The organism is Pseudomonas sp. PA27(2017), from assembly GCF_001945445.1.
Classification (GTDB): Bacteria; Pseudomonadota; Gammaproteobacteria; order Pseudomonadales; family Pseudomonadaceae; genus Aquipseudomonas.
In genome coordinates this window covers 113,629-171,299 of the sequence record NZ_MSXW01000023.1, presented here as the reverse complement: position 1 = coordinate 171,299, position 57,671 = coordinate 113,629, and the positions used below count along the sequence as shown (strand labels likewise).

The 57,671-nt window shown below is 63.1% G+C and carries 44 protein-coding genes (2 of these 44 only partly in view); 15 read left to right on the top strand and 29 right to left on the bottom strand.

Annotation, left to right across the window (positions count from 1 at the left end; all coding sequences use genetic code 11):
• The 3 genes in view from BVH06_RS13135 to cpaB are tightly spaced (at most 19 nt apart) and all read right to left on the bottom strand, a layout consistent with a single transcriptional unit that may run on beyond the window.
• Window positions 1-178, bottom strand: the 5' portion of a protein-coding gene (locus tag BVH06_RS13135) for a pilus assembly protein (protein ID WP_075929040.1). Its footprint begins 989 nt before the window's first position; the window shows 178 of its 1,167 coding nt (coding positions 1-178); its start codon is at window positions 176-178; the stop codon falls past the left edge of the window.
• A 9-nt stretch (window positions 179-187) separates the two neighbouring features.
• Window positions 188-1,459, bottom strand: a complete 1,272-nt coding sequence (locus BVH06_RS13130; RefSeq protein WP_075934334.1) for a type II and III secretion system protein family protein — start codon at window positions 1,457-1,459, stop codon at window positions 188-190.
• A gap of 19 nt (window positions 1,460-1,478) precedes the next feature.
• Entirely contained in the window at window positions 1,479-2,429 is a 951-nt protein-coding gene (gene cpaB, locus BVH06_RS13125; protein ID WP_075934333.1) for a Flp pilus assembly protein CpaB, read from the bottom strand.
• Between the two features lie 392 nt (window positions 2,430-2,821).
• On the opposite strand from cpaB, the gene BVH06_RS13120 reads away from it, so the two are divergent.
• The 3 genes from BVH06_RS13120 (at window position 2,822) to BVH06_RS13110 (ending at window position 6,299) form a co-directional block, all read left to right on the top strand.
• Window positions 2,822-3,058, top strand: coding sequence for a Flp family type IVb pilin (locus BVH06_RS13120; RefSeq protein WP_075934332.1), 237 nt, complete (start codon window positions 2,822-2,824; stop codon window positions 3,056-3,058).
• A gap of 18 nt (window positions 3,059-3,076) precedes the next feature.
• The gene (locus tag BVH06_RS13115; RefSeq protein WP_075934368.1) at window positions 3,077-3,466 is read left to right on the top strand and encodes a response regulator; all 390 of its coding nucleotides are present in this window, start codon (window positions 3,077-3,079) and stop codon (window positions 3,464-3,466) included.
• A gap of 118 nt (window positions 3,467-3,584) precedes the next feature.
• Window positions 3,585-6,299, top strand: a complete 2,715-nt coding sequence (locus tag BVH06_RS13110; protein ID WP_075934331.1) for a DEAD/DEAH box helicase — start codon at window positions 3,585-3,587, stop codon at window positions 6,297-6,299.
• 14 nt (window positions 6,300-6,313) lie between these two features.
• On the opposite strand, the gene BVH06_RS13105 is transcribed toward BVH06_RS13110, so the two are convergent.
• The 3 genes from BVH06_RS13105 to hexR form a co-directional block, all read right to left on the bottom strand.
• Complete coding sequence (locus BVH06_RS13105; protein ID WP_075934330.1) at window positions 6,314-8,497, bottom strand: patatin-like phospholipase family protein; 2,184 nt, start codon at window positions 8,495-8,497, stop codon at window positions 6,314-6,316.
• Window positions 8,498-8,583: 86 nt separating this feature from the next.
• The gene (locus BVH06_RS13100) at window positions 8,584-8,772 is read right to left on the bottom strand and encodes a PA3496 family putative envelope integrity protein (RefSeq protein ID WP_075929033.1); all 189 of its coding nucleotides are present in this window, start codon (window positions 8,770-8,772) and stop codon (window positions 8,584-8,586) included.
• A 90-nt stretch (window positions 8,773-8,862) separates the two neighbouring features.
• A complete protein-coding gene (hexR, locus tag BVH06_RS13095; protein WP_075929032.1) occupies window positions 8,863-9,735 on the bottom strand; it encodes a transcriptional regulator HexR in 873 nt (290 codons plus the stop codon).
• 154 nt (window positions 9,736-9,889) lie between these two features.
• On the opposite strand from hexR, the gene zwf reads away from it, so the two are divergent.
• The 8 genes from zwf (at window position 9,890) to BVH06_RS13055 (ending at window position 30,020) form a co-directional block, all read left to right on the top strand.
• The gene (gene zwf, locus BVH06_RS13090; RefSeq protein WP_075929031.1) at window positions 9,890-11,344 is read left to right on the top strand and encodes a glucose-6-phosphate dehydrogenase; all 1,455 of its coding nucleotides are present in this window, start codon (window positions 9,890-9,892) and stop codon (window positions 11,342-11,344) included.
• A 485-nt stretch (window positions 11,345-11,829) separates the two neighbouring features.
• The gene (locus BVH06_RS13085; RefSeq protein WP_075934329.1) at window positions 11,830-22,167 is read left to right on the top strand and encodes an Ig-like domain-containing protein; all 10,338 of its coding nucleotides are present in this window, start codon (window positions 11,830-11,832) and stop codon (window positions 22,165-22,167) included.
• 20 nt (window positions 22,168-22,187) lie between these two features.
• Complete coding sequence (locus BVH06_RS13080; RefSeq protein WP_075934328.1) at window positions 22,188-23,438, top strand: TolC family protein; 1,251 nt, start codon at window positions 22,188-22,190, stop codon at window positions 23,436-23,438.
• Window positions 23,428-25,584 (top strand): type I secretion system permease/ATPase, encoded by a 2,157-nt coding sequence (locus BVH06_RS13075; protein ID WP_075934327.1) that lies wholly within the window; start codon window positions 23,428-23,430, stop codon window positions 25,582-25,584. Before BVH06_RS13080 ends, BVH06_RS13075 begins: the two co-directional genes overlap by 11 nt.
• Window positions 25,571-26,749: an HlyD family efflux transporter periplasmic adaptor subunit gene (locus BVH06_RS13070; protein WP_075929027.1), complete on the top strand. Its 1,179-nt coding sequence runs from the start codon at window positions 25,571-25,573 to the stop codon at window positions 26,747-26,749. The genes BVH06_RS13075 and BVH06_RS13070 overlap by 14 nt, the downstream gene beginning before the upstream one ends.
• A 168-nt stretch (window positions 26,750-26,917) precedes the next feature.
• Window positions 26,918-27,385, top strand: coding sequence for a TadE/TadG family type IV pilus assembly protein (locus BVH06_RS13065; protein ID WP_075929026.1), 468 nt, complete (start codon window positions 26,918-26,920; stop codon window positions 27,383-27,385).
• A 50-nt stretch (window positions 27,386-27,435) separates the two neighbouring features.
• On the top strand, window positions 27,436-29,463 hold the full coding sequence (locus tag BVH06_RS13060) for a pilus assembly protein TadG-related protein (RefSeq protein ID WP_075934326.1): 2,028 nt from the start codon (window positions 27,436-27,438) through the stop codon (window positions 29,461-29,463).
• 8 nt (window positions 29,464-29,471) lie between these two features.
• Window positions 29,472-30,020 carry a TadE family protein gene (locus BVH06_RS13055; RefSeq protein WP_075934325.1) on the top strand — a complete coding sequence of 183 codons (549 nt, stop codon included), beginning with the start codon at window positions 29,472-29,474 and terminating at the stop codon, window positions 30,018-30,020.
• Between the two features lie 12 nt (window positions 30,021-30,032).
• On the opposite strand, the gene BVH06_RS13050 is transcribed toward BVH06_RS13055, so the two are convergent.
• Window positions 30,033-31,925, bottom strand: a complete 1,893-nt coding sequence (locus BVH06_RS13050; protein WP_075934324.1) for a PhoX family phosphatase — start codon at window positions 31,923-31,925, stop codon at window positions 30,033-30,035.
• Between the two features lie 418 nt (window positions 31,926-32,343).
• Here BVH06_RS13050 and BVH06_RS13045 point away from each other — a divergent pair, with 418 nt between their 5' ends.
• The gene (locus tag BVH06_RS13045; RefSeq protein WP_075929022.1) at window positions 32,344-32,553 is read left to right on the top strand and encodes a ParD-like family protein; all 210 of its coding nucleotides are present in this window, start codon (window positions 32,344-32,346) and stop codon (window positions 32,551-32,553) included.
• The gene (gene map, locus BVH06_RS13040) at window positions 32,550-33,317 is read left to right on the top strand and encodes a type I methionyl aminopeptidase (protein WP_075929021.1); all 768 of its coding nucleotides are present in this window, start codon (window positions 32,550-32,552) and stop codon (window positions 33,315-33,317) included. Before BVH06_RS13045 ends, map begins: the two co-directional genes overlap by 4 nt.
• 61 nt (window positions 33,318-33,378) lie before the next feature.
• Here the strand turns inward: map and BVH06_RS13035 are convergent, their stop codons facing one another.
• The 22 genes from BVH06_RS13035 to rpmH form a co-directional block, all read right to left on the bottom strand.
• Window positions 33,379-34,026, bottom strand: coding sequence for a YitT family protein (locus BVH06_RS13035; protein WP_075934323.1), 648 nt, complete (start codon window positions 34,024-34,026; stop codon window positions 33,379-33,381).
• Window positions 34,026-35,864, bottom strand: coding sequence for a glutamine--fructose-6-phosphate transaminase (isomerizing) (gene glmS, locus BVH06_RS13030; protein WP_075934322.1), 1,839 nt, complete (start codon window positions 35,862-35,864; stop codon window positions 34,026-34,028). Before glmS ends, BVH06_RS13035 begins: the two co-directional genes overlap by 1 nt.
• A gap of 10 nt (window positions 35,865-35,874) precedes the next feature.
• Complete coding sequence (locus BVH06_RS13025) at window positions 35,875-36,648, bottom strand: DeoR/GlpR family DNA-binding transcription regulator (RefSeq protein ID WP_075929018.1); 774 nt, start codon at window positions 36,646-36,648, stop codon at window positions 35,875-35,877.
• A gap of 135 nt (window positions 36,649-36,783) precedes the next feature.
• Complete coding sequence (gene glmU, locus BVH06_RS13020; protein ID WP_075934321.1) at window positions 36,784-38,148, bottom strand: bifunctional UDP-N-acetylglucosamine diphosphorylase/glucosamine-1-phosphate N-acetyltransferase GlmU; 1,365 nt, start codon at window positions 38,146-38,148, stop codon at window positions 36,784-36,786.
• A gap of 198 nt (window positions 38,149-38,346) precedes the next feature.
• Entirely contained in the window at window positions 38,347-38,775 is a 429-nt protein-coding gene (locus BVH06_RS13015; protein ID WP_070884871.1) for a F0F1 ATP synthase subunit epsilon, read from the bottom strand.
• A gap of 42 nt (window positions 38,776-38,817) precedes the next feature.
• Entirely contained in the window at window positions 38,818-40,194 is a 1,377-nt protein-coding gene (gene atpD / locus BVH06_RS13010; protein ID WP_013793552.1) for a F0F1 ATP synthase subunit beta, read from the bottom strand.
• A gap of 27 nt (window positions 40,195-40,221) precedes the next feature.
• A complete protein-coding gene (gene atpG, locus BVH06_RS13005) occupies window positions 40,222-41,082 on the bottom strand; it encodes a F0F1 ATP synthase subunit gamma (RefSeq protein WP_027904139.1) in 861 nt (286 codons plus the stop codon).
• 50 nt (window positions 41,083-41,132) lie between these two features.
• Window positions 41,133-42,677: a F0F1 ATP synthase subunit alpha gene (gene atpA / locus BVH06_RS13000; RefSeq protein ID WP_013793554.1), complete on the bottom strand. Its 1,545-nt coding sequence runs from the start codon at window positions 42,675-42,677 to the stop codon at window positions 41,133-41,135.
• 21 nt (window positions 42,678-42,698) lie between these two features.
• Window positions 42,699-43,235, bottom strand: a complete 537-nt coding sequence (locus BVH06_RS12995; RefSeq protein ID WP_013793555.1) for a F0F1 ATP synthase subunit delta — start codon at window positions 43,233-43,235, stop codon at window positions 42,699-42,701.
• Between the two features lie 14 nt (window positions 43,236-43,249).
• A complete protein-coding gene (locus tag BVH06_RS12990; RefSeq protein WP_013793556.1) occupies window positions 43,250-43,720 on the bottom strand; it encodes a F0F1 ATP synthase subunit B in 471 nt (156 codons plus the stop codon).
• Between the two features lie 58 nt (window positions 43,721-43,778).
• Entirely contained in the window at window positions 43,779-44,036 is a 258-nt protein-coding gene (gene atpE / locus BVH06_RS12985; protein ID WP_003097235.1) for a F0F1 ATP synthase subunit C, read from the bottom strand.
• A gap of 152 nt (window positions 44,037-44,188) precedes the next feature.
• Window positions 44,189-45,058, bottom strand: coding sequence for a F0F1 ATP synthase subunit A (gene atpB, locus BVH06_RS12980; RefSeq protein ID WP_070884867.1), 870 nt, complete (start codon window positions 45,056-45,058; stop codon window positions 44,189-44,191).
• A gap of 31 nt (window positions 45,059-45,089) precedes the next feature.
• Window positions 45,090-45,482, bottom strand: coding sequence for a F0F1 ATP synthase subunit I (locus tag BVH06_RS12975; RefSeq protein WP_075929016.1), 393 nt, complete (start codon window positions 45,480-45,482; stop codon window positions 45,090-45,092).
• 157 nt (window positions 45,483-45,639) lie between these two features.
• Window positions 45,640-46,512 carry a ParB/RepB/Spo0J family partition protein gene (locus BVH06_RS12970; protein WP_075934320.1) on the bottom strand — a complete coding sequence of 291 codons (873 nt, stop codon included), beginning with the start codon at window positions 46,510-46,512 and terminating at the stop codon, window positions 45,640-45,642.
• A gap of 11 nt (window positions 46,513-46,523) precedes the next feature.
• Window positions 46,524-47,312 carry a ParA family protein gene (locus BVH06_RS12965; protein WP_075929014.1) on the bottom strand — a complete coding sequence of 263 codons (789 nt, stop codon included), beginning with the start codon at window positions 47,310-47,312 and terminating at the stop codon, window positions 46,524-46,526.
• Window positions 47,313-47,325: 13 nt separating this feature from the next.
• Window positions 47,326-47,973: a 16S rRNA (guanine(527)-N(7))-methyltransferase RsmG gene (gene rsmG / locus BVH06_RS12960; RefSeq protein ID WP_168172910.1), complete on the bottom strand. Its 648-nt coding sequence runs from the start codon at window positions 47,971-47,973 to the stop codon at window positions 47,326-47,328.
• Window positions 47,970-49,862 (bottom strand): tRNA uridine-5-carboxymethylaminomethyl(34) synthesis enzyme MnmG, encoded by a 1,893-nt coding sequence (mnmG, locus tag BVH06_RS12955; RefSeq protein ID WP_075934319.1) that lies wholly within the window; start codon window positions 49,860-49,862, stop codon window positions 47,970-47,972. Before mnmG ends, rsmG begins: the two co-directional genes overlap by 4 nt.
• A gap of 717 nt (window positions 49,863-50,579) precedes the next feature.
• A complete protein-coding gene (mnmE, locus tag BVH06_RS12950; protein ID WP_075934318.1) occupies window positions 50,580-51,947 on the bottom strand; it encodes a tRNA uridine-5-carboxymethylaminomethyl(34) synthesis GTPase MnmE in 1,368 nt (455 codons plus the stop codon).
• Between the two features lie 75 nt (window positions 51,948-52,022).
• The gene (yidC, locus tag BVH06_RS12945) at window positions 52,023-53,762 is read right to left on the bottom strand and encodes a membrane protein insertase YidC (protein WP_075934317.1); all 1,740 of its coding nucleotides are present in this window, start codon (window positions 53,760-53,762) and stop codon (window positions 52,023-52,025) included.
• Between the two features lie 2 nt (window positions 53,763-53,764).
• Window positions 53,765-54,010, bottom strand: a complete 246-nt coding sequence (yidD, locus tag BVH06_RS12940; protein ID WP_075929009.1) for a membrane protein insertion efficiency factor YidD — start codon at window positions 54,008-54,010, stop codon at window positions 53,765-53,767.
• Window positions 54,003-54,404, bottom strand: a complete 402-nt coding sequence (rnpA, locus tag BVH06_RS12935; RefSeq protein ID WP_177344594.1) for a ribonuclease P protein component — start codon at window positions 54,402-54,404, stop codon at window positions 54,003-54,005. Before rnpA ends, yidD begins: the two co-directional genes overlap by 8 nt.
• Before the next feature lie 15 nt (window positions 54,405-54,419).
• Window positions 54,420-54,554 (bottom strand): 50S ribosomal protein L34, encoded by a 135-nt coding sequence (gene rpmH / locus BVH06_RS12930; protein ID WP_003213577.1) that lies wholly within the window; start codon window positions 54,552-54,554, stop codon window positions 54,420-54,422.
• A 522-nt stretch (window positions 54,555-55,076) separates the two neighbouring features.
• Between rpmH and dnaA the strand changes: the two genes are divergently transcribed.
• Together dnaA and dnaN are read left to right on the top strand one after the other, a co-directional pair.
• Window positions 55,077-56,579, top strand: a complete 1,503-nt coding sequence (dnaA, locus tag BVH06_RS12925; protein WP_075929145.1) for a chromosomal replication initiator protein DnaA — start codon at window positions 55,077-55,079, stop codon at window positions 56,577-56,579.
• Between the two features lie 35 nt (window positions 56,580-56,614).
• Window positions 56,615-57,671 carry the 5' portion of a DNA polymerase III subunit beta gene (gene dnaN, locus BVH06_RS12920; protein WP_027904129.1) on the top strand. The gene runs 47 nt beyond the window's last position, so the window shows 1,057 of its 1,104 coding nt (coding positions 1-1,057); the start codon lies at window positions 56,615-56,617; the stop codon falls past the right edge of the window.

Here is a 57,671-nt window from a genome sequence, read left to right as displayed (position 1 = left end):
TCTGCCCCTCACGGCTAAGGCCGACGAACACCAGGCAACTGCCGGTCATGTCCATCAGGCCCAGCACCTCGTCGAGGGTTTCGCCGACGTTGAGCACCTGGCCCTGGCCGGCCAGGGCCGCCTGCAGCCATTCCAGGTCCTGCTTGCGGCGGGTCTGTGCGAGAAAGATCTGCTCCATGGCCACTCCCTAGCGCGACAGGCCGTCAGCGCGATGAAAATCGCCGTTCTCGAGAAACAGCTGGCGAAATACGCCCGGGTCGTAATTGCGCAACTGCTCGCCCGGCAGGTCCGGCAGTTGCACGTTGGCTGCCAGTGGCTGCACCAGGTGCGGTGTGACCACCATCAACAGCTCGCGCTCCTCACGCTCGATGCGCGACGAACGAAAGAACGCACCCAGTACCGGCACGTCGCCGAGAAACGGCAACTTATCCACAGCCGAGGTGCTGTTGGTGGAGATCAGCCCGCTGATCACGAAGCTTTCGCCATCGGCCAGGGACACGCTGGTATCGGTGCGTCGCACGTTGAGCGCTGGAACCTGGGTACCGGCGATGGTGATGCCAGCGGTAAAATCGAGTTCGCTGACCTCGGGCGCCACCTTCAGGCTAATGCGATTGCGCCCCACCACGGTAGGCGTGATGGTCAGGCGCACACCGAATTCCTTGTATTCGATGGACAGCGAATCGCTGCCGCTACTGGGAACCGGGATGGGGAATTCGCCGCCGGCCAGGAAGCTCGCACTCTGGCCGTTGAGCGCCACCAGGCTGGGCTGTGCCAGGGTGTAGGCGAAACCGCTGTTTTCCAGGGCATTAAGTACTCCCAGAAACTTACTACTTCCGCCCCCCCAGACGATGTTGAACCCATTGCCAGATAGCGGCATACCGGTTCCTGCTACGGGAGAGCCTGGAATTGTCGTTGGCGTAGGGGTAATGCCATTTACTCCACCTACCGGAATGCGCCCAGGAGCGGTTCCGGGTGAGCCAAAGAGAAAATTATTCGATTGAGTGCCAAATATTGACACTCCCACCTCGCGCAGCTTGCTGCGCCGCACTTCGACGAAGCGGATATCGGTCTGTACCTGGCTCGGCACGGCCTCTTCATCGAAGCGCACCACCGGCTCGGCCATCGCGGCGGTGGCGGCGCCCTGCACCAGTACCTGGCTTTGCCGGGGTTCGCGGTCACAGGCAGTCCAGACCATCAGGCTGGTGGCGCCGCCGCGTTTGCCGATCAGCAGGAAGCTGTCCTTGCTGTTGAGGCTGACGTCCGCCACCTCCGGGTCACCGATCGCCAGCCGGGTGATGGCCACCGGGAAGCGCAGCTCGCGCTGCATGCCCTGGGTCACGTCCAGCACCGCCGGCACCGGCTCCAGCCCCGCACAGGAAGCGAACGCCGTCCCGGGTAGCGCGAGCAAGGCCGTCACCAGGCCGGTCAGCAGACGGGAAATACGCAGGCCATCGTTCATCGCGTTGCATCCTTGCCGATCAGGGGGTTTGCCGGGTGGCGTCATTGCCGCGGTACACCGGTATGCCGGCTGGCGCCTGCCGTGCCGGTTCGGGTTGCGCCTGAGGCGAGGGCGGCGCGCCACGCACGGCCAGTTGCTCGAACTGGAACAACTGCCGTTGCGTCTCGCCGACATCGGCGACGGGCTCTTTTCCAGCGTAGTAATCAGCCAGGCGTTTTTCATCCGCACTGCGCACCGCCAGGCGCAGGCTGCCCACCTGGGTGGCGAGCATGAACCGCGTGAGCAGGGCCTCGGGAACGGCCAGCACCGCAGTGGCGGGTGCGTTGCGACGGCGACGGCGCTCTTCGTCGGCATCGCCCGACAGCTGAGCGGGCTCCCCTTCGTTGGTGATCCCCAGGGTGTCGCCGACGCTCAGCAGGCGCAGCGCCGGAATTACCACCTGGGCGGTCTGCTCGGCATTGCCTTCGCCCTGGCGCAGATAAAGCAGCACATCGACGTAGTCGCCCGGGCTCAGGTGACCGCCGCCGCCGATCACTTCATCGACCGCCACGGCCAGGGCGCGCTCGTGGGGGCGAATCATCCGCGCCAGCGGGCCGGCCATGTCGAACGCGGTCTGATTCAGCACGGTGCCGGCCGGCATGGGCTGCCACAGGGTGCGACCGATCAACTGCTCAGGGCTGGCGAAACTGCCCGGTGGCGCAATGCGCAGGCGCTCCACGGCAAGATCGTCCCGGCTGATGGCCACCAGCGGCTGCACTGCCCTGGCCAGCACCACCACGTTGACGCGCTGCTGCTCATCGACCTGGGTCTGCAACTGATTGCCGACCGCAGCAGCTGGCGTCACCGCCGGCGCGGATGGCATGGCTACCGGCTGTGCGCTCTGGCGACCGAGGGTGATGCCCCAATAGCCGGTGATCACCGCACCCACCAGCAGCACGCCGGCCAACACCAGCGTCAATCGACTATTCATGACAGCACGCTCCTTGTTGCCTTACGCCGGCAAGCACCCGGTACAACCCGCCATGGATGGTGATCAATCAGCGGCGACATAGAAGTTCGCCTCAAGTATCGGCACTTGGTAAGTTTGGTTTAGAGATTTTTATTGTGAAACTTATAGCGGACTTCACCATCAAGATAGAACATACCGTTCGTCGCAGTTACAGCTCTGTAACCCGCGCCATTAACTTGGCAGACCGTCAGATAGTGCCTTAGCCCTTGAATTCTTTAGAAGTAATAGTTGTATTTAATACTTTGTATGTAATACCAAGGTGAATTTGCGAACAGCACTTCTCCCTTTCAAACTTTCCCTGCAAGTCCCTTACACAGGCGTCCCTGCCTGCCCTGGCTACAGAGGAAGTACCCATGTTCAAGCTCATCATCCTTCGCGAAAAAGTTCGCACTTTCTTTAAAAACGAGGAAGGCGCGTCGGCCATTGAATATTCGATTATTGCGGCGTTGATTGCGGTGGTTATCGTTGGCGGTGCTACGACCGTCGGCACCGATATTAATAGTGTATTCGGCTCGATATCGGACGCCCTGCAAGGCGCCACATCAGCGGGCGGCGCAGGAACTGGCGGCGGTACCGGAACTGGCGGCTAATTATCAGGGGCGAAGATGATGCGTGAGCACATCCTATTGGTAGACGACGAAGCCGACGCCCTCGAAGAACTCGCCGAGTTGCTCGAGGGCGAAGGCTTCCAGTGTCATTGCGCCGACACCGTCGCATCCGCCATGGCCTGCCTGAGCAAATGGCCGGATATCGCGCTGCTGATCACTGACCTGCGCATGCCGGACGAAAGCGGCCTGCGCCTGATCCAGAACCTGCGCACCACGCCGCGCTATGCCACGCTGCCCATCATCGTCATGTCCGGGCATGCCGACATGAACGACGTGATCGGCTTGCTGCCCTTGCAGGTCGTGGACTTCCTGCCCAAACCCATCTACCAGGAACGCCTGATCGAAGTGCTCAACCAGCGCTTTCCGATCAACAAGGTTGCCAACGCCTAGGCAGCGCCTCTCCTGCCATTGGACCTGTCCCATAGCGGCAATGCCGCACGCAGCGATGACACCGATGCCCGAGCAGCGGTAGAGTCGCCGGCTGAATCCCGGCCGCCACGGACACACCATGCAGGAACACGACGCACGGATCGCACGCCTGCTGGCCTTCTACCGCAGTGCTTACCTGGCCGACAGCCGCGACCTGAACCTCGACAACCTCTCCGCACTGCCGGCCGGGCGCCTGGCCTGGCTCGATGGTCGCGAAGAATTGGCCAGCGGCGCCCTGCCGCTGCTGGCATTGCCGCCGGGTATCGGCGCCGAGCTGGAGCGTCAGCAGCGCCTCTACCAACGTGAACTGCAGCTGGTCTACTGCGTGCTGCCGGTGTGCGGGCGACTCGCCGGTGGCGAGGGCCCGGCCACGGCGTTCTGCGCACCATTGGTGTACTACGAAGCCACCCTGAACAACGGCAGCGAAGGCGACGCGCACCTGCTGGCCATCGACCCCAGCCAGCCCCTGGCGAACTGGCGCCTGCTGCGCCAATTGCTGGTCGACGGTGACAACGCTTCGCTCGACGACCTGCCCCTGGCCGATGCGCCCATCGATGCCCATGTACTCGGCGACCTGCTGGGCTGGATCAGCCAGCGCACGCGGGTGGCCGACGTGCTCGCCGCCAGCGGTTTTCCGGCGCTGGAGGATCAGGATGCCGTTGCCAAGGCGCTGCGCCGCCGCAGCCTGTCGCTGCGTGCTGCTGCCGTGGTCGCCCTGGTGCCCCGCGGCAGCGGTAGCCGCGGCATCGTCCATGAGCTGCAGCAGCTGCAGGAAGCTGGCGACTGGTCGGCGCCCTTGCGCCAGTTGCTCGGCGAGCCCCAGCCGATCTCGCCGCAGGGCGCCAGCACGCCCCACGCCCTGCCAGCGCAGCTCAGCAACGCCCAGAGCCAGGCACTGGCCAACGCCGCACGCTACCCGCTGAGCCAGATCTCCGGGCCGCCCGGCACCGGCAAGAGCTACACCCTGGCGGCCCTGGCGCTGGACCGTTACCTGCACGGCGAATCGGTGCTGCTGGTCAGCCGCAGCGCCCAGGCCGTGCGGGTCATCGGCCAGAAGCTGCGTGAGGACTTCGGCTTGCGCGACGCGGTGCTGGAGAGCGACGGCGGCAGCCTGCAGCAAACCCTGCGCGATCGCCTGGCCAGTCTGCTGCAGGGCCAACTACCGAATGCGCAAGCCGATACCGAGCGGGAGCTGCAACGCGAGCTGCGCCAGTTGATCGATCAGGAGCGTCGCCAGGCCAAGGCCCTGGCCAGGCGCGGTGAACAGGCGCTGCGCTGGAGCAGGCTGATCCTGCGGGCCGAACGCGGCACCCTGGGTTTCTGGCGTCGCCACCTGCTGCTGCCCTGGGTCAGGCGCCGGGTGCGCGGCAGCGTGCGCCCCTGGGCGCTGCTCGATGAACTGCGCGATTGCCAGCAGCGGCGTGAACGCCTCAGCCGTGACTACCTCAATACCCGTCGCGCCGCCAGCTTGAGTGGCCTGCTGGCCGGCAACCGGCAGCTGTTCGTGCAGTACAACCAGGCGATTCGCGCGCGCCAGTCGCAACGGCAGCTGGCGCTGTTCGACGACATCGATCCACGGTTGCTGCTGACCGCTTTCCCGATCTGGGTGGTGACGCTGGATGAGCTGCACCGCCTGCTGCCACTCAAGGCCGGGCTGTTCGACGTGATGGTCATGGACGAAGCCACCCAGTGCGACATCGCCTCGGCCCTGCCGGCTTTCCAGCGCTGCCGCCGCGCGGTGATCACCGGTGACGCCAGGCAGCTGCGCCACCTGTCGTTCCTGTCGCGCAACCGTGAGGTTCAATTGCTGCAGCGCAGCGGCCTGCCAGGCGAGGACCGCGAGCGCTGGAGCTATCGCGACAACAGCGTGCTCGATCTGGTGGGCCTGCATCTGCCGGAGCAGAGCGCGCTGACCTTTCTCGACGAGCACTTTCGCAGCCGCCCGGCGCTGATCCGCTTCAGCAACCAGCGGTTTTACGACAACCGCCTGCGAGTGATGAAGGAACGCCCGGGCCTGGCCCACTGCGACAGCCTGCAGGTACAGCGGCTGACGGGCGAACGGGCTGGCAATGGCGTCAACCAGGTGGAGCTCGAGCGCGTGCTGCAGCTGATCGACGAACATATCGCACGCTACGCCGACAGCCCGGTCAAGCCGAGCATCGGGGTCGTGTCGCCCTTTCGCGATCAGGTCGAGGCCATCCGCCAGCGCGTCGCTGGCCTCGACTTGCAGCGCCTGCGCGATTTTCGTGTGCTGGTGGATACGCCCTATGGCTTCCAGGGCGAGGAGCGCGACCTGATGATCGTCAGCTTCGCCCTCGACACCGGTGCCAGCCAGGCCGCGGTGTACCTGAATCGCCCGGACATGTTCAACGTGGCGATCACCCGCGCCCGCGAACGCCAGGTGCTGCTGTTCAGTGGCAACGAGCGCCAACTGCCTACCGACCACCTGCTGCGCCGCTACCTGGAAAGCGCCGCCCAACCGCCTGAGGCGCCCCATCAGCAACCCGAGCAGGACGATTTCGAACGCGCCCTGTGCACCGCGCTGGCGGCCCATGGGGTGGTCACCTGGACGCGCTATCCGCTGGCCGGCCTGCTGCTGGACGTGTTCTGCCAGCGCGGCGACAAGTGCCTGGCCATCGACCTGATCGGCTTCCCCGGCGACGGCGAGGGGTTTCTCGAACTGGAGCGCTACCGCGTGCTGGCGCGCGCCGGCCTGGAGGTCGTGCCGTTGAGCTACGGCCTGTGGAGCCAGGAGCCGGAGCGCGCGCTGCAGGCCTTGCTGCAGCGGCTATAAGCGCTGGTGGGCACTCAGAACGTGTGCCCCAGGTTCAGGTACAGCGCCTTCTCGTTCTCGTCATTGAGGCCGTAGCTGAAGTTCAGCGGCCCCAGCGGCGTCTCGTAGCCCAGAAACACGCTGGCGGCGTTGATGTAGCCGCTATCGAAGGCGTTGTCGTTGTTCCACACCCGGCCGCGCTCCAGGGATGCGCCGAGGTAGATCGGAAAATCCAGCGGCAGGAACGAACGTGGGGTCATGCGCCGGTAGTAGACCATCCGCCCGAGGCTGATGTTCTGCCCGGCCAGGGCATCCTGGCGAAAGCCCGACAGCTGCCGCGCGCCGCCCAACTGGAAGCTGGAGGTGACGATTTCGGCGTCATCGAGGGTGCGCCCGTAACGCCCGCCAATCACCAGGCTGTGCGGCCCCTGGCTGAACGCCTTGTCGAGCTTGATCTGCCACTGCCGATAACGATCGTCGGCCCCGAGGCTGGCGTCGTACTGGCGCAGGTTCAGGCTGATCTCCTCGCCCTCGTGGGGAAAATCGACGTTGTCGAGAGTGTCGAAGGCGTACTGCAGCTCGTAGTAGCCCTCGGTAAAACTGAACTCCGGCTGATCGCGTTCGCCGATACGCACCTCAGCGTCGCCCCAGGCCTGGCCCACACCGAAGCGCAACTCACCGTTGTTGGCGATCTGCCGGCCGATGTCGAACCCGTAGCCATAACGTTGCACGCGGTATTCGGCGATCGGATCGTTGTCCAGAACCGACTCGACGTTCCACGCCTCGGCCCGCAGGTTGGGCGCCACGAACCATCGCGAGCCGACGTCGAGTGGCTGGTAGAACTCGCTGAACAGCTCCTGCCGGTCGCCCAGTTGCACCCTGGTGAGCCACTCGGCGCCGAGCCGGTTGATGCCGTTCTTGCGGAAGCTCGCGCCAAGATTGAAGACGCTGTCGCCGTTGAAATCGTCGGAGAGGTTGAGCCCCAGGCGCAGGTAGTCGGTGCCGGTGCGTTTCTCCCGTGCATCGATCACCAGGGTGTTGCGCTCCTCGCTGTTGACCACCCGGTACTGCACCCGCTCGAAATAATCGAGGCCGTACAGGGTGCCCATGTCGCGCTGCAGCGTGGCCATGTCCAGCGGCTCGCCGATGGGCTGGCGGATGTAGTTGCGGATCACCTCGTCGCCGACCTTGGAATCGTTGTCCACCTGGATGGCGTGGATCACCGGAGTGCGCTGCTGGGCACTGCGTGCCAGAGTCAGCGCCGGGTTGCCGCCACCGCGGCGCACCAGCTCGGCGAGGCGCGGCTGCAGGGCGCGGGCCGCCTTGTAGCCGGCCTCGATCAGTTCTTCGCCGCGGCCGAAATCGGTAACCCCGAAACTGGCCATGTCCGGCTGGACCAGCACGTCGCTGTCGCGCAGGGTCGCCAGCTGCTCCTCGGAATTGCGCCGGGTCATCATGGTGATCGACTGGTTGAGCACGTCGACCACGGTGAGCAGTTCCTTGCGCGGTTTCAACGGCGTGCCGATGTCGACGACGATGACCCGGTCGACGCCCATGTCGCGGGCCACGTCCACGGGAATGTTGTCGACCATGCCGCCGTCGACCAGCAGGCGACCGTCCAGCTCGACCGGCGCGAACACCGCCGGAATCGACATGCTGGCGCGAATCACCTGGGGCAGGTGGCCGCTGCGAAACACCACTTTCTGATCGTTGGCGATATCGGTGGCCACGGCGCGAAACGGGATCGGCAGGCGGTCGAAGTCGCGCACGTCGCTGCTGCGCACCAGCAACCGCTCGAGCAGCAACGCCAGGTTCTGGCCCTGAATCACGCCCAGTGGCAGGCCGAGGCTGCCGTCGTCGCGAAAGCTCAGGCGCTGCTTGATGAGGAAGTCGCGGTCATCCTGCTTGCGGCGAAACGGCACGTCGGTGCGCGGTGGATCGTCGGAGAGTACCTGGCGCCAATCCATGGTCAGCGCCACTTCTTCGAGCTCGGCGATGCTGTAACCCGAGGCATACAGCCCGCCGATCACCGCACCCATGCTGGTGCCGGCGATGGCATCGACACGTACGCCCTGCTCTTCCAGTGCCTTGAGCACGCCGATGTGCGCCAACCCGCGCGCCGCGCCACCGGACAGCACGACACCGACCTTGGGCTGGGCCTCTTGAGCGACGCCGATAAGGGGAATAAACAGCAGTAGCAGAATGAGCAGACGGCGCATGGCACATCCCTGGCATTAGGGCGGAGGAGCGCCATTATAGGAGCCTGCCCGCCAGGGATGCGCGCTGCGAAACGTTCGGTTTGCAATCAGTGCAGACGGCGCGACTCGCCCATGAACGGATCGTGAAAACTGGAGATTTCCGATTGCAGGCGACGATTCTCGCCATAGGCCTCGATGGCGCGGCGGTAACGCATGCGCTGCTCGTCGAGCAGCTTGCGGCGGGCTTTCACCACGCTCTGTTCCGGGTGCAACGCTTCATCCACATGGCGAGCCATGGCAGGTCTCCAGGTTGAATTACGGGAGACCAGCTTCAGCGAAGGCGATGACAGTTTGAGGAAAAAAGCGTGACGCCTGGGTGACCGGTCTCAGGCGCCTTCTTCGTGGGCTTTCACCGACTTGGCCGACAGGCGCAGGCTACGCAGGCTGCGTTTGACGCTCTTGAGGTGGTTGACCAGGCTCGGGCCGCGGGCCATGGCCACCCCCATGGCGAGCACGTCGATCACCACCAGGTGGGCGATGCGCGAGGCCAGAGGCGTGTAGATCTCGGTGTCTTCCTGCACATCGATGGCGAGGTTCACCGTGGCCAGGTCGGCCAGCGGCGTCTGCCCGGGGCACAGGGCGATCAGCGAGGCGCCGGCCTCGCGCACCACGTTGGCGGTGATCAGCAGATCCTTGGAGCGCCCGGATTGCGAAATGCAAACCGCTACGTCGGAAGGTTTCAGGGTGATCGCCGACATGGCCTGCATGTGCGGGTCGGAATAGGCCGCCGCATTGAGCAGCAGGCGGAAGAACTTGTGCTGGGCATCGGCTGCCACCGCGCCCGAGGCGCCGAAACCGTAGAAATCGATGCGCTGCGCCTTGGCGCACAGGGCGATGGCTTTTTCCAGCGCCACCGGGTCGAGCTTCTCGCGCACTTCGATCAGGGTGTGCAGCGTGGTGTCGAAGATCTTCATGCTGAAGTCGGCGACCGAGTCGTCTTCATGGATCGCGAACTGGCCGAAGCTGGCACCAGCGGCGAGGCTCTGCGCCAGCTTGAGCTTGAGATCCTGAAAGCCGCTGCAGCCGATGGCGCGGCAGAAGCGCACGATGGTCGGCTCGCTGATGCCTACCGAGTGGGCCAGCTCGGCCATGGAGCTGTGCATGACCGCTGCGGGATCGAGGAGCACATGATCGGCCACCTTGAGTTCCGACTTACGCAGGAGGTGGCGTGACTGGGCGATGTGCTGCAACAAATTCACTGGCGGGGACTCGACTGGCAAAGGATGGTTACGCCGGCTGGGGTTGGAGCGCCACGACTCGGTTATGATCGAAGGACGCCGCCGGGCTGTAGTGATCTTGTAGTTATACTACAAGCCTGGCGACCTCGCACGGACAAACCGAATCGGAGTTCCCATGCAGAGCAATTGTTGCGACATGCTGGTTTTCGGCGGCACGGGCGACCTCGCCCTGCACAAGCTGCTACCGGCCCTCTATTACCTGCATCGTGGCGGTCGTTTGCACCGCGACACGCGCATCCTCGCCCTGGCCCGCAGCCCCCACACGCGCACTGCCTACCAGGCCCTCGCCGAGCGCCATTGCCGCGCCCAGGTGGCCCGCGCCGATTTCGATGACGACACCTGGCGCAGCTTCGCCGAACGCCTCGACTACTTCCCCATGGACGCCTCGCAGAGCGCCGACTTCGGCCGCCTGGCCAAGGCCCTGGGCAATGATCGGGAGCGCGTCAGGGTCTATTACCTGGCCACTGCGCCGGACCTGTTCGAAGCCATCGCCTCGCATCTCAAGGTCGCCGGCCTGGCTGGCGCAGGTGCGCGCATCGTGCTGGAAAAACCCATCGGCCATTCGCTCGCGTCCGCCCAGGCGATAAATGCCGGCATCGGTGCGATGTTCGATGAATCCCAGGTGTTTCGCATCGACCACTACCTGGGCAAGGAGACCGTGCAGAACCTGATGGCGCTGCGTTTCGCCAACGCCCTGTTCGAGCCGGTGTGGCGGGCCGGACACATCGACCATGTACAGATCAGCGTGTGCGAAACCCTGGGTGTGGAAAACCGCGGCGCCTACTACGACAACGCCGGTGCCATGCGCGACATGATCCAGAACCACCTGCTGCAGCTACTCTGCCTGGTGGCCATGGAGGCACCGGTGCGCTTCGATGCCGAGTCGGTACGCAACGAAAAGGTGAAGATCCTCGAAGCTCTCAAACCCATCACCGGCCAGGACGTTCGCGACAAGACCGTGCGTGGCCAGTACACCGCCGGCAAGATCGGCGGTCAGGAAGTGCCGGCCTACTATTTCGAGAAGAACGTCGACAACGACAGCGATACCGAAACCTTCGTCGCCGTGCAGGCCGAGATCAACAACTGGCGCTGGGCCGGCGTGCCCTTCTATCTGCGCACCGGTAAACGCCTGGCTCGCAAGACCTCGGAAATCCTCATTCAATTCAAGCCGGTACCGCATCAGCTGTTCGGCAACGGCCAGGCCAACCAGCTGCTGATCCGCCTGCAACCCGAGGAGCGCATCAGCCTGCAGTTGATGGCCAAGAACCCGGGCAAGGGCATGCGCCTGCAACCAGTCGAGCTGGATCTGAACCTGGCCGATGCCTTCAACAAACAGCGGCGCTGGGAGGCTTACGAACGGCTGTTGCTGGACGTCATCGAAGGCGATTCGACGCTGTTCATGCGCCGCGACGAGGTCGAGGCGGCCTGGCAATGGGTCGACCCGATCATCAAGGGCTGGCAGCAGCACTACCAGAGCCCGCGTCCCTATGCGGCAGGCAGCAATGGCCCGGAACAGCTCCAGCATCTTTTGGAGCGACATGGCCGACAGTGGATAGAAGAGTCGGAATAAGCCAAGTTAGCGGGCTGATACTTTCAGCCCGCGATTTTATGCAACCCGCCAATTAAAGCCATTAGTTGTAAGCCTTTTGCTATTGGTAGCGACCGATAAACCTGTCATCCGACCAAAATGTCTGAACTCATCTTCCATGCAGAGATGTATAATAAGTTCAATTATTTCGAATAAATCAGCGCCCGCCATGATAGATAAAATTCATTAAAACCTTAACTCATTTTACAAATAACTATAACCATATAAAACAATGCTTTGCGCCATTTTCCCTAACTACAGATGACTAGTTATTTCGTTTTAAATAACTTAATAGCATTCGCAATTTATTTTTAAGTTCTAAACGTTATTAATTTTTACTTTCCAAACCCCTCTCCACCGCTAAGTTGAAAACTTGTCGAGTTCCATCCAGCGCCATTTCATATCGAAATTGCCTGTGCAGAAAAGCAACTCGCTGAAGTTTCAAATTAGACAAAGGGAGATGCTTCATGGCAGTACAGGCGAAAGTCGCGCCCATTGGCCAACAGGTCACTCAGGCAACCGAGCAGGTGGTCAGCAATACGCTGCCATTGTCCGAAAGCAGCCATGTAGCGCTCAATATCTCCCCCGAGGCAGTCACAAGCTATACCCGCGAAGGATCGGATCTCATCGTGCAGATGCAAAACGGTGAGGTGCTGCGCATCGGCAATTTCTATGCAGCCGCCGAGCAACCCAGTCAGCTCTATCTGGTAGGCGAAGAAGAGCAGTTGGTCGCTGTGGATCTTTCCCAGGCCGCGGCAAGCGACGGCATCCTCGCCGCCTCCTACGCATCCGAAGGCACCCTTTCCGGCTTCACATCGTTAACGTCGGTGGCCGGCGCCGCAGGCGGCACGCTTGGGTTGGGCACGGGGGCGATCATCGGTGGCGTGGCCATTGCCGGCGGCGTCGCCGTGGCGGATGAAATCGACCGGCGCAGCGATAGCGGTAGCAACGATGGTGGTAGCTCGCAGCCGCCCGTCGATCCTGTGGATAACCAACCGCCGGCCGCTGCGACCAACCTGCAGCTCAGCCAGGACAGCCGGTTCCTCACCGGCAACGCCGAACCCAATGCCACCATCAGAGTGGACGTGAACGGCACGGCCTACACGGCGACTGCCGATGAAAACGGCAACTTCACCGTTACGTTCGCCTCACCGCTGACCGGTGGCGAAACCATCACCGTGGTGGTCGTGGATGCTGCGGGCAATACCAGCACACCGGCCACGCTGAATGCGCCGGCGGTTGCCCAACCTTCGACGGTGGAGCCCAGCAACGGCGAGGAGCTGAGCGGCTCGGCAACACCCCTCTCGACGATTACCTTGATGCGCCCAGACGGCGAAGTGCTCGCCGTGACCACTGTCGATGCCAATGGCAACTGGTCGTGGACCCCGTCACCGGCCTTGCCCGATGGCACTCTGATCGACATGCATACGGTAGCGCCTGGTGGTTTTCGGCCTCCGGTGATCCGCATCGTCATCGACAAGACGCCCCCAGCAGCACCCACCGTCGAGGCCAGCAACGGCGCTCAGCTCGTCGGCACAGCCGAAGCCAATAGCACCGTCAAGATCACCATCAATGGGAACACCTTTTCCGTCACCGCGGCGGCAGACGGCACCTGGTCTTATCAACCCGGTTCCACGCTGCCCGACAATACGTCCGTCACCATCACCGCCACGGATCGCGCTGGCAACGTCAGCCAGCCGACGTCCCTGACGATCGACGGGCAAGCGCCGAATCCGCCGACCGTCGGCAACAGCAATGGCACGGTATTCAGCGGTACCGCGGAAGCAGGCAGCACGGTCATCCTGAGCAACGCCAATGGCGTCATCGGCCAGGCGCTGGTCGATGTCAACGGCAACTGGCATTTCACTGCCAGCCCGGCGATCGCCAATGGCGGCGAGGTGAGCGTGGTGGCCCGTGACCCGGCTGGCAACACCAGCCTGCCGCAAACGGTGGTGGTGGATAACGCATTGCCCAACGCGCCGGTGATCGCGACAAGCAACGGTACGGTGATTTTCGGCACGGCGGACGCCGGCAGCCTGGTCATCGTCAGCGCGAACGGCACCGAGATTGGCCGCGCCACGGCCGGCCCCAATGGCGCCTGGTCGATTACACCATCATCTGCCCAGCCAGACGGCACGGTCATCACCGCTGTCGCCAGCACCTCTGCCGGTACCAGCGCCGCTACGACGCTGATCATCGACGCCGCGCAGCCGCTGCCGCCCGAAGTCCAACCAAGCAACGGCACCGAACTGAGCGGCACGGCCGAGCCCGGTGGCAAGATCATCCTCATCTACAACAATGGCGACCTGATCGGCCAGACCGTCGCCGATGCGAACGGCAACTGGAACTTCATCCCCACCACGCCGCTTGCCGATGGCGCCAACGTCGAAGTCGTGGTGCGCGATGCCGCCGGCAACACCAGCGATCCCACTGCGGTACAGATCGACCGGACGCCGCCTGCCGCTCCTCAGGTCGACCCAAGTAATGGCAGCGCACTGAACGGCAGCGCCGAGGCTGGCAGCACCGTGGTGATTACCGGCCCGGGGGGAATCGTCATCGCCGAGGTGATAGCCGACGGCAATGGCGAATGGAGCTTCATACCGGATGCACCGCTGGGCAATGGCACACCGCTGACCATCAACGCCCGCGACCCGGCCGGCAACGTCAGCCCACCCGGCACCGTGGTGATCGACGCCCAGGCACCAGCAGCGCCTACATTGAATCCCACCAACGGCCAATTGCTGAACGGTACTGCCGAGCCTGGCAGTACGGTAATCATCCGCATCGGGACGATACCGGCCACCGTGATCGAGGTGCTCGCGGACGCGAACGGAAACTGGAGCCATACCCCTAGCGGGCCGTTCACCAATGGCACCACCCTCGAGATCAGCGCCCGAGATGCCAGCGGCAACGAAAGCGCTTCCACGACCGGCAGCATCGATACCGTTGCGCCCGCGACCCCAGTGATAAACCCCAGCAACGGCGGCCTGCTCAGCGGTACCGCCGAGCCTGGTAGCACCATCACGATCAGCGTGCCCGGCGCCCCCGCCCAGACCACGACCACCAACGTCGATGGTATCTGGACGTTCACACCGGCAACGCCAATTGCCAATGGCACGAGCGTCACCGTCACTGCTACCGATGCGGCCGGTAACCAGAGCCCCACCGCCAGCCAGACAGTCGATGCCACGTTGCCGGCGAGCCCGACCATCGAGCCGAGCAACGGCAGCCTTTTCAGCGGTACGGCCACGGCAGGCGCGCTGGTGGTGCTGACCGGTCCTGGCGGCGTTGCGTTGGGCCAGACCATCGCCGACAGCAATGGCAACTGGACGATCACGCCGCCCACCCCACAGCCCAACGGCACCAGTGTCAGCGCGACGGTGGTCACCAATGGCGCCAGCAGCGCGCCAGCCACCACGGTGACCGACAACGTCGCGCCGTCGGTACCCACGCTGCAACCCAGCAACGGCAGCCTGCTCAGCGGAACGGCCGAAGCCGGCAGCACGGTGATTCTGACCGGATCGGGCGGCGCCGTTATCGGCCAGGCGATCGCTGACGCTCAAGGCAACTGGAGCTTTCAGCCGGCCACACCGCTGGCCAATGGAACGGTGGTGAACGCCAGCGCCCGCGATGCGGCGGGCAACGCGAGCGGGACGGTCAGCACCACGGTGGATAACCTCGCGCCTCAAGCGCCGGTCGTCCAGCCGAGCGACGGCACACAGTTGACCGGTACCGCCGAAGCCGGCAGCACGGTGATCATCAGCGATGCCAGCGGCCGCGTGATCGGCCAGGCGACTGCCGACGCCAACGGCAACTGGTCGCTGACCCCCTCGCCAGCGTTGGCCGACAATGCCAGCCTCAGCGTGGTGGCCCGCGACGCCGCCAGCAACACCAGCGCACCTGCCAGCCTGACCATCGATGCAGCCGCGCCCTCGACGCCCATCATCGAGCCCAGCAACGGCATCGTCCTGCGCGGTCTCGCCGAACCGGGCAGCACCGTCATTCTGCGCGACGGCGCCGGCAACCTGATCGCCGAAACCACGGCAGCGGCCGACGGTAGCTGGAGCACGACACTCACCGCACAACTCCCGGACGGCACCCGCGTCACCGCTACGGCGACGGACGCCACGGGCAATATCAGCCCGGCCGCCTCCCTGACCGTCGACGGCGTGCCACCAGCGGCGCCCGCTATCAACCCCAGCAACGGTTCACAACTGAGCGGCACCGCCGAGCCTGGCAGCACGGTGATTCTTACCGGTGCAAATGGCGCGGTGCTCGGCCAGGTCACCGCCGACGCAGGCGGCACCTGGTCGTTCACGCCAGCCAACGCCTTGCCCAACGGCACCCAGGTCAACGCCGTGGCCCGCGACGCGGCCGGCAACACCAGCGCGTCCAGCAACGTAGTAACCGACAGCCTCGCACCGGCGGCGCCCAGCATCGTGCCCAGCAATGGCGAGCAACTGAGCGGTACCGGCGAAGCCGGCAGCCTGCTGATCATCAGCGTGAACGGTGTGGTGGTCGGCCAGGTGCAGGTCAACGCCCAAGGCACTTGGAGCTTCACACCCGACACAGCGCTGGCGAACGGCGCCGCGGTCAGCATCGTCGCCCGTGACCCGACCGGTAACCAGAGCGCTGCGGTCGGCATCACCATCGATGCCGTGGCGCCCAACACGCCCACCATCCAGCCCAGCAATGGCAGCCAGCTCAGCGGCAGCGCCGAAGCCGGCAGCACCGTCATCCTCACCGGACCCGGCGGCGTCGCCATCGGCCAGACGACGGCCGACGCCAGTGGCAATTGGTCCTTCACGCCGCCGAGCCCGCTGCTCGATGGCACCCAGGTCAGCGTGGTGGCACGTGACGCCGCCGGCAACACCAGCCAGCCCGGCAGCACCGTTGTGGATGCTCAGCCTCCTGCCGCACCGACGATCTCACCAAGCAGCGGGTCGGGCGTGTTGAGCGGCACTGCCGATCCCGACAGCACGCTGTCGCTGACCATCGGCAATGCCGCGCCGGTAACGGTCCAAGTCAACGCGGACGGCACCTGGAGCTATCCGATCAACGGCCAGTTGGCCAATGGCACCCAGGTTTCCGTGGTGGCCCGCGATGCGCTCGGCAACGCCAGCCCGGCGGCCATTACCACTATCGATGCCCAAGCCCCAGCCGCACCGGTAATCGACCCCAGCAATGGCACCCAAGTGACCGGCACTGCCGAAGCCGGCAGCCTGATCACCATCACCGGCCCCAATGGCTTCAGCCAGACCACCACCGCCGATGCCAACGGCAACTGGTCGATCACCCCGGCCAGCGCCCTTGCCAATGGCGCCCGGCTGACGGTGACGGCCACCGACGCCGTGGGCAATCAGAGCCCACCGGCCAGCGTGACGGTAGATGCGACCCTGCCACCGCGCCCGACCATCGAGCCCAGCAACGGTGGTGAGCTCAGCGGTACTGCGGTACCGGGGGCCACCGTGCAACTGACCGACGGGGCGGGCGCCGTCATCGGTCAGGCCATCGCCGACGCCCAAGGCAACTGGGCCTTTACCCCGCCGACGCCGCTGGCCAACGGCACCACCGTCAACGCCACGATCACGGTGTCCGGCCTGAGCAGTGCGCCGGCCTCCACGGTGATCGACAGCGTCGCCCCCAATGCCCCGACCATCGCGCTCAGCAATGGCACGCAACTCAGCGGTACCGCCGAAGCGGGTGCCACGGTGATTCTTACCGGATCGGGCGGCGTCAGCATCGGCCAGGCGACCGCGGACGCCAATGGCAACTGGACCTTCACACCCACACCCGCCCTGGCCGATGGCCTGGTGGTGACCGCCGTGGCGCGGGACGCCGCCGGCAACAGCAGTGGCCCGGCCACCACGACCATCGACGCACAGCCGCCAGCCACCCCAACGATCGATGCCAGCAATGGCGTGCGGGTCACCGGCACCGCCGAAGCGGGCATTACCGTGGTAGTCAGCGACGCCAGCGGCCGGGTGATCGGCCAGACCACTGCAGCAGCCGATGGAACCTGGACGCTGTCGCCCTCGCCGGCCTTGCCCAACGGCACGGTGGTCAATGCGGTCGCCCGGGACACGCTCGGCAACACCAGTGGCTCGGCAAGCACCACCGTCGACACCGTGGCGCCGGTCACGCCGACCATTTCACCCAGCAACGGCGTCGAACTCAGCGGCACGGCAGAGGCCGGCAGTACGGTGCTGATCACCGGCCCTGGGGGAGCGACAATTGGCCAGGTAACGGCCGACACGGCGGGCAACTGGAGCTTCAAACCCTCTCCGGCCCTCGCCGACGGCACCGAGGTGACGGTGGTTTCACGCGATGCCGCCGGCAACACCAGCCCATCCGCCAGCACCGTGATCGATGCCCAGGTGCCGGAGCATCCGACCATCAATCCGAGCAATGGCATCTCGCTGAGCGGTACGGCGGAAGCCGGGGCCACCATCATCCTCACCGGCGCCGGTGGCGTGCCGATCAACACCGGCACCATCACGGTCGATGCCGATGGCAAATGGAGCGTTACCCTGAGCCCGGCCTTGCCGGACGGCAGCCTGGTTACCGTGGTGGCCCGCGACACGCTGGGCAACGAAAGCGCGCCGGCCAGCATCCTGATCGACGGCATCGCACCGCTTGCCCCAGTGATCGCGCCGAGCAACGGCCAGCTCATTACCGGCACTGCCGAAGCTGGCAGCACCGTGAAGGTCAGTGCCGGGGGCACCGTGATCGGCGAGGTAAGGGTCGGCGCCAACGGCAGCTGGACACTCAACCCGGACAGCCCCCCAGGCAACGGCACCATCATCACCGCGACGGCGACCGATGCAGCGGGCAACGTGAGTTCACCATCGGCCGCCGTCACCATCGACACCCAGGCACCGCTGCCGCCCACCCTCCAGCCCAGCAACGGCATCGTCCTGAGCGGTACGGCAGAAGCCGGCAGCACGGTGATCATCACTGGTGCGGGCGGTCTCGCCATTGGTCAGGCGGTGGCCGATAGCGGCGGAAACTGGTCGTTCGTGCCACCGGTTGCTCTCACCAACAATACCCAGGTCACCGTGGTGGCCCGGGATGCGTCCGGCAATACCAGCCCAGCGGCGAGCCTGGTGATCGACACCGTACCGCCTGCCGCCCCGATTGTTCAGCCGAGCAATGGCGTGCTGCTCAGCGGTACGGCCGAAGCCGGCAGTACGGTGATCATCAGCGGTCCGGGTGGCGTGGTCATAAAAGAAGTCGTGGTGGGCCCAGGCGGCGCCTGGAGCTTTCCTGTCGGCACGCCCTTGCAACATGGCGCGGTGATCAGCGTCAGCGCTCGGGACGCTGCGGGCAACACCGGCCCGGCCACCGCCATCACTATCGATGCAGTCGCCCCCGTCGCTCCGACCATCGAGGCCACCAACGGCCTGGCGCTGCGCGGCACCGCCGAGGCGGGCAGTACTGTGACGCTGACCGCCAATGGCAACACCATCGCCACCTTGACGGCCGACGCCAGCGGCAACTGGAGCTTCACGCCGGGCACTACGCTGGTCAACGGCATAGTCGTCACTGTCGGCTCGCGGGATGCAGCCGGCAACCAGAGCCCGGTCGCCACCACCACGGTCGACAGTGTCGCCCCATTTGCGCCAGTGATCGCCGCCAGCAATGGCACGCAGTTGAGCGGCACCGCCGAGCCTGGCAGCACGATACGCCTGAGCGTGGGCGGGGTGCAGATCGCCACGGTGGCCGTGGACGCCAATGGCAACTGGCACTACCAACCCACGCTGCCGCTGGCAGACAACACCGTGGTCACGGCTATCGCCGTGGACGCTGCCGGTAACCTGAGCGGCGCCGCCAGCGTGACCGTGGATGACAGCGTGCCCGACTTGCCATCCGTGCAGCCCAGCAACGGCAGCGTACTCAGCGGCACCGCGGAGCCGGGCAGCATCATCACCATCCGCATCGCCGGTCAGGCAGACGTGCAGGTCAGCGCCGATGCCACCACGGGCGCATGGTCACAGACCTTCTCACCCGTCATCCCCAATGGCACCTCGGTCAGCATCACCGCTACCGATGCCACCAATAACGTCAGCGCGCCGGCCATCGTGGTGATCGACGGCTTGGCCCCTGCTCTACCGACCATCGTGCCCAGTAACGGCACCGTGCTGAGCGGCACGGCCGAAGCGGGCAGCACGGTAATTCTTACCGACTCGGGGGGCGTCGCTATCGGCCAAGCGATCGCCGACGCTCAGGGCAACTGGAGCTTCACACCGCTGGCGCCGCTGACCAATGGCACGCAGGTAAGCGTGGTAGCACGTGATGCTGCCGGTAACACCAGCTCGTCCGCCAATACGACCATCGATAACGTGGCACCTGCCGTCCCGACCATCCAGGCCAGCAACGGCGTGGTGCTGACGGGCATGGCCGAAGCCAACAGCACAGTGATCCTTACCGGCCCCGGCGGCATCCGCATCGGTACGGCGAGCACCGACGGCGCCGGTAACTGGTCCTTCACATCAAGCCCGGCCCTGGCCAACGGCGTGGTGGTGACCGCCGTCGCCCGCGATGCCGCCGGCAATACCAGCGGCTCGGTCAGCACCACGGTCGATGCCGTGGCGCCCAGCGCGCCGCTGATCCAGGCGAGCAATGGCGTTTCGCTCAGCGGTACCGCCGAGGCAGGCAGCACGGTGATCCTCACTGGCCCAGGCGGCACGGCCATCGGCCAGACAACCGCCGCGGCCAACGGCACCTGGAGCATCACACCCTCTAGCCCCCTGGCCAATGGCGTTGTCGTCAATGCGGTGGCTCGCGACGCCGCCGGTAACATCAGCGGCTCGAGCAGCACCACCATCGATAGCGTCGCGCCTGCCAACCCGACCATTCAGCCTAGCCGAGGCCTCGTGCTCACCGGCACGGCCGAGGCCGGTAGCACGGTGATTCTCACCGCTAGCAACGGCGCATTCATCGGGACGACCACCGCTGCCGCCAACGGCACCTGGAGTGTCACGCCGTCGGCACCACTGGCCAATGGCACGGTGGTCAACGCCGTAGCGCGTGATGCGGCTGGCAATACCAGCGGCTCGACCACCACTACGATCGACAGCCAGGCGCCAACTGCACCAAGCAACCTGTTCGTCAGCGCCGACGGCACCCTGCTCACCGGTAGTGCCGAAGCGGGCAGCCAGGTGCGGATCGTGGTCAACGGCAATGTGGCCAACCCGATCACCGTGACCGCCACCGCGGCGGGTACCTTCGCCGCCGTGCTGATCCCGGCATTGGTGGCAGGCCAGGCGATCGCCGTGACCGCAACCGATGCCGCGGGCAACGTCAGCGTGTCGGCCGGCACCAATGCGCCCAACCTGTCGGCACCGATCATCAGCGTGCCGGAAGCACTCGACACCTACATCAACGCGGCCGAGGCCGCCGACGGCATCCAGGTTCGCGTCGGGCTGGCCACAGGCGTGCGCGCCGGTGACACCGTCACCCTCACCTACACCGGTACCGGGGGCTACACCTTCAACCAGACCCATACCGTAACCGCTGCCGAAGCGCTCGCCGGCAACGCCGTGGTGTCGGTAGTACCACCGGCCGGAAGTTTTCCACAGGGGGCCGCGTCGGTTACCGCACATATCAACAACGGCGCCAATTCCCAGGCCGCGAACTTCACGGTCGACACCATCGCGCCGTCTTCACCGGTACTGAACCTGGTCGGCAATCTGCTAACCATCTCGGGGGAGCCGAACAGCGAGTTGACGGTGCGCATCGATCTCGGCGGCACGGTCGCCACCGCCACGGTCACCGCCAACAATGCCGGGATCGCTTCGGTGAACCTGTTGAGCGGCCTGAGCATCGGCCTGACCTGGGATCAGTTGCTCAGCGCTCAGGTATCGGTATCAGCGCGAGACCAGGCCGGCAACCAGAGCAACGTGGTCGCCCTCGGGCTGGGTACCAACCTGCTGCTGCAGCCGATCACCCTCGGCAACCTGGCGGTGGACGCCAACCTCGGCCTGACTGGATCGAAACTCGGCATCAGCGGCAAGACCGTGGCGGGCGCCGCGCTGGCCGTCGAAGTGCTGACCCCGGTCGGCTACATCGGCATAGCGCCACTGGCTGCCGATGCCAACGGCAACTTCTCGATCAACCTGCTCAGCCCCAGCGTGCTCAGCCAGCTTGGCCTGTCGCTGAGCCAGGTGCTCAATCTGGGGGGCGACCTGGCATTGCGAATCACCGCCACATCGGGCGGCAAGACCAGTGGTATGTACACCGTGGACCTCGACCCGCTCGGCTTGCTCGGCCTGACCATCGGCACCGTGCGCGTCGACGGCACGGCAGCCGACGACATCCTCTCCGGCAGCGCCACCATCGCCAATGAACGGATCTTCGCCGGCAATGGCAACGACCTGATTCTCAACGTGGGGGCTGGGGATCGCGTGGACGCCGGGGCCGGCAACGACACCATCCAGATCCGCGCCACCAACTTCGGCAGCATTGACGGCGGCGCCGGCTTCGACACCGTGGTGTTCGACGGCGGCATCGACATCAACTACGGGGCCGCCGGCATCGGCACGTTCAGCAATATCGAGCGCATCGACCTGGGCACCGGTGATTCGGGCAGCACCCTGACGCTGACCGCGGCGGCGGTGGACGCCATGACCGACTCGCGTAACACCCTGCAGATCACCGGCGAGAGCAACGACGTGCTGAACATCGGCAGCAGTGCTGCCAAGACCGGAACGCAGTTGATTGAAGGCATCGTCTACGACGTCTATACCTACGCAAACACCACGTTGCTGGTGGAAGATAACACGGTACAGGTCGTGGTCAGTTGATAGGGAAATCGTCGTACCGCATGCACACGCCTCATTGTCGATGGGCCGCGCGCCTGGCACTCACCCTGTGGCTGCCGGCGGCGGCCATGGCCATGCCACTGGACCAGGCCGTACGCAGCGGCTTGGCGATCCACCCGCAAGTGCGCGCCGCGGTGGCGGATGCGGCCCGCGCCGAGACCGAGGTGAAGATCGCCAAGGGCGGTTACTATCCGTCGCTGTCGCTGTCCGGCGGCCCGCAGGAGTTCGATATCGGCGAGACCGTCTATGACGTCACCGTCTCGCAGATGCTCTACGACTGGGGCCGCATCGACAGCCAGGTGGACAGCGCCAGGGCGACCCAGCGCCAGCTGTCGGCCACCGCCGAGGTGACCCGCGAAGACGCCGCCCTGGATATCGTCGAAACCTACCTGGACGTGCTGGTCGCGCAGCGCCGTATCGATGCCGTACGCCGGCATATTCGCCTGCTCGACGACATCCGCGGGATGACCGAAGCACGCGGCGCCGATGGTTATTCTGATCGCAGTGAACAGGACCGTGCCGGCCTGGAAATCGCCCGCGCCCAGGAGCAGTTGGCCCTGGAAAAAGGCGCCCTGCTCGATGCCGGCAACCAGTTCGCGCTGCTCGTCGGGGCGCCGCCGGAGGGCCTGGCCGAACCGCGCCCACAGTCCATGCAGCGCTACCTGGCGACCCGTGATTTGCCAGGGCTGATCACCGGCTCGCCGCTCTACCAGCGCGCCCTGGAAGACACCAACCTGGCCCAGGCCGAGCTGCGCGGCACCAAGGCCGCGCTGCTGCCGCAACTGAATCTGGAAGCCTCAGCCACACGCAGAGAGATCGGCGGGCGCCTGCAGAACGATTCGATGGTCAACCTGCGCCTGCGCATGGACACCATTCAGGGCTTGTCCAACTTCCAGCGTCCCACCGCTGCCGCGCAGCGCCTGGAGTCCGCGAGCTGGGGCCAGGACGCCATCCAGCGCGACATTCGCCGGCAGCTGCAGAGCCTGTTCGACATCGGCGATTCGCTGCTCTGGCGCGAACATGCGCTGGCCGTGCAGGTGCGTGATTCCGAGCAGGTCGGCGGCCTGTACCGCGAGCAGTTCGAAGTGGGCCGCCGCGACGTGATCGACCTGCTCACCGTGCAGCGCGAGCGTTTCGAAGCCGAGCGCCAGTTGATCGTCCTGCAGGTCGAGCGCTTGCGCCTGGAATACCGCGCTGCGGCGCAGATCGGCCTGCTCGGCCCCTTGCTGGAGAACGGCCTGAATGGATCCTGACACGCTGACCACGCCGGGCATGAACCAGGACCCGTTGCGCCAGGGCCTGGTGCTGCTATGCCGGCAGCTCGGCCGCCCGGTGACCGACGCCGAGCTGGCCGACGGTATCGCCCTCGAACAGGGCCGCCTGCCGCTGCGCATGGTGCCCCGCGCCCTGCGCCGCGCCGATATCGTCGCCCAGGTCAGCGAAGAAAAGCTGCAGCGCATCGACGATTACCTGTTGCCGGCTCTACTGTTGCTCAAGGACGGACGCTGCGTGGTGCTGGTCGGCCAGCACGGCGAGCAGGCGGAGATCCTCGTGCCGCACAGTGACGGCGGCATGCAGCGATTGCCGATTGCCGACCTGGAGCCGCTGTACAGCGGCATGGCGGTTTTCGCCAAGTGCCGCTATCGGCCGGATGGCCGCGCCGAGGAGTTCGCCAGCCCGACTCGCGAGCACTGGTTCTACGGTGCGCTCAAGCGCCTGCGACGCTCCTATGTGGAAGTGGCCGTGGCAGCCTTCATCGCCAACCTGCTGGCCATCGCCGCCGCCCTGTTCGCCATGCAGGTCTATGACCGCGTGGTGCCCAACGCGGCCTTCGACACGCTGTGGGTGCTGGCCAGCGGCGTGGCCCTGGCCATCGTGCTGGAAAGCCTGTTGCGCGGGTTGCGCGCCCACCTGCTCACCACCCTGGGCAAGCGTCTGGACCTGCAGCTTTCATCATTGCTGTTCGAGCGCGTGCTCAATACCCGGCTGGGCGCCAAGCCGGCGTCGGTCGGGGCTTTCAGCACGCAGATTCGCGAGTTCGAGTCGGTGCGCGAATTCTTCACCTCATCGAGCGCGGCGGTGATCAGCGACCTGCCTTTCGTGTTCATTTTCCTGCTGATCATCGCCCTGATCGGCGGCCATGTGGTCTGGGTGCCGGTGGTCGCCGCCGTGCTGATGATCCTCCCCGGCCTGCTCGCCCAGGGTCGCCTGGCGCGTTTGTCGCGCCAGAACCTGCGCGAAGGGTCGGTGAAGAACGGCATCCTGCTCGAATCCATCGAACACCTGGAAACGGTCAAGGCCAGCCGCGCCGAAGGCCGCTGCATGCACCTGTGGGAAACCCTCACCGCGCAGCTCGCCGGCAGCGCCATGAAGACCCAGAGCCTGACCTCGGCGCTCAGCTACGGGGTGAGCACCGTGCAACAGCTGTGCTACGTGGGCGTGGTGGTGTTCGGCGTGTACCGCATCAGCGACGGGTACCTGAGCATGGGCGCGCTGGTCGCCTGCTCGATCCTGGCGGCGCGCACCATCGCGCCGCTGTCGCAGATCGCCGGTATTCTCGGCCGCTGGCAACACACCAAGGTCGCCCTCGAAGGCCTCGACCAGTTGATGACCGGCCCGGTCGAGCGCCCGGTCGGGCAGCGTTTCGTGCGCAAGGAACACCTGGCAGGCGACTACCGCCTCGAGCAGTTGCGCCTCGCCCATGACGACGCGCCACCCATCGTCGACATCAACGCCCTGAGCATCCGTGCGGGCGAACGGGTCGCCCTGCTGGGCGGCAACGGCGCCGGCAAATCTACCCTGCTGCGCCTGCTCGCCGGGTTGCTCGACCCGAGCGCCGGGCGGGTGATGGTCGACGACATCAGCCTGACCCAGATCGACCCCGCCGACCGCCGCCGGCATATCGGCTATCTGCCCCAGGACATCGCGCTGTTCTACGGCACCCTGCGCGACAACCTCAACCTGGAGGGCGCGGCGATCAGCGACGAGGAGCTGTTCGAAGCCCTCGACGGCGTCGGCCTCGGCGCCTGGGTGCGCAGCCATCCGCTGGGCCTGGACATGCCCATCCAGGGCAATGCCAGCCTGTCCGGTGGCCAGCGCCAGGCGGTCGGACTGGTACGCGTGCTGGTGCAGGATCCGCCCATCGTGCTGCTCGACGAACCGACATCGTCCTTCGACCAGGCCAGCGAAAAGAACGTGGTCGAATACCTGCAACACTGGGTCAGCGGGCGCACCCTGATTCTGGTGACCCACAAGAAGGTCATGCTCTCGCTGGTCGAGCGTGCGGTGGTGATGCGCCAGGGCCGGGTGATCATGGACGGCGCCCTGGATCAGGTGGTGCAGGACAACGTCGTGAGCGCGCCGCAGGAGCCGAGAGGAGGCAACCATGCCGTCCAATGATCGCCTGCGCCGGCAGCTCGACGATCCCCTGCTGAGCGCCACCCACCCGCTGTTCAGGCCCTTGCTGTGGACGGTGCTGGCCACTGTGCTGCTGTTCATCGGGTGGGCCGCCTGGGCCGAGCTCGATGAAGTGACCCGCGGTGACGGCCGCGTGGTGCCCTTTACCCGCATCCAGAAGATCCAGAGCCTGGAGGGCGGCATCCTCGACCGCCTGCTGGTCGGCGAGGGCGATCTGGTCGAAGTCGGTCAGCCCCTGGTGCGCCTCGACGAGACGCGCTTTCGTACCTCCTTTCAGGAGTCAGCCAACCAGTCGGCGGCCCTGCGCGCCACCATCGCGCGCCTGGATGCCGAAGTGCTGGGCAAGGACCGCATCGACTTTGCCGAGGACATCGACCCGACCAGCCCCCTCGCTCGCTCCGAGCAGGAATTGTTCAAATCCCGGCGCGACAAGCTGCAGGACGGTATCAGTGCGATCAACCGGCAGATCCGCCTGGCGCAGCAGCAGCTCAACCTGGTCGAGCCACTGGTGGCCAAACGCGCCGTGAGCCAGATGGAAGCGCTCAAGCTCAGCCAGGAAATCGCCACGCTCAACGGCAAGCTGACCGAGCTGCGCAGCACCTACTTCCAGGACGCCTACACCGAGCGGCAGAGCAAGAAAAGCGAGCTCAGCGCCCTGGAGCCCATCGTCGCGCAGCGCCAGGATCAGCTGCGCCGAACCGAGATCCTGTCGCCGGTACGCGGCCGAGTGAACACCGTGCTGATCAACACCCGCGGCGGGGTGATCCAGCCCGGCGAGCCGATCATGGAAGTGATTCCGGTCGAGGATCAGTTGCTCATCGAAGCCCGTATCAAACCGCGCGACGTCGCCTTTCTGGTACCGGGCATGCCCACCAAGGTGAAGATCACTGCCTACGACTACAGCATCTACGGGTACCTGACCGGCACCCTGGAGCAGATCAGCGCCGACACCATTTTCGAGGAAACGGCCCAGGGCAAGGAGTTCTACTACGAGGTGCTGATCAAGACCGACGGCAGCCAGCTCAAACGCCGTGACGAGATCCTGCCGATCATTCCCGGCATGGTGGCCGAAGTGGATATTCTCAGCGGCAAGCGCACCGTGCTGAACTACCTGCTCAGGCCGCTGCTCAAGGCACAGCTCTACTAGGCCGCCGGATTAATCACAAAGTGCTGTGGAGAGGTGCATTCGCGCGTGCTATTACGAAGTCAGTGGCGCGTGCATCAGGCTTTTGGCAGTCGGCTTCGGGCCGATTTATCCACAGGCCCGTCACGCCGCCGGAACGCATGGATCCAACCGCTTTCGGGGATCAGGGAAGTGCCTCACTCAGCTGGTTCTGGCTCGGCTTACAGGCAGCGAGGCGCTGCCGCCGTCGAGTTCTCGATCGCCTTCATCATCTTCTTCCTGATTCTCTACGGGCTGGTCGGTTACAGCATCCCGTTTCTGCTTGGCGCCACCTATCAGGAACTGGCTACCGAAGCCCTGCGTGACGCCATCCGCTCGCCCGACACCCGCGCCCCGTCACCCGAACAGATCGTCCTGTATCAACAACGTGTGCAGCAGAGCGTGCGCAATTCGTGGTTGCCGCAAGCCTGGGCGCAACCGTGCGAGGGTTACGACGGCTTCCTGAAAACCGGGGCGGTGTGGAGCGTGTGCGTGCGCCATGACGACCCGGAAAGCATCATGCCGCCCTTCTCGATTCTCGGCTGGAAGGTGCCTCAGTTGCCGGACGAGATCCGCGGCGAGGCGAAAATCCGTCTGTACAGCAATGGCGCGGGGGGCTGAGCATGCGCCGATATGGTCCCGACCGTCACCGCCAGCGAGGCGCCTTCAGCATGCTGAGCGCAGCGACCCTGGTCATGGCCATCCTGTTTCTGGCCCTGGTGATCGACAGCGGCCGCCTGTACCTCGAGCAGCGCAACCTGCAGAAGCTGGCGGACACCGCGGCTCTGGAATCCATATCGCGGCTCGCCTCCGGCAATTGCTCGCTGGATACTGCCCTTGCCCAGGTCTATGCCGTGGAGAATGCCGCGTCCTATGGTTTCGTCCAGGGCGCCGGGCGCGCGCTGAGTTCGTCCTGCGTGAGCGTTTCGATCGTCGACGGCCTGCGCGTTCCAGTCGCCGACGCCGCCAATGGCCGGGCGGTTCGCGTGGTCACCAGCAGCCAGGTACCCGCCAGCATCGTGGTGCGCACCGGCAGCCTGTTCGGGCTGACCGGCAGCGACAGCGTAAGGCTGCAAGCCGTTGCCGTGGCCGAGAAAGACAGCGACCCGCTGACGGTCTTCAGCGTCGGCGCGCAATTGCTGGATCTCAATGCCAACGGGCTGGTGCCGAGGTTACTCACAGCCGCCGGTGCGAACGTCAGCGCGCTGACGGTGCTCGATTCCCAGGGCCTGGCGAACGCCCAAATCACCCCCGCCGGCTTGCTGCAGGCGCTGGGAGTGGACGTCGGCATCAATCAGTTGAGGGCGCTTACGCCTGAAGGCCTGGCGAACCTGGTGGATACCCGGGTCGGCGCGGTAGGCATCCAGCGGCTGGTCGACGTTTCGGCCAACCTGATAGATCACGACCAGGCACTGGCCGCCGATATCAGGGCACTGGGCGCGACACTGGCGAACACGCAGTTGAAAGATGCCACGGTGAACCTGTTGGCGACCGAAGATCGTCCCGGCCTGCTCAAGCTGATAACCGGCCCCGGCCAGGCCGTGGGCTCTGCCCTGGACGCCAGGCTGGCGCTGGGCGAGGTGTTATCCACAGGCCTGGTGACTGCGGTTCAGGGGCGTGGATTGCTGGTGGATGAGCTCAATCTTCTCGGCGCAGTGAAGCTGAAGCTCGGCGTCGTGGAGCCACCGGCCATTGGCATCGGGCCAGTGGGCACCACGGCCTTCAATGCACAGACTCGCCTGCACATCGATATCGACAGCAACAATGTGCCCCTGGCGAGCTCTCTGCTCAATTTGCTCGGCACTTCGATCAAGCTGCCGATAATCATCGATCTGGTCAGTGCCAAGGGCGAGCTAACCGCCATCGACTGCTCGCGCGCCGAGCCCGAGGCGACCATCGAAGTCGAGTCCACGGTCGGCAACATCTGCATCGGCGAGATGCCCGGCGGCGCAATGTGGTCGACCCGGGCCAGTTGCACCGAGTCCACCATTCAGGAGACCAGTATCGTCAGGCTGCTGAACGTCGACCTGATCAAGGGCAAGGCCGCCGTGCCTCTGATCGCCACCGGCAACAATCCCGTGCGGGACGAACTGACCCTCGCTGAAGATGAATCCGAAATCACTCAAGTCAATAATCTGAAGATTGGCGATTCGGTCGCCAACCTGCTCTCCCAGGTCAGCCGAATGATCGGTGTCGGCGCGCCCAAGGACGCCAATGGCTATCCCCGCCTCACATCTGGCCAAGCAACTGAGATCGCGGACAAATACCTGGCCACCTACCCCAACAAGGACGCCATTCGCGCCGCCATGAAAGCGGACGGGCTGACCTGGCCCCGCCCGGTAGCACTGTTGCTGGACACGACGATGCCCGACGAGTGGCACAACAAGTTGCTGCTGAACAACTGCACCACGAACAAGATGCAATGCCGCACCGAACTGATTTCCTCGTTGCAGACGCAACCGCAGGGCGGCCTGCTCAGCAGTGTCCTTACCGGCCTGGCCTCGTCCCTCGGCTTGAGCAGTAACTCCCAACCCCTTCTGCTCACCATCCTCAATCCGGTTCTCGATGCGCTCAAGCCCGTGCTCAACGCCGTGGGCAGTGCCGTCAGCAGCCTGCTCACCAACCTCGGCCTCGATCTCGGAAAAAGCGAAATCAAGGTACACAGCATCAGCTGCGGCATCCCGCAGTTGATTCGCTGAGGTGAGCGATGAAACGTCCAGGGAAAAGTAGCCAGCTAGGCGCCGTGGCCATCGAGTTCGCCATGTTGTTCGCGGTGTTCTTCGTGGTGGTGTACGGGATCATCGCTTACAGCATTCCGATGCTGTTACTGCTGACCTTCAAGCAGGTCAGCGCCGATGCCGCCCGCGCGACGTTGCAGGTCGACCCGGGCAATGCCGCCTACACTCAGCTGATCAGCCGGGAAGTCACGGCGGTCGTGCAACGCAGCTGGCTTCCGGAAAGCTGGCGCGGTGGCAATTGCCCGGCGCCCGAGCAGGACGCCGCCGGCCTGAACTGGAGCCCGTTGCCAAGCCATGATGGCCAGCCGTCCTACGGCAACATCGCCCTCGACAATCGCGACCCGGCCGCACCGCGCTACGTGCTGCACGTCTGTCTGCAACGCGGCTACAACCACGACGGGCCCAGCGACCAGCGAGCCATCGTGCCCACTCTGCGGCTGCTGGGGATAACGATCCCCAGCCTGCCCGAGGACAACGGTGAAGTGGTCATCCGTGGCGCCACCACCGTCACCCTCTGAGCGGGGCCCTGATCAGGCGCCGATTACACCGCCATCTTCACGGGTGATGACCACCACCGTCGAGCGGGGATGCACGCCAGCCTGGTGATCCGGGAAGCTCGAGCCGCCCTCTTCGCCCGGGTGCTGGATGCCCACGAACATGCTCTTGTAATCCGGCGAGAAGGCCAGGCCGGTCACCTCGCAGCCGACCGGGCCGACCATGAAACGGCGGATCTCGCCGGTGTGCGGGTCGGCGCAGAGCATCTGGTTATTGCCCATGCCGACGTAGTCGCCCTTGTTGCTGTATTTGCCGTCGGTCTGGATCCACAGGCGGCCGCCAGTATCGAAACCAACACCATCCGGGCTGTTGAACATGTTATCGGCGTTGATCGCATGGCTACCCGCCTGGGGCGTTCCGGCATGCACCACCGGGTTGCCGGCAACCACGAACAGATCCCACTCGAAATCCATGGCAGCAGCGTCGTCAGCGTGCTCGCGCCACCGCAGAATCTGCCCGTACAGGTTGTTCGCCCGCGGGTTCGGGCCGCCGACCGGCTGCCCCGGCTCACCGCGCTTGCTGTTGTTGGTGAGGGTGCAGTAAACCTGGCCGTCCTTGGGGCTGACGGTGATCCACTCGGGGCGATCCATGCGCGTGGCGCCGACGTGGGTGCCGGCCTGCCGCGCGCGAATCACCACCTCGGCCTGGTTGGCGAAGCCATGCTCGGCGGTCAGGCCATGCTTGCCGGCGGTCAGCTCGATCCAGCGGCCGCGGCCTTTCGGGTGATCGGCATCACCGTTGCCCTCGTCGAAACGCGCCACGTAAAGCGTGCCCTGATCGAGGATATGGCGATTGGCCTTGGCATTGCTGCGGTCCAGGCGGTCGCGGGTGATGAACTTGTAGATGAACTCGCCACGCTCGTCATCGCCCATGTACACCACCACGCGGCCATCGCGGGTGGTGGTCAGCGCCGCGTTCTCGTGCTTGAAACGGCCCAGGGCGGTGCGCTTGATCGGCTTGGCTTGCGGGTCGAACGGGTCGATCTCGACGATCCAGCCGTGGCGGTTCAGCTCGTTGGGGTTCTTGGCGATATCGAAGCGCGGGTCGAAACGGTGCCACTCGTTCTCGGCGCTGGCGTGCAGCACGCTGAAGCGCTTCTGATCGGGGCTGAATTGCAGGTTGGCATCACTACTGCCGAAGCAGTCGCTGAAGTTCTCTTCGCAGGTCAGGTAGGTGCCCCAGGGCGTCTGACCGCTGGAGCAGTTCTGGAAGGTGCCGAGCACTTCGATACCGGCCGGGTCGGCCTCTGTCTTGAGCAGCTCGTGGCCCCGTGCCGGGCCGCTCACCTCGATCGGCAGGTTGCCATGCACACGACGGTTATAAGGCGAGCCCTGCACGAAGCCCCAGCCGGCACCACTGCGCCGCACCTCGATCACCGTCACGCCCTCGGCGTTCTGCGCCTTGCGCACGTCCTCGGCGGATTTCGGCAGGCCGCCATGGGCCAGCAGATAACGATAATTCACGTATTCGTTGTTGATGGCCATCAGCGCGCGGTCGGGGTCGCCAGGCCAGGGGAAGAAGCTCATGCCATCGGTGTTGTCACCGAACTGCAGCAACTGTTCAGCCGCGCTGTTGCTGCCATCGCCCTTGAAGGCCGGCCCGCCGGCCTGCAAAGGCTGGCCCCAGCTGATCAGCGGGCGGAACGAATAGCCCGGCGGCAGGGTGATGGTATCGGCAGTGGAGGCCGCCAGGTTGGCGAAACCCAGCAGAGGGCTGGGGATCGTGGCACCGATCGACTCGGCCAGTACGCTACGGCTCAGCAAACCGCCGCCAAGAAACAGCGCTGCGCCGGTCAGCGCTCCGGCACCGATGAAACGGCGACGGGAAAGGGTCAGGCGTTCGAGGTCGGTCAATTGATCATCATGCATCACGGCGCTCCTGCGTTCTTCTGATGCGCAGGGACGCTAGGCAAGTTTGATGACGATTGGATGACGAAATCGCTAAATGCTCTTCTCATCACGGGGCTGTGAATTAATGGACGGCCATGCACAATTATCGTGATTCAAGCTGTGGATAAGCTGGTAGCGAGTTGCTGGGCGCTTAGTGCCCCGCCCTCTACGATTAATTGTTCAGTAATTGATCACATGCTCCTAGGTTATGCACAGATGTCTTGGATAAAATCTCTTATCACCTGTGGATATAGCTATGAAAGCCAGTAAAGACGCTGCTCATGGCTTTTCTGATCAATTCTTGACCAATAAGAATGGTCACAGCCCCGATGAACGAGCTGGGCAATAGTACACGGGAACTATATGATTCATATACGAAACGTATAGAGGCTTGACCATGGGTATCGTCAATATCGAAGACGAGCTGCACGACCAGATTCGCCGAGCAAGCAGCGTGTCGCACCGCTCCATCAATGCTCAGGCCGGGTTCTGGATTCGCATCGGCATGCTCTGTGAAATGAATCCGACCCTGAGCTTCAACCAAGTGATGGCCGCCGAGCTGCGTGCTGCCGGGGTATCGGCGCCCGGCCTGGCGAACGCGTCATGATCAAGACGCCGGAGGAAATTACCCTGATGGCCGAGGCCGGCCAGTTATTGGCCTCGGTCTTCACTCACCTCGATCAGCTGGAGCTGTGCGGGATGTCGACCCTGCAGGTCGACGGCATTGTGGATAACTTCATTGTCCACAACCTCAAGTCACGCCCGGCCAGTAAAGGCCAGTACGGTTTCGCCTATTCGCTCAACGCTTCCATCAACCAAGTGGTGTGCCACGGGGTGCCGAGCGCCAAAGACGTATTGCAGAACGGCGACCTGGTGAATTTCGATATCACTCTGGAAAAGAACGGCTATATCGCCGACTCCAGCAAGACCTACCTGATCGGTAGCGTTTCGCCGGAAGCAGAGCGCCTTACCCGCGTGACCTACGAGGCGCTATGGAAAGGTATCGCGGCGGTACGACCCGGCGGCCGGCTGGGCGACATTGGCCATGCCATCGAACGCCACGCCCGCGCCCACGGCTATTCGGTGGTACGTGAGTATTGCGGTCATGGCATCGGCAAACAGATGCATGAAGCACCGGAAGTGCTGCACTGGGGCAAGGCTGGAACCGGCCTGACCCTGCGCGAAGGCATGACCTTCACCATCGAGCCGATGATCAACCAGGGCAAGCCCGGTACTAAAACCTTGCGTGACGGTTGGACGGTAGTCACCAACGATGGGCTGCTGTCCGCGCAGTTCGAGCACACCGTTGCCGTCACCGCCGATGGCGTCCGCGTGCTGACCCTGCGACCGGATGAGACGCCGCTGCGCTGATACAGGTTTAACGTCAAAGCCGGCCGGTCTACCTATTCAGCCGGTGGCCGCATAAGTTCAATCAGCTATCCAGCGTAACCAGCACCCAAGGCAGCATCAGTTGGGTCAGCGGCCCAATGCCAAAGGCGAACAGCAGGGTGCCGATGCCCAGCACCTTGTAGCCGGCGAGCAAGGTGCCGACCAGCAGCACGGCCAGTTCGATGGCGGTGCGCATGGAGCGCAACGAATAACCGGTTACCCGATGCAAGCCGGTCATCAGGCCGTCACGCGGGCCACGCCCCAGCTGGGCGCCGATATACAGTGCCGAGCCGAAACCGCAGAGCAGCACGCCTCCCAGGGTCAGCAGCAGGCGCCAGACGAAGCCTTCCGGCGCCACCAGCATCTGCAGGGTGAAGTCCGCCACCACGCCGATCACCACTGCGTTGGCGATGGTGCCGAGGCCGGGAATCTCCCGCAGCGGAATCCACAGCAGCAGCACCAGGAAGGACACGCCCACCACGATCCAGCCAAAGCTCAACGGCAGCAACTTGGCCAGCCCGACATGCAGCGCATCCCAGGGCGACAGCCCCAGGTTGCCGCGGATCATCATCGCCATGGAAATGCCGAAGAAGGCCAGGCCGACGAACAGCTGCAGCAGACGCTGCGGCAGGTGGCCGGCACGCAGTTGGGCGAGTGGCCCGAGCTGGACCAGCGCAGCCTTGTCGCCCATCACTCCACCGTGACCGACTTGGCCAGGTTGCGTGGCTGATCGACGTCGGTGCCGCGCAGCACGGCGACGTGGTACGACAGCAGCTGCAGCGGCAGGGTGTAGAGAATCGGTGCCAGGGCGTCGTGGATGTGCGGCATGTTCACCACGTGGGTGCCTTCGCCATTGCTCATGGCGGCGCTGGCATCGGCGAACACGATCAGTTCACCGCCACGGGCGCGAACCACCTGCAGGTTGGACTTCAGCTTGTCGAGCAGCTCGTTGTTGGGCGCCACGGTAACCACCGGCATATCGGCATCGACCAGGGCCAGCGGGCCGTGCTTGAGCTCACCCGCCGGATAGGCCTCGGCGTGGATGTAGGAGATTTCCTTGAGTTTGAGCGCCCCTTCCATGGCCACCGGGTACTGGGCGCCGCGGCCGAGGAACAGGGTGTGGTGCTTCTCGGCGAACAGCTCGGAAACCTTCTCGACGATCTTGTCCATCGCCAGGGCTTCATCCAGCCGCGCCGGCAGGCGACGCAACTCGTCCACCAGCTCGGCGGCGATGCCCTTTTCAAGCGTGCCTTTGACTTGGCCGATGGCCAGGGTCAGCAGCATCAGGCCGACCAGCTGGGTGGTGAAGGCCTTGGTCGAAGCCACGCCGATTTCGGGGCCGGCGTGAGTCAATAGGGTCAGGTCGGACTCACGCACCAGCGAGCTGATGCCGACGTTGCAGATCGCCAGGCTGGCCAGGTAGCCGCCATCGGCCTTGGCATTACGTAGCGCGGCCAGGGTGTCGGCCGTTTCGCCGGACTGCGAGATGCTGACGAACAGGGTGTCCGGCTGCACCGCGACACGGCGGTAGCGAAACTCGCTGGCCACCTCGACCTGGCAGGGAATGCCCGCCAGCCCTTCGAGCCAGTAGCGGGCGACCATGCCGGCGTGATAACTGGTGCCGCAGGCAACGATCTGCACGTTGCGCACCTTGGCGAACAGCTCGGCGGCCTGGGGGCCAAAGGCCTGCACCAGCACATGGTCGCTACCGAGGCGGCCTTCCAGGGTGCGCTGCACGACCTTGGGCTGCTCGTGGATTTCCTTGAGCATGAAGTGGCGGAACACGCCCTTGTCGGCCGCATCGGCACCTTCGTGGTACTGCACGGCTTCTCGTTGCACTACGTCACCGTTGGTATCCCAGATCTGCACGCTGTCGCGCTGGATTTCGGCGATATCGCCCTCTTCCAGGTACATGAAACGGTCGGTGACCTGACGCAGGGCGAGCTGGTCGGAGGCGAGGAAGTTCTCGCCCAGGCCCAGGCCGATCACCAGCGGGCTGCCGCTGCGCGCGGCGAGCAGACGATCCGGGTTGGCCGCACTGATCACCGCCAGGCCGTAGGCGCCGCGCAGCTGCTTGACCACCGCCTTGAGGGCGTCGGCCAGGTCGCTGTGGCTTTTCAGGGTGTGAGCGAGCAGGTGCACGATGACTTCGGTGTCGGTATCCGAACTGAAGGCATAACCCAGGCCCTGCAGTTGCTCACGCAGCGGGCCATGGTTTTCGATGATGCCGTTGTGCACCACCGCCAGTTGGTCGCCGGAAAAGTGTGGGTGGGCATTGTTTTCGGTCGGCACGCCGTGGGTGGCCCAACGGGTGTGGGCGACACCCAGGCGGCCCGGCAGTGGTTCGCTATCCAGCGCCGCTTCCAGTTCGCTGACCTTGCCGACGCGACGACGGCGCTGCAGGCTGCCCATGTCATCGAGCAGCGCCACACCGGCGCTGTCATAGCCGCGGTATTCGAGGCGCTTGAGGCCCTCGACCAGCACGGCGGTGATGTTGCGTTCGGCAATGGCGCCTACGATGCCACACATAGTGTTCTCCTCAGGATGCGTCAGTGGCCGCGCAGATCAGCTGGATCCCGCGGGCCAAGAGTTGTTCGCGCGCCTCGCTGTCGAGACGCTCGTCAGTAATCAGGGTGTGTACGCTGCCCCAGGGCAGCTCGAGATTGGGAATGCGCCGGCCGATCTTGTCGCTCTCGACCATGACGATCACCTCACGGGCCACCTCGGCCATGACGCGCGAAAGGCCCAGCAGCTCGTTGAAGGTGGTGGTACCACGCTGCAGGTCGATACCATCGGCTCCGATAAACAGCTGGTCGAAATCATAGGAGCGCAGCACCTGCTCGGCGACCTGGCCCTGGAAGGATTCCGAATGCGGGTCCCAGGTGCCGCCGGTCATCAGCAAAACCGGCTCGTGCTCGATATCGCGCAGCGCGTTGGCCACATTCAGGGAATTGGTCATCACCACCAGCCCGGGCTTGTGGCCCAGCTCGGGGATCATCGCCGCGGTTGTGGTGCCGCTGTCGATGATGATCCGCGCATGCTCGCGGATGCGCGCCACACCAGCCCGGGCGATCGCCTGCTTGTAGCGGGACACCGGCTGACTGCTCTCGACCATCATTTCCTGGGGCAGCGGCACCGCGCCGCCATAACGGCGCAACAGCAGACCGTTGGCTTCCAGCGCGGCAAGATCCTTGCGAATGGTTACTTCGGAGGTGGCGAAACGCTTGGCCAAGGCGTCAACGCTCACCTCGCCCAGCTCGGTGAGCAGGGCAAGAATGGTGTGGCGACGTTGCGGCGTGTTGCGTTTTGACATGCTTAAGTTTCGATTCGAAAGATAATTTCTCGAATCAAAACCTAACGAAGCTTTACTGTCAAGCAGCACAGGGTTCGTGGATAACACCTGAAGCGATCGTATTGCACCGGTCGCCAGGTTATCCACAGCGTGCGTTCAAGGCTTTTTCTTGATCGGACGCTGCCAACCATCGATATTACGCTGGCGCCCGCGAGCGACGGCCAGGTTGTTGGCCGGCACGTCAGAGGTGATGACCGAACCAGCGGCGGTAGTGACGCCATCACCCAGTGTTACGGGCGCAACCAGCGCGCTGTTGGAACCGACGAAGACGTCCGTCCCCATCACGGTACGATGCTTGTTGGCGCCGTCGTAGTTGCAGGTGATGGTGCCGGCACCGATGTTGGTGCGCGCGCCGACCTCGGCGTCGCCCAGATAGCTCAGGTGACCGGCCTTGGCGCCCTCCCCCAGCACGGCGTTCTTCAGCTCCACGAAGTTACCCACATGGGCCTTGGCGCCCAGTACGCTGCCTGGCCGCAAACGGGCGAATGGACCGCAATCCGCGCCCTCACCCACTTCGGCGCCTTCCAGATGGCTGTTGGCCTTGATGATGGCGCCTTTGCGCAAGGTGCTGTCCTTGATCACGCAGTTCGGGCCAACCTGCACGTCGTCCTCGATGATCACGCGGCCTTCGAGGATCACGTTGATGTCGATGGTCACGTCGCGGCCCACGCTCACCTCACCGCGCACGTCGAAACGGTGAGGGTCGCGCAGGGTTACGCCCTGGGCCATCAGCCGACGGGCCATGCGCTGCTGGTAATGGCACTCGAGCTGGGCGAGCTGGATACGGTCGTTGGCGCCGAGCACTTCCATTTCGTCGGCAGCGGTAGCGGTGGCCACCACCAGGCCGTCAGCGACTGCCATGGCGATCACGTCGGTCAGGTAGTACTCGCCCTGGGCGTTGCTGTTCGACAGCCGCCCCAGCCAATCGCCCAAGCGCTTGCCGGGCACGGCGAGAATGCCGGTGTTACCTTCACGGATCTGCCGCTGTGCCTCGCTGGCATCCTTGTGTTCGACGATAGCCTGCACGGCGCCCTGCTCGTCACGCACGATGCGGCCGTAGCCGGTCGGGTCGGCCAGCTCGACGGTGAGCAGGCCCAGCTGGTTGTCGTTGACCAGCTCCAGCAGGCGTTGCAGGGTCGCCGGCTCGATCAGCGGCACGTCGCCGTAAAGGATCAAGACCGTGTCGGCAGTCAGTGCCGGTTGCGCCTGGGCCACTGCGTGACCGGTACCCAACTGCTCGGCCTGGATGACGAAACTCAGGTCGTCGGCCGCCAGGCGCTCGCGTACCTTCTCGGCGCCATGGCCGATCACCACCTGGATGCTCTGCGGCTGCAAGCTGCGGGCGGTGTCGATGACGTGGCCAAGCATGGGCTTGTGAGCGACCGGATGCAGCACCTTGGGTAGCGCCGAACGCATGCGGGTGCCCTGGCCAGCGGCGAGAATGACGATATCGAGGGACATGGCAGATCCAGATAAACGAGAGCGGAAAGAAAGAGGGTTCACAGCAATCCGTTGCGCGAGTGTCGATCAGAAAAGGGTTCATCGCGGCTGAAGCCGCTCCCACATGATCGGGTTATCCACAACCTTGGTTAAATCGCAGGCAAGAAAAAGGGTAGCCAAGGCTACCCCTTTTCCAAGCAACGATGAAGAGCGTCGGTATCAGCTACCGCCGAACTTCTTGCGCATTTGCTGGACGGTGCGCAGCTGGGCTGCGGCTTCGGCCAGACGAGCAGCGGCGGAACCGTAGTCGAACTCGGCTCCCTGCTCGCTCAGCGCTTTCTCGGCAGCTTTGACGGCTTCCTGAGCGGAGGCTTCATCCAGATCGGCAGCACGTTGCACGGTGTCGGCGAGTACCTTGACCATGCTTGGCTGCACTTCCAGGAAGCCACCGGAGATGTAGAACACCTCGGTATCGCCACCCTGCTTGACCAGACGAATCGGGCCCGGCTTGAGGTCGGTGATCAACGGTGCGTGGCCTGGGGAGATCCCCAGATCACCCAGGTTACCGTGGGCGATCACCATTTCGACCAGACCGGAGAAGATCTCGCCTTCTGCGCTGACGATGTCGCAATGGACTGTCATAGCCATATCTAGCCTCACGTAAGCGCCCGTTGCCGGGCGCACGGGTGATTACAGTTTCTTCGCTTTCTCGATGGCTTCTTCGATGCCACCGACCATGTAGAACGCCTGCTCCGGCAGGTGATCGTACTCACCTTTGAGGATGCCGCTGAAACCAGCGATGGTGTCCTTCAGGGAAACGTACTTGCCTGGCGAGCCGGTGAACACTTCAGCAACGAAGAACGGCTGGGACAGAAAACGCTGGATCTTACGAGCACGGGATACCAGCTGCTTGTCTTCTTCCGACAGTTCGTCCATGCCGAGGATCGCGATGATGTCCTTCAGCTCTTTGTAGCGCTGCAGCACGTACTGAACGCCGCGAGCGGTATCGTAGTGCTCCTGGCCGATCACGTTCGGGTCCAGCTGGCGCGAAGTCGAGTCCAGTGGGTCGACCGCCGGGTAGATACCCAGGGAGGCGATGTCACGGGACAGTACGACGGTGGCATCCAAGTGGGCGAAGGTGGTCGCCGGGCTCGGGTCGGTCAGGTCGTCCGCAGGTACGTATACGGCCTGGATCGAGGTGATCGAACCGGTCTTGGTGGAGGTGATGCGCTCTTGCAGAACACCCATCTCTTCAGCCAGGGTCGGCTGGTAACCTACTGCCGACGGCATACGGCCGAGCAGAGCGGATACTTCGGTACCGGCCAGGGTATAGCGGTAGATGTTGTCCACGAAGAACAGAACGTCACGGCCTTCGTCACGGAACTTCTCGGCCATGGTCAGGCCGGTTAGGGCGACGCGCAGACGGTTGCCTGGTGGCTCGTTCATCTGGCCGTAGACCAGGGCTACCTTGTCGAGAACGTTGGAGTCCTTCATCTCGTGGTAGAAGTCGTTACCCTCACGAGTACGCTCACCCACACCGGCGAACACGGAATAACCGCTGTGCTCGATGGCGATGTTACGGATCAGCTCCATCATGTTTACGGTCTTGCCGACACCGGCACCACCGAACAGACCGACTTTACCGCCCTTGGCGAACGGGCAGACCAGATCGATGACCTTGATGCCGGTTTCCAGCAGCTCGTTGGAGCCGGATTGCTCGGCGTAGGTCGGTGCGGCACGGTGAATGCCCCAGCGCTCTTCTTCGCCGATCGGGCCGGCTTCGTCGATCGGGTTGCCCAGCACGTCCATGATACGGCCCAGGGTCTTGACCCCGACCGGTACCTGGATGCCAGCGCCGGTGCTGTCGACGTTCAGACCACGCTTGAGGCCTTCGGTCGAACCCATCGCAATGGTACGCACCACGCCGTCGCCCAGCTGCTGCTGAACTTCCAGAGTGGTTTCGGCGCCGACTACTTTCAGCGCTTCATAAACACTCGGCACCTTGTCACGCGGGAATTCCACGTCGATGACGGCGCCGATGATTTGAACGATACGTCCGCTACTCATCTTTGGTTCCTCTGAATATTTGAACCGTTAAACCGCGGCAGCGCCGCCGACGATTTCCGAAATTTCCTGGGTGATCGCTGCCTGACGTGCCTTGTTGTAGATCAACTGCAGGTCTTTGATGAGGTCGCCAGCGTTATCGGTGGCGTTCTTCATCGCGATCATCCGTGCGGCCTGTTCGGCTGCATTGTTCTCGACCACTGCCTGGTACACCTGCGACTCCACGTAGCGCACCATCAGCCCGTCAAGCAGCTGCTTGGCGTCGGGTTCGTACAGGTAGTCCCAGTGGTGTTTCAGTTCCTGATCCGGATCGGCCACCAGTGGGATCAGCTGCTCCACGGTTGGCTTCTGGGTCATGGTATTGATGAACTTGTTGGAAACCACGGACAAACGGTCGATGCGCCCTTCCAGGTAAGCATCGAGCATCACCTTGACGCTGCCGATCAGATCGTTGATCGACGGCTCTTCGCCGAGGTGGCTGATTGCAGCGACCACGTTGCCACCAAAGTTGCGGAAGAATGCCGCACCCTTGCTGCCAACTACGCAGAGATCGATCTCCACGCCGCGCTCGCGGTTTGCCGACATGTCCTTGACCAGGGCCTTGAACAGGTTGGTATTCAAGCCACCGCACAGACCACGGTCCGAACTCACCACCACGTAACCGACGCGCTTTACTTCGCGTTCGATCATGAAGGGATGACGGTATTCCGGGTTGGCGTTGGCCAGATGACCAATTACCTGGCGGATACGCTCCGCGTAGGGACGGCTAGCTGCCATGCGCTGTTGTGCCTTGCGCATCTTGCTGACCGCCACCTTTTCCATGGCGCTGGTGATCTTCTGCGTGCTTTTGATGCTCGCAATCTTGCTGCGAATCTCTTTTGCGCCTGCCATTTCACACCTATCGGGTTAGCAGGCGGGCGTCTCGCGACGCCCGCTGCGGCTTACCAGGTTTGGGTGGCTTTGAACTTCTCGATACCGGCTTTGAGCTGGCCATCGATGTCGTCGTTGAAGTCACCCTTCTCGTTGATCTTCGCCATCAGGTCGGCGTGATCACGGTTGAAGAAGGCGATCAGAGCCTGCTCGAAGCTGATGATCTTGGCGACTTCGATGTCGGTCAGGAAACCACGCTCGGCGGCATACAGCGACAGCGCCATGTCCGCGATGGACATCGGAGCGTATTGCTTCTGCTTCATCAGCTCGGTAACGCGCTGACCATGCTCGAGCTGCTTGCGGGTGGCTTCGTCCAGGTCGGACGCGAACTGGGCGAATGCCGCCAGTTCACGGTACTGAGCCAGAGCGGTACGGATGCCACCGGAGAGCTTCTTGATGATCTTGGTCTGCGCAGCACCACCCACACGGGATACCGAGATACCGGCGTTGACCGCCGGACGGATACCCGAGTTGAACATGGCCGATTCCAGGAAGATCTGACCGTCGGTGATGGAAATCACGTTGGTCGGAACGAACGCGGAAACGTCGCCAGCCTGGGTTTCGATGATCGGCAGAGCGGTCAGGGAACCGGTCTTGCCAGTCACGGCGCCGTTGGTGAACTTCTCGACGTACTCTTCGGAAACGCGCGAAGCACGCTCCAGCAGACGGCTGTGGAGATAGAACACGTCGCCCGGGTAGGCTTCACGGCCTGGCGGACGGCGCAGCAGCAGGGAGATCTGACGGTACGCAACGGCCTGCTTGGACAGGTCATCGTAAACGATCAGTGCATCTTCACCGCGGTCGCGGAAGTATTCGCCCATGGTGCAGCCGGCGTAAGGAGCCAGGAACTGCAGCGCAGCGGATTCGGAAGCCGAAGCAGCGACGACGATGGTGTTGGCCAGAGCACCGGACTCTTCCAGTTTGCGAACCACGTTGGCGATGGTCGATTGCTTCTGACCAACGGCTACGTAGACGCAGAAGATGCCGCTGTTCTTCTGGTTGATGATGGCGTCGACGGCCAGGGCAGTCTTACCGATCTGACGGTCACCGATGATCAGCTCGCGCTGGCCACGGCCTACCGGAATCATGGCATCGACCGACTTGTAGCCAGTCTGTACCGGCTGGTCGACCGACTTACGCCAGATCACACCTGGTGCCACTTTCTCGACAGCGTCGGTAGCGGCGGTGTTGATCGGGCCTTTGCCATCGATCGGGTTGCCCAGTGCGTCGACGACGCGGCCCAGCAGTTCCGGACCAACCGGAACTTCCAGAATGCGACCGGTGCACTTGGCGCTCATGCCTTCGGCCAGGGTGGTGTACGCACCCAGGACAACGGCACCGACGGAGTCCTGCTCCAGGTTCAGTGCCATACCGTAGACGCTGCCCGGGAACTCGATCATTTCGCCGTACATGACGTCGGCGAGACCGTGAATGCGCACGATACCGTCGGATACGCTGACGATGGTGCCTTCGTTACGGGCTTGGGAAGAGACGTCGAGTTTCTCGATACGTCCCTTGATGATTTCACTAATTTCGGAAGGATTGAGTTGCTGCATAGCTCTGCTGCCCCTTCAAACTCAAGATTTCAATGCTTCGGCCAGCTTCGCGATCTTGCCGCGAACTGAGCCATCGATAACCAGGTCGCCGGCGCGGATCACGACACCACCAATCAAGGCGGCGTCCTCCGCAGCGTGCAGGCGCACTTCCCGGCCGAGCCGTGCACTGAGAACCTTGGCGAGTTTGTCTTGCTGTTCATCGCTCAATGCGAAGGCACTGGTAACGTCCACGTCGATCGACTTCTCCTGCTCGGCCTTGTACAGCTCGAACAGTGCGAAGATTTCCGGCAACAGGGCCAGACGATCGTTCTCTGCGACAACGTGGATGAAATTGCGTACCTGGGCGTCGAACTTGTCACCACACACCTCGACGAAGGTGGTGGCCTTGTCTGTACTCGTCAAACGCGGGGCCTTGAACACGCTCTGCAGGGTGGCGTCTTGCGACACCGCCGCTGCCAGGCCGAGCATGGCTGACCAAGAGGCCAGCTGCTGGTGGGCCTGGGCGTATTCGAAAGCCGCCTTGGCATAAGGTCGGGCCAACGTGGTCAGTTCTGCCATGATCGCGCCCTCGCTTAAATTTCGGCGGCCAGTTTGGAAACCAGCTCCGCATGCGCGTTTTGGTCGATGGATGCGCCCAGGATCTTCTCGGCACCGCCGACGGCCAGGGCACCCACTTGGGCACGCAGGGCGTCTTTGACGCTGTTGATTTCCTGTTCGATCTCGGCCTGAGCCTGAGCCTTCACGCGATCCGCCTCGACGCGAGCCTGATCACGGGCTTCATCGACGATCTGGTTCGCGCGTTTCTTGGCTTGCTCAATGATTTCAGCAGCCTGTGTCTTGGCTTCGCGCAGTTGCTGACCCGCTTTCTCTTGGGCCAACTCCAGGTCACGAGCCGCACGACTGGCAGCGTCCAGACCTTCAGCAATCTTCTTCTGACGCTCTTGCAAAGCCGCAATGACCGGAGGCCATACGAACTTCATGCAGAACAGCACGAAGATGAAGAAGGCAACGGACTGGCCAATCAGGGTTGCATTAATGTTCACGCCAACACCTCGCTCGTTCGTTGTCCATCACACCAATCAACTCGATAAATTCGAGTGATTAGCCAGCGATTTGACCAACGAAGGGGTTCGCGAAGGTGAAGAACAGTGCGATACCAACACCGATCATGGTCACGGCGTCCAGCAGGCCGGCGACGATGAACATTTTGACTTGCAGCATCGGAACCATTTCCGGCTGACGCGCAGCGCCTTCCAGGAACTTGCCGCCCAGCAGGCCGAAGCCGATAGCGGTACCCAGAGCGCCCAGGCCAATCAGCAGAGCAACAGCGATCGCGGTCAGACCAACTACAGTTTCCATCTTTCCTCCCGACTTTTTACGTCGTATTGGTTAAGGTTTTTCTAAGGGTAAAGCGGTAAAGCAAAACCGTTACTTCCAGTGCCCTTGCGGGCGTTCCAGCCGAGGCCGGATCCATCGACAACGCCGCGCGTCGGTGACGCGCGACACGTCCATCAATGGCTGTCTTCGTGCGCCATCGACAGGTAGACGATGGTCAGCATCATGAAGATGAAGGCCTGCAGCGTGATGATGATCAGGTGGAAGACTGCCCAAGCCCACTGCAGGACGCCTGCCAGTGCTGCCAACAGAATGCCGCCGCCGAACATGACCGCGATGAGGATGAAGATCAGCTCGCCTGCGTACAGGTTGCCGAACAGTCGCAGGGCCAGGGAAACCGGCTTGGCGATCAGGGTCACGAACTCCAGCAGGAAGTTGACCGGAATCAGCAGGATCTTGACGAAGATGTTCTTGGCGCTGAACGGGTGCAGGGTCAGCTCGCCCAGGAAGCCGCCGATGCCCTTGACCTTGATGCTGTAGAAGATGATCAGTGCGAATACCGACAGGGCCATGCCCAGGGTAGCGTTCGGGTCGGTAGTCGGTACGGCGCGGAAGAACAGGTGGTCATCACCGGCGATCTTGGCGGCAGCCATCGGAATCCAGTCAACCGGCACCAGGTCCATCAGGTTCATCAGGAAGATCCAGACGAAGATGGTCAGGGCCAGCGGGGCGATCAGAGCGTTACGGCCGTGGAAGGTGTCCTTCACGCTGCCGTCGACGAACTCCACCAGCACTTCGACGAAGTTCTGCAGGCCGCCAGGCTGACCAGAGGTTGCGCGCTTGGCAGCTGCCTTGAACAGGAAGATGAAGATCAGGCCCAGCACCACGGAGATACCCAGGGTATCGAGGTGGAATGCCCAGAAACCCATTTCTTTGGCTTCCTGGGCCGTGTGGGCGAACCCCCAGCCATTGACCGGGTGCTGACCGAAAGTCAGGTTCTGCAAGTGATGCTGGATATAACCCGAAGCGGTTTCTGCAGCTGCCATAAATCCCTCAAACGCTCTAAGGCTTTAAAAATCATCTCTTCATCAGCAAGGGTGCGAACCAGTTGACCAATTGGGTCAGCAGGAATACGCCGAACAAAGCCGCCGCATCCAAAGGCTTCACACCTGCAAACACCAGTGCGAAAAGCACCGCTGTCAAAACCAGTTTCCCTGCTTCGCCGGCGTAGAACGACCGGACGATGGCCTGGGCTGCCCGCGCTCCGGAAAACCGGAATGCCTTGTGGGCAAAGTACAGATTCGGCAGCCAGGCGATCAGCCCGCCGCACAAGCCGGAATATCCAGCAGTCGTGCCCTTCCAGTACCAACAGGCAGCGGCAAGAACCAACAGCACCAGCAATTGCACCACGAGAATCGGAAACACCGGCAAGCGATGGAGCGGCAGGCGTTTTGGCGTGCGGATATCCATCAATTTTCCCGGGAAACACTCTCAGATATCGTTACCAAGCTATTCAATAACTTGGCACATTTTGTGCCGCCGAAATGCGCGCAGAGTATAGGGGCGGTTCCCACCCCGTTCAACTGCTCGAAAGTCTTTTCGCCGTAGTGCTCGAGGAGCAATTGTTTCAGCGAATGTGGGCTAGGACGCCCTGAAGTTCGTCGAGAGAATTGTAGCGAATCACCAGTTGGCCTTTGCCTTTCTGGCCATGCTTGATCTGCACCGGAGAGCCCAGCCGCTCAGCCAGGCGCTGTTCGAGCCGGCTGATATCCGGATCGACCTTGGTGGTGGCAGTTGGCCGCTCCTGGGTGTTAAGCCACTGGCGCACCAAGGCCTCGGTCTGACGCACAGTGAGGCCCCGTGCGACAACGTGTCGCGCACCTTCGGTCTGCTGCTCGACCGGCAGGCCCAGCAGTGCGCGGGCGTGGCCCATTTCCAGGTCGCCATGGGAGAGCAGGGTTTTCACTTCCTCGGGCAGGGAGATCAGGCGCAACAGGTTGGTGATGGTCACCCGCGACTTGCCGACGGCTTCGGCGACCTGTTGCTGAGTCAGCTGGAACTCCTGCTGCAGACGCTGCAGGGCCATGGCTTCTTCGATGGGATTGAGGTCTTCGCGCTGGATGTTCTCGATCAGCGCCATGGCGATGGCGGCTTCGTCCGGCAGCTCGCGTACCAGTGCCGGGATGCGATCCAGCCCGGCCTGCTGGGTAGCACGCCAGCGGCGTTCACCAGCAACGATCTCGAAACGCCCGTCGCCCACAGGACGCACCACGATCGGCTGCATCACGCCGTGGGTCTTGATCGACTGGCTCAGTTCTTCGAGCGCGGTGACGTCCATATCGCGACGCGGCTGGTACTTGCCGCGCTGAATCAGGTCCAGAGGCAGGTGCTGCAGCTCACGGGTATCGGCCTTGACCGCTTCCTGCTCGAGCGTATCGACGCTGGTGCCTCCCAGCAGGGCGTCCAGGCCTCGACCGAGCCCACGTTTCTTGGCAGCCATGCATAGTTTCCTTATACGGTTGCGGTGTGGGCGTTCGCGCGCTGGCGGCGAACCAGTTCGCCAGCCAGCGCCAGGTAGGCGATCGCGCCACGGGATTGCTTGTCATAGACCAGCGCCGGCATACCGAAGCTGGGGGCTTCGGCGAGTCGCACGTTGCGCGGGATCACGGTTTGATAGAGCGTGTCGGGGAAATGTTCCTTGAGCTGGGCAGACACGTCGCTGGTCAGGCTGATGCGCGGATCGTACATGGTGCGCAGCAGGCCTTCGATCTTCAGTGACGGGTTGAGCAGCTTGCCGATGCGCTGGATGCTGTTGACCAGATCGCTCAGGCCCTCCAGTGCGTAGTACTCGCACTGCATGGGGATGATTACGCCATCGGAGGCGACCAGTGCGTTGACCGTCAGCATCGACAGCGCCGGTGGGCAGTCGATGAGGATGTAATCGTAGTTCTCGCGGATCGGCGCCAGTGCATAACGCAGGCGGCTCTCCTTCATCTTCATTTCCAGCAGCGACACTTCCGCGGCGGTCAGGTCGCGGTTGGCAGGCAGCAACTGATAACCACCGTGCTCGGAGAACTGCATGGCTTCGACCAGGTTGCAGTCACCGACCAGCACGTCGTAGATGGAGTGTTCCAACGTCTGCTTGTCGACGCCGCTGCCGGTGGTGGCGTTGCCCTGCGGATCGAGATCGATGAGCAGTACACGGCGTTTGGTCGCAACCAGAGAAGCCGCCAGGTTGATGCAGGTCGTGGTCTTGCCCACGCCGCCTTTCTGGTTGGCGATTGCGAATACTTTAGCCATGTTGCCGTTCCCCCTAAACCGAGCGACGCAGTATCAACAGATGGCGCTGGCCTTGGCAACCGGGAACCTTGAGCACATGGGTGGCGGTGAGACGGAAGTCCGCTGGCAGTGCCTGAAGCTCGTCGTCCGGGTGCACGCCTTTCATCGCCAGCCACTGGGTGTTGCCATCGCCCAGGTGGCGCGTCCAGTTGGAGAAATCTTCCAGGGAGCTGAACGCCCGCGAGCAGATGCCGTTGAATGACTGCTCGGGCGTGAACGCTTCCACGCGACTGTGGATAACTTCCAGGTTGGCCAGCTTGAGCTCAAGCTTCACCTGGGTAAGAAAGCGAGTCTTCTTGCCATTGGAATCGAGCAGCGTGAAGCGCCGTTCGGGAAACAGGATGGCCAGAGGAATGCCCGGCATGCCGCCGCCGCTGCCGACGTCCAGCCAGTTATCCCCAACCTCGGCCACGAAAGGCACCACGCTGAGGCTGTCGAGCAGATGGCGCGACACCATCTCGTCTGGATCACGTACAGCGGTCAGGTTGTAGGCCTTGTTCCACTTGATCAGCAGCGCCAGGTAAGCCAGCAGCTGCGTCTGCTGCTGCTCGGTCAAGTCGACGCCCAATTCACGGGCGCCTTGTAGCAGTTCTTCGGCGTGGTGAGCGGTAACGGACATCAGGCGCTCTGCTCCAGCTGGCGACCAGCGCCGCGTTTTTTCAGGTGGATCAGCAGCAGCGAGATGGCCGCCGGGGTGACCCCCGGAATCCGCGATGCCTGACCGAGGGTCTGCGGTCGCGCGTTGCCGAGCTTGTGCTGGATTTCCTTGGAAAGACCGGAAATGGTCGCGTAGTCGATATCCACAGGCAGCTCGGTTTCCTCACTGGCGCGCAGGCGGGCGATCTCGTCCTGCTGACGCTCGATGTAGCCGGCGTACTTGGTCTTGATCTCGACCTGCTCGGCGACCTGGGGATCCTCGGCGCCTTCGCCGGTCACCTCGACCAGGCCGGCATAATCGATTTCCGGCCGCGACAGCAGGTTGAGCAGGTTGTACTCGTGGGTCAGCGGCGTGCCGAAGCGCTCGACGATGGCCTCACCCTGAGGCGTGTTCGGGCGCACCCAAGTACTTTTCAGGCGCTGTTCTTCCCGGGCGATGCCTTCGCGCTTGGCTTCGAAAGCAGCCCAGCGCTGGTCGTCGACCAGGCCCAGCTCGCGGCCTTTCTCGGTCAGGCGCAAGTCGGCGTTGTCTTCACGCAGGATCAACCGGTATTCGGCCCGCGAAGTGAACATGCGGTACGGCTCCTGGGTGCCAAGGGTAATCAGGTCATCGACCAGCACACCGATGTAGGCCTCGTCGCGACGCGGGCACCATGCCTCTTTGCCTTGGGCGCGCAGCGCGGCGTTGGCGCCGGCGAGCAATCCCTGTGCGCCGGCTTCTTCGTAACCGGTGGTGCCGTTGATCTGGCCGGCGAAGAACAGGCCACCGATCACCTTAGTTTCGAGGCTGTACTTGAGGTCACGCGGGTCGAAGTAGTCGTACTCGATGGCGTAGCCCGGGCGCACGATGTGGGCGTTCTCCATACCGCGGATGCTCTGCACGATCTGCAGCTGCACGTCGAACGGCAACGACGTGGAAATGCCGTTGGGGTACAGCTCATGGGTGGTCAGGCCTTCCGGCTCGATGAACACCTGGTGGCTGTCCTTCTCGGCAAAGCGGTGGATCTTGTCCTCGATGGACGGACAGTACCGCGGACCCACACCTTCGATCACCCCGGAATACATCGGCGAACGGTCGAGGTTCGCGGCGATGATCTCGTGGGTGCGTGCATTGGTGTGGGTGATCCAGCAGCTGACCTGGCGGGGGTGCTGCTGCTTGTTGCCCATGAAGGACATCACCGGGATCGGCGTATCGCCAGGCTGCTCGGTCATCTGGGTGAAGTCCACCGAACGGCCGTCGATGCGTGGCGGCGTGCCGGTCTTGAGGCGACCGACGCGCAGCGGCAATTCGCGCAGGCGTTTGGCCAAGGCGATCGAGGGCGGGTCCCCTGCGCGGCCACCGGAGTAGTTCTGCAGACCGATGTGGATAAGTCCGCCAAGGAAGGTGCCGGTGGTCAGTACCACGGAGTCGGCGAAGAAGCGCAGACCCATCTGGGTAACCACGCCTTTGACCTCGTCCTGCTCGACGATCAGATCGTCGGCAGCCTGCTGGAATATCCACAGGTTGGGCTGATTTTCCAGGATCTCGCGCACCGCTGCCTTGTAGAGGATGCGGTCAGCCTGGGCGCGAGTTGCACGTACTGCTGGGCCCTTGCGGCTGTTCAGCACACGAAACTGAATGCCCCCCAGATCGGTAGCGGTCGCCATGGCGCCGCCGAGGGCATCGATCTCCTTGACCAGGTGGCTCTTGCCGATTCCGCCAATGGCGGGGTTGCAGCTCATCTGCCCGAGGGTTTCCACGTTGTGGGTCAGCAGCAGGGTTCTAACGCCCATGCGCGCCGCTGCAAGCGCAGCCTCGGTACCGGCATGACCGCCGCCGATGACGATCACTTGAAAACGGGAAGGGAAATCCACCACGCACCTCGTGCCTGTTGAGAAAGGGAGCTTTCAAGAAAGGGCGGCAAGTATAGGGATTTAGCCCAGCTGAAAGAAGCCTTTTGCACAAAAAATAGCCAACTGGTCCTTGCTCTAGGGGTGAGCCTTTTTCTGTGGGTGGTCTCTCATCGGGACGTTGTGCAGAACTTGGAGGTAAATAAAGAAAAAAGAATGATTTTTTTAAAAGGCTTGTTTTTATGTTTATAAATGGTATCGCCAATATCTGTGGATAGATTGCTAGAGGCCTTTATTCCTCTGATGTACAGCGATGTATGAAAGCGGGATTATCCTGCGCGCCTCGTGTGTGATGGCGGTGATCACCCTGTGTGTAAAAGTTATAGTTATGCACAGCAGGGTTTATCCATTGCTTAGTCACCGGGTTATCGGCAAGGCTCAGGCACGCTTTTCCACAGGGCTTATTCTGCTGTGTATGGTTTTGGAAGCACCGTTGGAGAGACCGTTGCCCGCGTCAAATCCGTCCGAGTGCTCAGATGCAAACGTTTCTGTGGATAAGAGGCCAGGCTGTACCAGTGGCGTGCAAGCGCTACCGTACGTCAGGCGTTCTTCGGGGCGTTGGAGGGAGAACGGGGCGGCCTTGAATATCAGGCCGCTATTGGTAGTGCCATGACGAAAGATTTCCCGTTGGCAGCGGGCCAGGCACCGGCGAAACGGTTATCCACACCGAATGGTGAGGGGTTACTTGCCAATGCAGAAGCTGGAGAAGATCCGGCCCAGCAGGTCGTCGGAGCTGAAAGCGCCGGTGATCTCTCCCAGGGCCTGTTGAGCCTGGCGCAAGTCTTCGGCGAGCAGTTCGCCGGCGCCGGCCAGGGTCAGCTGGGCATGGCCGTGGTCGAGGTGGCGTTGCGCCTGATGGAGGGCGTCGAGGTGACGGCGGCGGGCGCTGAAGCCGCTCTCCGCGGTTTGCTGGAAGCCCATGCAGGCCTTCAGGTGCTCGCGCAGCAGTTCCAGGCCTTCGCTGGACTTGGCGGAAAGCGCCAGGCTGGCTTGGCCATCGGCGGCGTTGTGCAGCGCCACTTGTTCGCCGGACAGGTCCGCCTTGTTACGAATCAGCGTGACCCGAGCCATATCCGGCCGCTGCTCTAGAAACTCGGGCCACAGCGCGAAGGGATCGGCCGCTTCCGGCGCTGTCGAGTCGACGACGAGCAGTACCCGGTCCGCTTCGCCAATGGCCTTGAGTGCCCGTTCCACACCGATGCGTTCGACCTGATCGTCGGTGTCACGCAATCCGGCGGTATCGACCACATGCAACGGCATACCGTCGATGTGGATATGTTCGCGCAGCACGTCACGGGTGGTACCGGCGATATCGGTAACGATGGCGGCCTCACGCCCGGCGAGGGCATTGAGCAGGCTGGACTTGCCGGCATTCGGTCGGCCGGCGATGACCACCGTCATGCCGTCACGCAGCAAGGCACCCTGCCCAGCTTCGCGCAAAACTGTGGATAACTGTTCACGCACGCCTTCGAGCAGGCTGAGCACGTGGCCATCGGCGAGGAAGTCGATTTCTTCTTCCGGAAAATCGATCGCCGCTTCGACGTAGATGCGTAGGGCAATCAGCCGTTCGGTCAGCTCATGCACGCGGCGTGAGAATTCGCCCTGCAGCGAGCGCACGGCATTACGCGCCGCCTCGGCCGAACTGGCCTCGATCAGATCGGCGATCGCTTCGGCCTGGGCCAGGTCGAGTTTGTCATTGAGGAATGCCCGCTCGCTGAATTCTCCCGGGCGCGCCTGGCGGGCACCGAGCTCCAGGCAGCGCTGCAGGAGCATGTCCAACACCACAGGGCCACCGTGGCCCTGCAGCTCGAGCACGTCTTCGCCCGTGAACGAATGGGGCCCTGGGAAGAACAGCAGCAGGCCTTCGTCGATTACCTCGCCGGCATCGTCATGCCAGGCACCGTGGTGGGCATGGCGCGGCTTGGGCTCGATGCCGCTCAGGGTGATGGCGATCATCCGTGCGCGTGGGCCGGAGACTCTGACGATGCCGACCCCGCCACGACCCTGGGCGGTGGCGACGGAGGCGATGGTTTCACGGGGGGCTGACATAGCATTCTCCAAACGCTGGATAGCAGAACGCCCCACGAGGGGGCGTCTGTCATGTAGCGGGTGAAGCGCGAACGCTTAGGCCTCGGAAGGCTTGTTCGCGGCTTCGATCTTGCGAGTAATGTACCACTGCTGAGCGATGGACAGGACGTTGTTGACGACCCAGTACAGCACCAGACCAGCCGGGAACCACAGGAAGAAGAAGGTGAAGATGATCGGCATCATCTTCATCACGCGAGCCTGCATGGGATCCGGTGGCGTCGGGTTCAGCTGCTGCTGGATGAACATGGTGGCGCCCATGATGATCGGCAGGATGAAGAACGGATCCTTGATCGACAGGTCGGTGATCCACAGGATCCACGGCGCCTGACGCATCTCGACGGACTCCAGCAGCACCCAGTACAGGGCCAGGAAGACTGGCATCTGCACGAGGATCGGCAGGCAGCCGCCCAGCGGGTTGATCTTCTCTTTCTTGTACAGCTCCATCATCGCCTGGGACATCTTCTGACGATCGTCGCCGAATTGTTCCTTCAGCGCCTGCAGGCGCGGCGAGACGGCACGCATGCGCGCCATGGAGCGGTAGCTGGCAGCCGACAGCGGGAAGAACGCGAGCTTGATGATCAGCGTCAGCACGATGATCGAGAAGCCCCAGTTACCCAGCAGGTTGTGGATATGTTCCAGCAACCAGAAGATCGGTTCGGCGAGGAACCACAGGATGCCGTAGTCGACGGTCTTGTCCAGGCCTGGCGACAGAGCGGCCAGATCCTTCTGGATCTTCGGACCGGCGTACAGCGTGGTGCTGGTCTGGCCTTCGGCACCGGCCGGCACGTTCAGCGCAGGGCCGGTGTAGCCGATGATGTAGTTGCCCTGGCTGTCCTTGCGGGTCTGTACCAGGTTGGTGTCGTCCTTGGCCGGAATCCAGGCGGTCACGAAGTAGTGCTGCAGCCAGGCGACCCAGCCGCCTTGCACGGTTTCCTTGAGGCTCTGCTTGTCGATGTCTTTCATCGACACCTTCGTGTACGGCTTCTCCGGGGTCCACAGGGCTGCGCCCAGGTAGGTGGCGGTGCCAGTGGCGGTGCTGGAGGACGGATCACCGCTGTTGTCGCGCTTGAGCTGGGCGAACAGGTTACCGGTCCAGGCGTTGGCGCTCTGGTTGTCGATCAGGTAGGTAACCTCGATCTGGTAACCATTGCCGGTGATGCAACCGGTTTTCTTCTGCTCCACTTCCTTGGACGAGCAGCTGGTATCCAGGCCACGGTTGAAAGTGAAGCGCTTGATGTAGTTGACGCCGGCTTCGCTGAAAGTCAGGTCGACAACCAGCTGGTTCTGACCGTCAGCCAGTTGGTACACGCGCTGCTCGGTGTTGTACAGCGGGCGGCCACCGGCACGGGCATCCGGGCCGTTGGCACCGGTCAGGCCGCTCTGGGCCAGGTACAGGTGCTCGTTGCCGTTGTCGAACAGTTGGAACGGAACGTCCGGGCGGTCCTGGCGACGCGGGTAGTGCGGCAGGCTCAGGCTAACCACGTCACCACCACGGGGATCGATGGCCAGATTCAGTACGTCGGTCTTGACCTGAATCAGCTCGTCGCTGACCGCAACGGTTTCCACCGGGCTTGGCTCGGTGCCACCGGCGTTGGCAGTCGGCACATCGTCATTGCTGGCCACCGAAGCGGTTTCCGGCAGACTCGGTGCGGGTTTGCTGGTCGAAGCGGCCTGATTCGGCAGAGCGGCCTGGCCGTAGTCCTGGTTCCATTGAAGAACCATCATGTAGGACACGACTGCCAGGGCGACGATCAGGATCGAACGTTTGATATCCATGATTATTCGGCCATCGAAGAGGAACGGGAGTGTTTCGCGAGGGGCACCGGATCGTAGCCTCCGGGATGCCAGGGGTGGCAGCGTCCCAAACGACGAACGGTCAGCCAGCCACCACGCAGGACGCCATGGGTTTCGATGGCTTCAAGCGCGTAGCAGGAACAAGAGGGGTAGAAACGACAATGACTGGCCATCATCGGACTGATGGCGTACTGGTAAAACCGGATTGGAGCTTGAACCAGTTTACGCATGGGGATTGTCGTTCACCCCGGTCTGGGCATTGGCCTGTTGGGTAGGTTTGCTGCGAGCCAGGCGCTTCCACAGCTTGCCGAACTGTTGAGCCAGCTCGGCGTTCTGTAGATCACCCAGGCCCTTACGCGCGACCACCACGATGTCCCAGCCCACCAGGTTGTCCTGATTGAGGCGGAACGATTCGCGGATTTGGCGTTTCAGGCGGTTGCGCTCAACGGAGAGCTTGACGCTCTTCTTGCCGATCACCAGACCTAGGCGTGAATGATCAAGCTCATTGTTGCGCGCAAGCAGCAGGACACTCTTGCCCGGCGCTTTGCCGCTTGGAGAGTCGAAGACTGCCTTGAATTGCCGGGGAGTGAGCAGGCGCTTCTCCCGGCCGAAGCCTCGACTCACCACAAGACTGGAAAATCAGACTGCGAGGCGAGCGCGGCCCTTGGCGCGACGACGCGACAGGACGGCACGGCCGTTCTTGGTAGCCATGCGAGCACGGAAGCCGTGGGTACGAGCGCGTTTGATGGTGCTGGGTTGAAAAGTGCGTTTCATGATGCGGTTACCTGGTTGTCGACAACGGACCGGAATGGTCCCCGTTTTAAGAGACCGGCGATTCTAGAGAAAGCCGCAGGCCAGGTCAATTTCCAACCAGTTGTTTTGCAGATAGAGAAATATAAAGGAAAGAATCTTTTTAGAAAGGCTTGTTTTGTTTTTTATAAATTAGCCTGGCCTTATCTGTGGATAAGATTATCTAGGCCAGATATCCAGTGCCCTGGCGGGATTCAAAAGTCTGTCAGAAACCGGTGCTGCGCATGTTTGCGTGCTGGGTATCGCCTGGGGATGGAACGGCTTTTTACCCACAGGGCAGATATCCATGTTGTTTTGCCCAGACTTTTCAACGCCGCTCAAAGGGTGTTATCCACAGAGTACAGTCACGGCATTTCCGACATGTGGCAAATTGCCTAACACCTTGATTTAACATGTACTGATTGGTCTTCCTATGTGGATAACTCGATCTCATGAAGCTACAATAGGCGCTGTTTTTGCCTCAGCGCTTTCAATCAGGGGATGTCCGTGTCCGTGGAACTTTGGCAGCAGTGCGTGGAACTCCTGCGCGATGAACTGCCTGCCCAGCAATTCAACACCTGGATCCGTCCACTACAGGTAGAAGCCGAAGGCGACGAGCTGCGTGTCTACGCACCCAATCGTTTCGTTCTCGACTGGGTCAACGAAAAGTACATGGGCCGCATGCTCGAGTTGCTCGGTGAGCGGGCGACCGGTCTGGTGCCGGCGATTTCGCTGCTGATCGGCAGCCGCCGCAGTTCGGCGCCGCGTGCGGTACTGACGCCCTCGCCATCGGCCTCCAGCTACAACAACCCGTCGTCTTCCGCACCCGCACCTGCTGCGCCTGCACCTCAGGTCAGCGCACCACCGCCCAAGCTGCCGGTGCAGACCGAGCCGTCGCGGGCCAGTTTCGATTCCATGGCCGGTGCGACGCCTGTCGCGGCGCCGGCGCGGACAGAGCGTAACGTACAGGTAGAAGGTGGTCTCAAGCACACCAGTTATCTGAACCGCACCTTCACCTTCGACAACTTCGTCGAAGGCAAGTCGAACCAGCTGGCCCGTGCCGCTGCCTGGCAGGTGGCGGACAACCCCAAGCACGGATACAACCCGCTCTTCCTTTATGGAGGCGTCGGCCTCGGTAAAACGCACTTGATGCACGCGGTCGGTAACCACCTGCTGGCGAAGAACCCGAATGCCAAGGTCGTGTACCTGCACTCCGAGCGCTTCGTGGCCGATATGGTCAAGGCGCTGCAGTTGAATGCCATCAACGAGTTCAAGCGTTTCTACCGCTCGGTGGATGCGCTGCTGATCGATGACATCCAGTTCTTCGCCAAGAAGGAGCGCTCCCAGGAAGAGTTCTTCCACACCTTCAACGCCCTTCTCGAGGGCGGCCAGCAGGTGATTCTCACCAGCGACCGCTACCCGAAGGAAATCGAAGGGCTCGAAGAGCGCCTGAAGTCGCGCTTCGGCTGGGGCCTGACCGTGGCGGTCGAGCCGCCCGAGCTGGAAACGCGCGTGGCGATCCTGATGAAGAAGGCCGATCAGGCCAAGGTCGACTTGCCCCACGATGCAGCGTTCTTCATCGCCCAGCGTATCCGCTCCAATGTGCGTGAGCTGGAAGGTGCGCTGAAGCGGGTCATCGCCCACTCGCACTTCATGGGCCGTGACATCACCATCGAACTGATCCGCGAGTCGCTGAAGGATCTCCTGGCCCTGCAGGACAAGTTGGTGAGCATCGACAATATCCAGCGCACCACGGCCGAGTACTACAAGATCAAGATCACCGATCTGTTGTCCAAACGTCGTTCGCGTTCTATCGCCAGGCCGCGTCAGGTGGCCATGGCGTTGTCCAAGGAATTGACCAACCACAGCCTGCCGGAAATCGGCGTGGCGTTCGGCGGTCGCGATCACACCACTGTGTTGCACGCCTGTCGTAAGATTGCTGAACTTAGGGGATCCGACGCGGACATCCGCGAGGATTACAAGAACCTGCTGCGTACACTGACCACTTGATACGCAACTCCATGCACGAGGCAAGGGACTAGACCATGCACTTCACCATTCAACGCGAAGCCCTGTTGAAACCCCTGCAACTGGTCGCCGGCGTCGTGGAACGCCGCCAGACCTTGCCGGTTCTGTCCAACGTTCTGCTGGTTGTCGAAGGCCAGCAACTGTCGCTGACCGGTACCGACCTGGAAGTCGAGTTGGTCGGTCGCGTGGCCCTGGAAGATGCCGCCGAGCCTGGCGAGATCACCGTGCCGGCGCGTAAGCTGATGGATATCTGCAAAAGCCTGCCCGCCGATGCACTGATCGACATCCGCGTCGACGAGCAGAAGCTGCTGGTCAAGGCCGGTCGTAGCCGTTTCACCTTGTCCACGCTGCCCGCCAATGACTTCCCCACCGTCGAGGAAGGCCCAGGTTCGCTGACCTTCAACCTGGTACAAAGCAAACTGCGTCGTTTGATCGAACGCACCAGCTTCGCCATGGCCCAGCAAGACGTGCGCTACTACCTCAACGGTATGCTGCTGGAGGTGCAGACCGGCATCCTGCGTGCCGTCGCCACTGATGGTCACCGCCTGGCGATGTGCTCCATGGAAGCGACCATCCAGCAGGACGGCAAGCACCAGGTCATCGTGCCGCGCAAGGGTATTCTCGAGCTGGCTCGCCTGCTGACTGAACAGGACGGCGAAGTGTCCATCGTCCTGGGCCAACATCACATCCGTGCGACTACCGGTGAGTTCACCTTCACCTCCAAGCTGGTCGACGGTAAGTTCCCGGATTACGAGCGCGTGCTGCCCCGTGGTGGCGACAAGCTGGTGGTGGCTGACCGTCAGGGTCTGCGCGAAGCCTTCAGCCGTACCGCAATTCTGTCCAACGAAAAGTACCGCGGCATTCGTCTGCAACTGGCCGCTGGCCTGCTGAAAATCCAGGCCAACAACCCGGAGCAGGAAGAGGCGGAAGAAGAAATCGCCGTCGATTACAACGGCAGCTCGCTGGAAATCGGTTTCAACGTTAGCTACCTGCTGGACGTCTTGGGCGTGATGACCACCGAGCAGGTGCGTCTGATTCTCTCCGACTCCAACAGCAGTGCGCTGGTACAGGAAG

Excerpts from the sequence above, each read along its gene's own strand:
- rpmH (WP_003213577.1), bottom strand. The coding sequence starts at position 54,554 with ATGAAACGCACTTTTCAACCCAGCACCATCAAACGCGCTCGTACCCAC.
- BVH06_RS13120 (WP_075934332.1), top strand. The coding sequence starts at position 2,822 with ATGTTCAAGCTCATCATCCTTCGCGAAAAAGTTCGCACTTTCTTTAAA.
- BVH06_RS12970 (WP_075934320.1), bottom strand. The coding sequence starts at position 46,512 with ATGGCTGCCAAGAAACGTGGGCTCGGTCGAGGCCTGGACGCCCTGCTG.
- BVH06_RS13025 (WP_075929018.1), bottom strand. The coding sequence starts at position 36,648 with ATGTCAAAACGCAACACGCCGCAACGTCGCCACACCATTCTTGCCCTG.
- BVH06_RS13100 (WP_075929033.1), bottom strand. The coding sequence starts at position 8,772 with ATGGCTCGCCATGTGGATGAAGCGTTGCACCCGGAACAGAGCGTGGTG.
- yidC (WP_075934317.1), bottom strand. The coding sequence starts at position 53,762 with ATGGATATCAAACGTTCGATCCTGATCGTCGCCCTGGCAGTCGTGTCC.
- atpD (WP_013793552.1), bottom strand. The coding sequence starts at position 40,194 with ATGAGTAGCGGACGTATCGTTCAAATCATCGGCGCCGTCATCGACGTG.
- atpB (WP_070884867.1), bottom strand. The coding sequence starts at position 45,058 with ATGGCAGCTGCAGAAACCGCTTCGGGTTATATCCAGCATCACTTGCAG.
- glmU (WP_075934321.1), bottom strand. The coding sequence starts at position 38,148 with ATGTCCCTCGATATCGTCATTCTCGCCGCTGGCCAGGGCACCCGCATG.
- BVH06_RS13080 (WP_075934328.1), top strand. The coding sequence starts at position 22,188 with ATGCACACGCCTCATTGTCGATGGGCCGCGCGCCTGGCACTCACCCTG.
- BVH06_RS13070 (WP_075929027.1), top strand. The coding sequence starts at position 25,571 with ATGCCGTCCAATGATCGCCTGCGCCGGCAGCTCGACGATCCCCTGCTG.
- BVH06_RS12975 (WP_075929016.1), bottom strand. The coding sequence starts at position 45,482 with ATGGATATCCGCACGCCAAAACGCCTGCCGCTCCATCGCTTGCCGGTG.
- map (WP_075929021.1), top strand. The coding sequence starts at position 32,550 with ATGATCAAGACGCCGGAGGAAATTACCCTGATGGCCGAGGCCGGCCAG.
- mnmE (WP_075934318.1), bottom strand. The coding sequence starts at position 51,947 with ATGTCAGCCCCCCGTGAAACCATCGCCTCCGTCGCCACCGCCCAGGGT.
- BVH06_RS13015 (WP_070884871.1), bottom strand. The coding sequence starts at position 38,775 with ATGGCTATGACAGTCCATTGCGACATCGTCAGCGCAGAAGGCGAGATC.
- BVH06_RS13060 (WP_075934326.1), top strand. The coding sequence starts at position 27,436 with ATGCTGAGCGCAGCGACCCTGGTCATGGCCATCCTGTTTCTGGCCCTG.
- BVH06_RS13035 (WP_075934323.1), bottom strand. The coding sequence starts at position 34,026 with ATGGGCGACAAGGCTGCGCTGGTCCAGCTCGGGCCACTCGCCCAACTG.
- atpG (WP_027904139.1), bottom strand. The coding sequence starts at position 41,082 with ATGGCAGGCGCAAAAGAGATTCGCAGCAAGATTGCGAGCATCAAAAGC.
- BVH06_RS13110 (WP_075934331.1), top strand. The coding sequence starts at position 3,585 with ATGCAGGAACACGACGCACGGATCGCACGCCTGCTGGCCTTCTACCGC.
- BVH06_RS12965 (WP_075929014.1), bottom strand. The coding sequence starts at position 47,312 with ATGGCTAAAGTATTCGCAATCGCCAACCAGAAAGGCGGCGTGGGCAAG.
- BVH06_RS13045 (WP_075929022.1), top strand. The coding sequence starts at position 32,344 with ATGGGTATCGTCAATATCGAAGACGAGCTGCACGACCAGATTCGCCGA.
- atpE (WP_003097235.1), bottom strand. The coding sequence starts at position 44,036 with ATGGAAACTGTAGTTGGTCTGACCGCGATCGCTGTTGCTCTGCTGATT.
- zwf (WP_075929031.1), top strand. The coding sequence starts at position 9,890 with ATGCAGAGCAATTGTTGCGACATGCTGGTTTTCGGCGGCACGGGCGAC.
- BVH06_RS13115 (WP_075934368.1), top strand. The coding sequence starts at position 3,077 with ATGCGTGAGCACATCCTATTGGTAGACGACGAAGCCGACGCCCTCGAA.
- cpaB (WP_075934333.1), bottom strand. The coding sequence starts at position 2,429 with ATGAATAGTCGATTGACGCTGGTGTTGGCCGGCGTGCTGCTGGTGGGT.
- BVH06_RS13050 (WP_075934324.1), bottom strand. The coding sequence starts at position 31,925 with ATGCATGATGATCAATTGACCGACCTCGAACGCCTGACCCTTTCCCGT.
- BVH06_RS13130 (WP_075934334.1), bottom strand. The coding sequence starts at position 1,459 with ATGAACGATGGCCTGCGTATTTCCCGTCTGCTGACCGGCCTGGTGACG.
- BVH06_RS12995 (WP_013793555.1), bottom strand. The coding sequence starts at position 43,235 with ATGGCAGAACTGACCACGTTGGCCCGACCTTATGCCAAGGCGGCTTTC.
- BVH06_RS13075 (WP_075934327.1), top strand. The coding sequence starts at position 23,428 with ATGGATCCTGACACGCTGACCACGCCGGGCATGAACCAGGACCCGTTG.
- BVH06_RS13105 (WP_075934330.1), bottom strand. The coding sequence starts at position 8,497 with ATGCGCCGTCTGCTCATTCTGCTACTGCTGTTTATTCCCCTTATCGGC.
- glmS (WP_075934322.1), bottom strand. The coding sequence starts at position 35,864 with ATGTGTGGCATCGTAGGCGCCATTGCCGAACGCAACATCACCGCCGTG.
- BVH06_RS13055 (WP_075934325.1), top strand. The coding sequence starts at position 29,472 with ATGAAACGTCCAGGGAAAAGTAGCCAGCTAGGCGCCGTGGCCATCGAG.
- BVH06_RS13085 (WP_075934329.1), top strand. The coding sequence starts at position 11,830 with ATGGCAGTACAGGCGAAAGTCGCGCCCATTGGCCAACAGGTCACTCAG.
- atpA (WP_013793554.1), bottom strand. The coding sequence starts at position 42,677 with ATGCAGCAACTCAATCCTTCCGAAATTAGTGAAATCATCAAGGGACGT.
- yidD (WP_075929009.1), bottom strand. The coding sequence starts at position 54,010 with ATGCGTAAACTGGTTCAAGCTCCAATCCGGTTTTACCAGTACGCCATC.